The following is a 56,254-nucleotide window of genomic DNA, read 5'->3' on the forward strand; positions in this document are numbered from 1 at the left end:
GCGTGACAGCTGCCCTTCTGGCGTTACTGGCGTTGTCTATGGCTTGCTTGCGAACCGTGCTCAAGCTGTTGGGTGCGAAGAAGGCCTTGAACTGGCCCCACTTTCCGAGTGGCCTGCCGACTGCAGCATCCACTTCCTTTTTATAACGGTCATACCGCTGCTTGTAGGTCTGTGGCATCCATCCCTCCTGATTGCTGTGTTTGGGTGGTGTGCCGCGGCACCCGATCTCAGGAAGTCTAGTCAGGGCTTGGGTGGATACGCATCATCAGAATGGAGGAGGATGTACGGATAGGGTGCGACCGTCTGCCTGGCCTGAAGGCGCGTGCACGGGCGCTACGCGGGTTTCGCCCGGCAGATACATCAGTCCACCACTAGGCCGAACAATTGCCAGCAGGCAAAGCCGATCAGCAATAGCCCGGCGGTTTGGCCCAAATAGCGCAGCTGAGGCGGTCTGAGGTGATGCCGACCGGCGGCTACGCCACATGCCAGGCCTAGCCACCAGAGGGCCGAACCGGTGAAGATGCCAGCGACCATGAGCGCTGCCTGGCTGATGCTGCTTGTTTGGCCTTGACCTAGTACGGCGAAGACGGCGGCGAATGACAGTATGGTCATGGGGTTGGTCAGCGTCAGGGCAAATACCGAGGCGAATGCGCTGACATGGCTGCCGTGTTTGACCTCTGCGGCAGCAGCGGGTGGTGTGCTGCGCAGCATGGCTATGCCCATCCAGATCAGCATGGCGCCACCGACTAGCGTCAATGGCAAGGTCAATGCGGTAAACGCCAGGGTCAGGCTGGTGATGCCCAGCGCACCGATGGCGCCATAGCAGGCATCTGCCGTAGCGGCGCCCAGGCCGCTGGCAAAGCCTGTACGGGCGCCATGCTGCAGCGTGCGTTGTATGCATAGCAGGCCGATGGGGCCTACTGGGGCAGCAATGGAGAGGCCGATCAGGCAGGCTTGCAGGAAGAGTGGGGTATCCATGAGTGGGCTCCAGGTTGTATGGATAGATTGTCCAAGTCTGTGGCCCGTGCTTGAATGGTATGTCTAAGGATGTTTTGGGTACTTGCCTAAAATTCTTTTGAATATTCGGCGATGGCATAGGGATTTTATGGAGATCGATGGAAAGTCCTGGAAAATACTGCAGGCCATACAGGCTGATGGACGTATCTCGCTGACGGAGCTGGCGGCCAAGGTGGCGCTATCCGTGCCGGCGGCATCGGAACGTTTGAAGCGCCTGGAGGAGGCTGGGGTAGTACGGGGCTATCGTGCGCTGGTATCGGCCGAGGCGGTGGGCTACGACGTGATGGCACTGGTAGGCATGACTACCGCCCAGCCCGATAAGGCCAGATTGATTGCGCAGTTGCAGAGCATGCCCGAAGTGCTGGAATGCTTGCATGTCACCGGGCAGGACTCGTTCGTCTTGCGGGTGGTGACACGCAATATCCGCCATTTGGAGCAGTTCGTCGGCAGCATCAATCACTTTGGCGAGACGCGTACCTCTATCGTGATGTCGGCGCCGATTGCTTTGCGGCCTTTGGCTCCGCCTGGCGGTGTATGAAGCCGAGTGGCGATAGGCCGCTTCAGTCGATGTTGCTAGCCATCGCCATGCTGGCCGCTGCGTAGGCATGCAGGCGAGTGGTATCGAACAAGGGTACGGCTGCGTGCTCAGGCCCGATCAGCATGCTGATTTCGGTGCAACCGAGGATCACGGCTTGCGCGCCTTGATCCTTCAGCTGCTTGATGATGCGCTGGTACTCACGCCGGGATGAGTCGCTGACAAGGCCCTGACACAGTTCCTCGTAGATGACGTGATGGACGATGTCGCGATCGGGGGCGTCCGGTACCAGCACGGCTATGCCGTGTTGTTGCATGCGATCGCGGTAGAACGCTTGTTCCATGGTAAAGCGGGTGCCGAGCAGCCCTACTGTCTGCATGCCGGCTTGGCGTATGGCGGCTGCAGTGGGGTCGGCTATGTGCAGCAAGGGTATATTGGCGGCTGCCGTGATCATATCGGCCACCTTGTGCATGGTGTTGGTACAAAGCACCAGCAGATCTGCGCCTGTGGCCTCCAGCTTCTGTGCAACGCTGGCCAGCTGCCTGCCGGCTTCGTCCCACGCGTTATCGCGCTGCAACTGGGCTATGCCATGGAAGTCCACGCTGTAGAGCACTATGCGTGCGGAGTGCAAGCCGCCTAGTTGTTGCCGCACTGCCTGATTGATGTGCTGGTAATAAGGAACGGTGGACTCCCAGCTCATACCGCCGATCAGACCTATGGTGAGCAGGGAGGTGGTTGGTTTGCTGTCAGGGTTCATGATGGCTTTCTGGCGGCATGCAGGTATCAGGTGTGGGTAAGGGGTGGTGAGTCGGGTGCCAGCTCTGCCAAGCGGGCACCCCGCTCTGCTAGTAGTTCTCTCAGCACCGAGCGATGGCAACGCGCTTCATCTTCACAATAACAACCTATGGCCAGCTCACTCTGGTGCGACAGTGCCGCCAGCAGATCCAGCACCCTGGCTGCATCGGCTTCATTCATCTCGGTGCGGAAGCGGCGCTTGAATCCTGTCCAGTCCGCTTCGCTGACTGCAGCCTTGCCCACGGCCATTAGTTCGTTACTGGGTGCGAGGTTGGGCAGCCAGGTATCGTAATAGTTGCGGCTGGCAAACTCGGCCTTGGGCACGCCGCGCGGCGGGCGACGCACTGTGCCGATGCGCAGCCCTTCGTTGGGCAGGCGGGGGCTGCCGAGGCGGATGATGTGTATGGCCATAAGGGCTCTTTGGGATAGTGAGCGCCGTTTCCAATTTGGAAGACAAGCGGTTTGTCGTTATGCCGAAACGTATTCAGGGTAGTTGCGGGGAGTATGTGGTGCAAGATCACACGAACGGCTGACACTAGTTCAGTGCATATACGCAGGGTCTTGGCTGACTTCATGTCTTATACCAGATCGTGCAGCTGCAGCGACCCCGTGCCCGCCAGAGGGGAACCCATTCCCCGGCATCCAGACTGATTCTTGTTGGGCTGGGGAATACAGCGTGGTGCTTGTTCCTGTACTCGCCCATGGAAGGCGAGCTAAAGTAAGTTTCAGCCTAGCAAGCCTTGTCCCGGCCGACCGTACCAGAGGACACTATTAGCGGAGTGTTTGGCGTTTACGCCGTAGCTGGGCATTGCCGCACGACTAGGGCTAGGCCAGGAGCGAACAAAGAATTTCCCGGAGAATGGCCACGAAGGGCTGGCAGGCGGCGGATTTGGCGCTAAGCTACACAGCATTCGAAAGCAGCTTGCCGGTGGTGGCGGTTGCGCACTGATAAACAGTACGGTGGAGCAAGCACATGTCGATACATATACAGTACCCTCACAGCAAGCCGCACGACGAGGCACTTAAGCTGGCTGGCGAAGTGGCCGAGCAGATGAAGCAGGAGTTCGGTATGGACTACCGCTGGGAGGGGGAGGTCTTGCACTTCCAGCGCCCTGGTGTTTCTGGCCAATTGACTGTGGCGGCAGATGAGGTGGTGGTAGACGCCAAGCTGGGTTTCCTGCTGATGGCACTGAAGCCCAGGATAGAGTCGGAAGTGAAGGGTTTTCTGGGGCAGCATTTCGGCTAGCTTGCGGTTGCATGGCACCCGTAAAGGCGTGCTTGTCCGGCTTGGGCCAGCAATGAAAAAGGCAGGTGGGAAACCACCTGCCTTTTTCATTGTGCTGCGGTGACCGTGCAGGCTTACAGGTGTATGCCCTTCATGATCTGCATGAATGCCAGTTGGTCTGCGCTCAGTTCCTGGGTGCGACCACCTTCCTTGCCGCCTTGGGCGGCGGAGGAGTCGGGGAACATGCGATAGGCGGTGTTCATGATGATCTGTGCCACGCGCGGTGCCAGGGCATGGATCATCTGGCCAAAGATACCAAGGCCCGACGCCACTCGTACGGGCTTGTAGATGACGGCCTGTGCCACCATGTCGGCCGCTTCATCCGGGCTGATGATGAAGGGCATGTTCTTGTAGATGTCGGTGGGGGCGATCATGGGGGTGCGCACCAGCGGCATATTGATGGTGGTGAAGTAGACACCACGATCGGAGAATTCGCTGGCGGCACAGCGGGTGAAGGCATCCAGAGCGGCCTTGGAGGCCACATAGGCCGAGAAGCGTGGCGAGTTGGTCAGTACCCCGATGGAGGAGATATTGACCACATGGCCGCTCTTGCGGGTGCTCATGCTAGGCAGCAGGGCCAGGGTAAGGCGCAGGCTACCGAAGTAGTTGAGCTGCATGGTCCGCTCGAAGTCGTGGAAGCGGTCATAGCTGTTTTCAACGGCGCGGCGGATGGAGCGGCCGGCGTTGTTGATCAGCACATCCACGTGGCCGTGCTCGTCCAGTACTTTCTTGGCCAGCTCGTCGATGGCATCGAGGCTGGACAGATCGCAGGAATATACCGAGCATTTGCCGCCGCAGGCTTCGATTTCCTTCTTGGTGGCCTCCAGTTTCTCCATGTCGCGGGCCACGATGATGACATGTGCGCCGGCGGCGGCAAGCTTCATGGCGCTGGCCTGGCCGATGCCGGAGGAGCCGCCGGTGATCAGCACGTTCTTGCCACGCGATACGCCGGACAGCGAGCGATCGATGAACAGATCCGGGTCGAGATGGCGTTCCCAGTAGTCCCACAACTTCCAGGCATAGTCTTCCAGCGCCGGAATCTTGATATCGGTGCCGGCCAGCAGCTTCTGGGTCTGGCGGCTGTCGAAGCGCGTCGGGTAGGACACGAAGTTCATGATGTCGGGTGGCAGGCCCAGATCACGCATGACCGCATCACGCACGCGGCGTACGGGGGTCAGCGAGCTGATGGCCTGACGTATCATCGACGGCACAAAGCCAAAAATGGCCGGGTTGAGCCGCACGGTCAGCTTGGGGGCATGGGCGGCTTCGGCAAAGATGGCCAGCACTTCGCCCACGCGCTTGGCATCGGGGTCGGTCAGGTGGAAGCAGCCGCCGTTGTGACCGTTGAGGTGGGCGATGTGATCCATGGCTTCGACCACGTAATCCACCGGTACCAGGTTGATGCGACCGCCGTCTATGCCGATGGCAGGCATCCACGGCGGCAGGATCTTGCGCATTTTCTGCAAGACCTTGAAGAAGTAGTAGGGGCCGTCGATCTTGTCGATCTCACCGGTCTTGGAGCTGCCGACCACGATGCCAGGCCGGTAGACCCGCCAGGGGCGCTTGCATTCACGCCGGACGATGGCTTCGGAGTCGTGCTTGGTGCGGAAGTAGGGGTGGTTGAGCTTGCCGGCTTCTTCGAACATGTCTTCCGAGAACACGCCCTCATAGAGGCCGGCGGCCGCGATGGAGCTGGTGTGATGGAAGATGCCGGCTTCTACGGCCTCGGCGAACTCCACTGCATGGCGGGTACCGTTGACGTTGGCTTCGAGCTGTTCCTCGGCGGTGGCCTTGAGGTCGTACAGGGCGGCCAGATGGAAGAAGTGCTTGATCTTGCCCTTCAGCTCCGCGATGTCTTTCTTGGAGACACCCAACTGGGTTTTACCCAGCTCGCCGACTACCGGGATGACGCGATCAGCGTCCTTGCCCCAGCGTTCCTTGATCTTGTCGAACTTTTCCAGCGATTCCTTGCGTACCAGCGCGTAGATCTTGCCCTTGCGTTTCTTCAGCAGAGTCTGGACGAGGTTATTGCCGATAAAACCGGTAGCACCGGTCACGAAATAAGTCATGGGGCTTGCTCCTCGTTATTCGTATGCGTATGCAGTCTGGGCGATTGACGTGCCCGTAAGCCGCACCGTGTAGTGGTCGGCGGCGACTAGCTGTGTTCTATAATCCTCCGAGAGCAACGTCAAGCGAGCGGTCGTCCGACTCGTAAACAACAACCACAATTCAGACACAGGGTGGGAAATATGCTGTTGAATCTCTTTGGTTCGGGCAAGGAATCAATGTCGGCCGTTGACACGGCTTGGTTGCGCATGGATAGGCCAACCAACCTGATGGTGATTACCGGCATCATGTTCTTTGAGGGCCATATGGACATTGCCCGGCTGCGCGGCGTGCTGGAAAGCCGCCTGCTGAAGTACCAGCGCTTCAAGCAGCGGGTGGTACGTACAGGTACCAACGCCGCCTGGGAAAACGATCCGGATTTCGATATAGACAACCACCTGCATAGGGTGGCGTTGCCTGGGAATGCGGGCAAGCCCGAGCTGGAGGCCTTCGTCAACGAACATATTTCCACCCCGCTCGATTTCGGCAAGCCGCTTTGGCAGTTCCACCTGGTAGAGAACTACCAGGGGGGCAGCGCACTCGTTGCGCGCATACATCATTGCATCGGTGATGGTATCGCCTTGATACAGGTGCTATTGTCGCTGACCGACAAGGAAGTCGACGGCGATAGTGCGCCAGCGCCGAAGAAGCTCAAGTTCCAGGCTGGCGAACGGGAGCCGGATGATCCCTTCATGCGACTCTACAAGCCGGTGGCCAAGATGTACGCCGGGGTGCTGAAGAGCTATGGCAAGGTGCTGGGGACCAGCTACGGCCTGATGATGAATCCGGGCAAGATAGCCGAGTACACCCAGACTGGGCTGGCCATCAGCCAGGGACTGGCCAAGCTGGCGGCCATGCCTGCCGACCCGCGCACCAAGTTCAAGGGCAAGCTCTCTACTGCCAAGCGTATTGCCTGGTCTGAATCGTTGCCGTTGCCCGAGGTCAAGCATGTGGGCAAGGCGCTGGGTTGTTCCATCAATGATGTGTTGCTGTCGTGCGTGGCCGGTGCCTTGCGGGCCTATTTGGTGGAGAAGGGGCAGAACGTGGATGGCCTCGATATCCGCGCCTCGGTTCCGGTTAATCTGCGGCCTGAGAGCAAGCTGGACAAGCTGGGCAACTACTTTGGGCTGGTGTTCCTGCCGCTACCCATAGGCGTGGCCAACCCGATAGAGCGGGTGTACGAAGTCAAGCGCCGCATGGAGGAGATCAAGGGAGGCTACGATGCCATCATTACCCTGGGTCTGCTCAGTGTGGTGGGCTCCCTGCCCAATATCGTCGAGCAGCCGGCCATTGAGTATTTCAGCACCAAGTCCACAGCCGTCATGACCAATGTACCCGGCCCGCGTGAGCCGATTTACATGGCGGGCAACAAGGTGAGTGACCTGCAGTTCTGGGTGCCGCAGTCGGGCGAGATAGGCATGGGGGTGTCCATCCTCTCGTACAACGACAGGGTCAATTTTGGTGTGATGACAGACAAGAAGCTGGTGGCCGAGCCTGCCCGCATCATCGAGCGGTTTGGTGAGGAGTTTGAGAAGCTGGTTTTGGCAACGCTGTTGAGCGTGGTGGATTGCCCGCCGGACCCCGAGCTGGCCGAATTGCATCTGGCGGTGCTGCGGATGCAGAGCGAGGCCGGCAAACACGCCTGATGCGGCGGTTGCTAGCCTGGCAGACGGGCCATGGGGCGTGGGCTAGCCTGGACGGGCCGGTACGGTTGGGGGCATACGGATACGCACCGTCACTTGTGGCGGTGCGTTTTTTCGTTCAGGGTGCGTAGTTTCCCCTTCAATACTACGGAATGCCCATGTTTTCCGAACGCCTTTCCCGTCTGCAGGGCTCGCTGGTACGCGAGATTCTGGCTGTGGCCAACCAGCCTGAGATGATCTCGTTTGCCGGTGGCCTGCCTGCCCCCGAAGCCATGCCCAAGCTCGATTTCAATGGCTTGCCTGATGGCCTGAGCCAGTATGGCCCCAGCGAAGGCGAGAAGTGGCTGCGCGAGGCTGTTGCCGCCGAGATGAGCAAGAATGGCGTGCCGGTGACGGCTGACAATGTGCTGATATTGACCGGCTCGCAGCAGGGCCTGGACCTGGCGGCCAAGCTGTTTGTGGACCACGACACACCGGTGCTGGTTGAGGCGCCGACTTTCCTGGCGGCCGTGCAGTGCTTCAGCCTGTTCGGCGCCCGTTTTGTGGAAGTGGGTCTGACACCCAATGGCCCTGATCTGGAGGAACTGGAACGCAAGCTCAAGAGCGAGAAGCCCCGCTTTGCCTACCTGATCCCCACCTTCCAGAATCCGTCGGGCGTCTGCTATGACGAGGCTACCCGGCAACGGGTGGCCGATCTGTTTGATGAGCACAATGTGGTGCTGCTGGAAGACGAACCCTACCGCGAGCTGGTGTATGACCAGTGCGACCGCGCACCGATCTGTTCCCGCCTGAAGTCGGCACCTTGGGTGCATTTCGGCACTTTCTCCAAGACGGCCATCCCGGGCCTGCGCGTGGCGTATCTGGCCTGCCACCCCAGCCTGATGCCGCATTTCTACAAGCTGAAGCAAGCTGCTGACCTGCATACCAACCGGCAAGGCCAATGGGCCATGCACAAGCTGCTGACCTCGGCCGAGTATCCGGCCCATATTGCCCGTCTGCGTGATTTCTATCACCAGAAGCGCGACATCATGGCTGCAGCCCTGGACAAGCATTTCCATGACCTGGCCGACTGGACTGTGCCGCCGGGTGGCTTGTTCTTCTGGCTGAAGCTCAAGGCTGACATCGACAGCTATGGCTTGCTGCAGCCGGCCCTGGACCGCAAGGTTGCCTTTATGCCAGGCAAGCCCTTTTATGCTACCGACCGTGTGTCCAACGAGTTGCGCTTGAACTTCAGCCACGCGTCGCCGGACAAGATCGAGGAAGGGGTGAAGACCCTGGCAGAGGTGATACGAGCGCATCTGTCCGCAGCCTGATCTGCGCGGGCTTGATCGATTCAGCGAACAGCCACCCTACGGGGTGGCTTTTTCATGTTTGTAGCGGCTATAACCCAGAGCATGCCAAACACCGTATATGGAGTCCGTCATGCGCCAGTCCCTCTCCCTGCTGTTTGCCCTTGCCCTCAGCCTTGCACTGCTGCCGGCCTGGGGCGAGGCGCGTATCGTGGCGGGCGAAGTACCGCCCTTTGTCTATATGGAGAAGGGCGCGGTCAAAGGGGTAGCCGCCGATCTGGTCCGTGAGATGGCCAAGCGGGTGGGGCATTCTGGCAAGATCGATGTGCAGCCTTTTACCCGCATGCTGGAGACCGGTAAAACCGAAGCCAATGTGCTGCTGATACCGCTGGGCCGCAATGCCGCCCGCGAAGCCAGCTATCAGTGGGTGACCGGCCTGGTGGATGAGGAATTCGTGCTGATAGGCCATGCCACCAGCAAGGTGGATGTCAGCAGCTTTAACCCGGCGCTGACCGTGGGGGTGATGCGCGACTCGGTGGGTGCCGGCATAGCCAAGTCCAAGGGCTTTACCAAGATTGAAGATGTGGTGAAGGAGGACATGAATGCCCAGAAGCTGGCCAATGGCCGGATCGATGCCTGGCTGGCCGCCTGGAATTCAGCCTTGCAGGGCCAGCGTGCGGCCGGCCTGGATGCCAAGCAGCTGAAGCGGGGGGCGGTAGCTAGCAGGGTCAGCATCTACCTGGGGGCTTCACTCAAGTTTGACAAGGCTGAAGCCGAGACCTGGAAGGCGGCATTGGAGGCGATGAAAAAGGATGGGAGCTTTGACAGGATTGTGAAGTCGTATGGCTATGAGCTGCCGAAGTAGGTGGGCACTTGGGGCATAGGCCTGAAACCTGCTGCGGCAAATAAAAAGGCGGACACCGAGGTGTCCGCCTTTGAGTTTGTCAGCCGGCTTAGCCGGTGACAGCGCTGGCCACATGGGCGGGTACTGCCGCATAGTGGTCAAACTGCATGGTGAAGCTGGCACGGCCGGCTGTCAGCGCGCGTAGCTGGCCTATGTAGCCGAACATTTCACGCAAGGGCACATGGGCGGCAATCACGACTGCATTGCCACGCATGGTCTGCTCGCGAACCTGTCCACGACGACGGTTCAGGTCGCCAATGGCATCGCCCACATGGTCCAGCGGCGTGACTACTTCCACTGCCATCAGGGGTTCCTGAAGCACCGGGGCGGCTTTACGCAGTGCTTCACGCAAGGCCGCACCAGCCGCCAGCTCAAACGCCAAGGGCGAAGAGTCGCGGTCGTGGTAGCTGCCATCCACCAGGGTAACCTTGAGGTCGACCACCGGGTAGCCAGCCACCACGCCCTGTTTGACCGTGTTGCGTACACCGGCCTCCACGCCAGGGATAAACTCGCGCGGGATGGCGCCACCGGTCAGCTGGTGGCCGAATATCAGACCGCTGCCGTGGGGTAGCGGCTCCACCATCAGTTCCACCTCGGCATATTGGCCGGGGCCGCCAGTCTGCTTCTTGTGCATATGGCGCACCGTGGCGGCCTGGGTGATGGTTTCGCGGTAAGCCACCTGTGGCTGCCCGACGTTGACCTCCACCTTGAAGCGGCTGCGCAGCTTCTCCAGCGTGACCTCGAGTTGCAGCTCGCCCATGCCTGACAGCACGGTCTGGCCGGTCTCGTGATCCTGCTTGAGATGCAGGCTGGGGTCCTCGGACAGCAGGGCCTGCAGACCCTTGAGCAGGTTCTGCTGGTCGGCCTGCGTCCTGGGTTCCACCGCCACATCGATCACCGGTTCCGGTGTGTCGATGCGTTCCAGTACCAGTGGATGTGCCTGCGCCGTCAGCGTATCGCCGGTTACCGTGGCCTTGAGCCCGGCAATGGCGACGATATCGCCGGCGATGGCGAAGTCACGTTCCACCTTGCGGTTGGCATGCATCTCGTACAGCCGTGCGATCCGCTCGCGCTTGCCATTGGTGGCATTGAGCACCACGTCACCCACCGCCAGGCGGCCACGGTACAGCCGGGTGAAGGTCAGCATGCCGTGATCATCGTGCTGCACCTTGAAGGCGAGTGCCGCGAGGGGGCCGTCAGGATCCACCGCGATATCGTGCTCGCTGGCCACCAGCACTTCGCCGGGCGCCGGCAGGTAAGCGTTGACGGCGTCCAGCAGCGGCTCCACCCCCTTGTTGCGATAGGCCGAGCCCAGCAGCACCGGTACAAAGGTGCCGGCGAGAGTGCCGCGCCGTATGGCTTGGCGTAGCGCATCGGCACTGGGGTCGGCACCGTCCAGGTAGGCCGCCAGCAGGTCTTCATCCAGCTCTACGGTGGCTTCGACCAACAGCTTGCGATAATGCTGGGCAAGCTCCAGTTGTGCCGCCGGTATGGCTGCCACCTCATAGGGCAAGGGCAGATGGTCTGCCGGCCACAGCAAGGCACGCATCTCTACCAGATCGATGAGGCCACGGAACTCGCCTTCGCTGCCTATGGGTAGCTGCAGTACCAGGGGGGTGATACCCAGGCGCTGCTGCATCATGCCGACCACGCGCAGGAAGTCGGCGCCGGTACGATCCAGCTTGTTGATGAAAGCCAGGCGCGGCACATGGTATTTGTCGGCCAGGCGCCAGTTCGTCTCAGTCTGCGGCTCCACGCCAGCGACGCCGTCGAATACCACCACGGCGCCGTCCAGCACGCGCAGTGAGCGGTTGACCTCGATGTTGAAGTCGATATGGCCAGGCGTGTCGATCAGGTTGATCTGCGTACCTTGCCAGAAGACCGTGGTGGCGGCGCTATTGATGGTGATGCCACGTGCCTTTTCCTGCGGATCGTAGTCCATGGTGGCGGCGCCCTTATGGACTTCGCCCATCTTGTAGTTCTCGCCCGTGTAGAACAGGATGCGTTCGGAGGTGGTGGTCTTACCTGCGTCGACGTGAGCGATGATGCCGATATTGCGTAGTTTTCTGTCTTCCATGATCTGTGTCTTCCAATAAACCACCCCGGAGGGTTTGCACCGGATCCGGGGTGGTTCTGCCAACCGGATAGGTGCTGTACAGCCCCGTCCGGCATGGATGCCGAGGATAGGGCTAGGCCGTATCTTGCGGGGCGGCGACACAGTGCGCAGGGCGTACCGTGGTCACCGGGTTCGTGCCAAAGGGCGAGCGCAAGCCTCTGCTCCCTTGGCTGGACCAAATTACGGCGATCAACTTGTCGTAGGTACGCATGGCGCACTCCTGCTGTGAAAGAAAAAAACAAACCCCGGTGGCTTGAGGCCTACCGGGGTCGGGTGTTACTGCTACCCGGGTAGGCGTTCAGCCTCCCGAGCAGTGCTCAAAAGGCTAGTACGGCATTGCCAGCAATGCGCGATCTGCAAAGGGCGCACGGGCGCCAGCGGCCACGAGGGCAGCGTTGCTTTGGCAGTGATCGAGTTGGTGTTGGGTCATTGCTGAAGTATCCGTAATCTCTTTTTAAAGACTAACACTATGGGCCGGTTTCACGCAATAGGCCGGGATGGGCGGCAGGCATGGCACGCAGCTTCCCTGCCTGCCGGGCAGGGAAGCTGGCGCATCAATCGTCAGTCAGCTCAGACTTGGCGAACTCCACGTCCAGCTTCTCCATGGCATCCAAGGGCTGGCATTCGGCGGCCTCTTCATACAGCTTGGTGGCGTCCTTGACCTTTTTGTTGCCGTAGAGGGTCAGCAGGCCGTTGGCGTATTCGATGCGTGCAATGGCGGAGTGGGGAATCAACTCCAGCGCCTTTTCGTAGTGGGCTTCGGATGCATCCTTGGAGACGCCGTAGGTGAGGGAGCCCACCATGCTGCCGACTTTGCCTATGATCTCGGCGTGGTAGGCACCCAGCGCGATATGCGCTTCGGCGTGCTCGGGGGCCAGTGACAGGGTTTTATCGAGGCTGGCCTTGCATTTGCTGGCGATGCCCTGGGTCAGCGCCTTGGCAATGGAAATGGCCTGGCTGTAACGGCCAAGTGCATAGGCGTGCTGATAGTGGGCATTGATGTTGTTGGGGTTTTCCTTGGCGGCCACTTCGGCGCGGTCGGCGACTTCCTCGAACAGCTCTTTTTTCTCGTCTTCGTCTTCCACCAGATAGGTGGCGTAGATGCTCTGCGCCTTGTTGGCGGCATTCATGCCCGAGCCGGTTTCGGATTTCAGGCCCAGGGCCACGGCATTCTGAAAATCGCCACGATGGTAGGCGCGCCAGGCTTCCTGGCTGGCTTCATCTTCTGGCCAGGGCTCCTGATCGCCGGCGTGCAGGCGTTCCCACTGTTTCCACAGCTTGTCGCCGTCGTAGTCGAAGGCGGCTGCGTCATGGGGAAAGGCTGTCCACTTGCTCATGGTTGTCTCCGCTGTTGTTGGCATCTGGGGCCATTATAGACAGGCGCTTGCTTGGGGCGGCAATCGAAACAAGGCAGGGGCAAGGGCGTTGTGGCGCCTTTGCCCCTGCAGTGTGGCGGTGGGTGTACCGCCTTACCCGGAGTGGGTTAGCGCTTGATGCTGGCGGTGCCGCCGGTGTAGCTCAGCGTCAGGGTATAGCGCTGGCTGCTGCTGCTGCCCTTGTAGCTGATGACCTTGAGGTAGACCGTCTGGGTGGCGTTGCCATTGGTATAGCTCAGGCTCTCGGTGCAGGTATTGCCTAGCGATGATTTGAGCGTGCTGTCGCTGCCATTGACCAGGTAGAGGTCATAGTCCTTGTCAGCGGGGCCGCTCATGTTCACCTTCAGGGTTTCGCCGGGGTTCAGCGTCAGCTTGTAGTAATCCTTGTCGCTGACTGTGCCCATGGTGCCATTGATGCTGCTGACCGTGCGTGCTGCCACGTTGGCACTGCTGAGGCTGCCGTTGGACTCGGTCTCGGCCAGGCTGCCACCGCCGGTGGTGTTGCTGACGTTGAAGCTGACCGGGTTGCTGCTGGCACTGTTGCCGGCGGCGTCATGGGCGCGAGCGACCAGGGTGTGGCTGCCGTTGGACAGGGTGGTGCTGTCCAGTACCAGGCTGTAAGGCGTGCTGTTGTCGCTGCCCTTGCTGATGCCATCGACCAGGAACTCCACATTGCTGACGCCGACATTGTCGCTGGCATTGGCAGCCAGGCTGATGTTGCCGCTGCTGCCGGTGACGCTGGCCGTCACGGCGGGGGGCGTGGTATCGGTGCCGCCGCCACCCGAGGTCTGGTTGACCCAGATCGGAGCAGACCACAACACCTTGCCGTCGTCCTGAGTCAGCTTGGCATAGTAGAAGTGCTCGCCAACGGCTGGCGTCACCGTGGTGACGGCGTCGTTGGACAACAGGGTGACGGTGCCATTGCGCCGCGGCACACCTTCGAATATCTGCACCTGGGTCACGCTACGGCCGGCACTGTTGGCGAAGTTGGCTGTCAGCGTCAGCGGGCCGCTGTTACTGAAGCGCGCGCCCATGATGTGACCATTGGCGGTGAAGATCAGCTGCGATTGCTTGTCCATGCTGGCAAACACCCGGCGTGCGCGCATGGCTTCGACAAAGTTGACCATGTTCAGGGCCGCGCCTTGGGGGATCAGTACGCCGGTGCGGTTGGTGTAGCTGGTACCCCAGTTGGCGCAGTGATTGTCCTGGTTGGTGGTGGGCGCGACATGGTAGCCCCGCTCCAGCAGCATGTTGTAGGCGCTTTCGTAGTTGCTGCGGCCGGTCTCGGTCTCGGTGGTGTTGGAGGAGAAGGCCGAGGTATTCATGATCTCGGTGGCCACCATGACTTCGTCGCCATTGGCGTCATAGCCCAGTGCCGTGCCATTGATCAGGAATTGGCCGCTACGCTCGGGGTGGTTGAACTGACCTATCCAGCCTTGCTGCTTCATGGTGGCGTAGAGGTTGGCGTAGTCGTTCTTGGCAACAAAGCGGTCACCGATCAACTGGTTGCTGCTGTTGTACTCCCAGGCCAGCAGCTCATGGGCATTCAGAATGTTGAGGTGACCACCGTTGTTGATGACGCCCCACTCCATGCCGTAAAGGGCCAGGAAGTCGGGGTTGGCGGTATTGTGGTTGCTGGCCGCGGCCAGGCCGGCCTGGTAGCGGTTGCGGGCGGTGGTGGGATTGGCTGCGCTATTGGTGCTGGAGGAACCATCGAAATAATGGTTGTGCTCCGAGGTCATCAGAAAATCAAGGCCGGCATTGCGGGCGTAGCTGAAGGCATCGGCCGGGCCGTACTGGCCGGTCTGGGCGGGCTGCGAAGAGGTGCAGCTGCCGATGGCACCGCCGCCATCCGAATCATTGGTCTGGCTGTGCAGGTTGCCGTAATAGACGGTATAGGGCAGCGAGCCGGTAGCCGGGGCTGCCTGTATGCGCATGCCGCCCTTGCGCTGCACGGTGGGCAGGCCGGCGAAGCGGGGCATGGCCGGCTTGGCCGGATTGCCGACACGGATATCCCAGCGCTGCAGCTTGCGGTCGTGATCGTCGGCGGTCTGCAGCAGGCGGCTTACCCGGGCACTGGTGTTGCCGGCAATGCTGCGGGCGAGGACGGGATCGGCCACGGTGGCATGCAGTTGCACGCTGTAGGTGCCGTCAGGCAGGCCGGCATGCTTGCCGCTGCGGCCGGCCCAGGGGACTTCTACCGTCAGTGGTCGGCCCAGATAGGACGACTCACCCTCCCAGCGCTCGACCAGCTTGCCCTTGGGGTCCAGCAGTTCCAGGCGCCAGGCCACGGTTTGCAGGTATTTGGCGCCAGGGTAGTCAAATTGCAGGGCAAAGGTGCGCGCGCCGTTGATGTCGCGGCCAGCATAGGGTGCCGACAGGGTGGCGTCGAACTCGAAATGGTCGGGGTTGCGGCTGCCGGGGGCGGCGGCCCAGGCGCTGCTGACGGCGAGGCTCAGTGCCAGTGCAGCGCAGTACGAAGTGTGTTTCTCTCTCACGGTATTCCCTTATAGACAACGCAACCGAAACGGATGCCGGTTGCGCGGGCGGGATTCTACCGGGCCGGTGGTTAAGGGAATATTTAATTAATCAAACAGTTGGACTGTGTTGCGACACCACCCCACCGGGCTGGCTGCTCGGCCAGTGGGGTGGTGTCACCACTCAGCTTTGGCCAATACGCTCGCCCGTCTGCAGGCGCCAGAGCGCCGCATAGCCACCGTTGCGGGCCAGCAATTGCTCATGCGTGCCGCTTTCGACGATGCGACCGCCTTCCAGCAGATGTATGCAATCGGCCTGGCGCACGGTGGAGAGGCGGTGGGCGATGACGATGGTGGTGCGGTCGCGACTGACGATGTCCAGGCTGCGCTGGATGGCGGCCTCGGTTTCGTTGTCTACCGCGCTGGTCGCTTCGTCCAGTATCAGGATGGGTGGGTTCTTGAGTATGGCGCGGGCCAGGGCCAGGCGCTGGCGCTGGCCGCCCGACAGCTTCTGGCCCCGCTCGCCTACCCGGGTGGCAAAACCCAGTGGCAGCTTGGCAATGAACTCGGTGGCCTCAGCCGCCTGGGCAGCGGCGGCAATGGCGGCTTCGCTGGCATCGGGCACGCCATAGGCAATGTTGTCGGCGATGGTGCCGTCAGTCAGGAAGCTGTCCTGCGCCACATAGCCCATGCAGCGGCGCAAGTCCTGCAGGTTCAGTTCAGAGATGGCCTGACCGTCGAGCAGGATGCGGCCTGACTGGGCATCGTAAAAGCGCAGCAGCAGCTTGACCAGGGTGGACTTGCCCGAGCCGGTGCTGCCCACGAAGGCGATGGTGCGGCCGGCCGGGATGGTGAGGTTGATCGCTTGCAGGGTAGGGGTCTCGCCATAGGCAAAACCCACGTTCTCGAACACCAGTTCGCCCTTTACTCCGGTTGCAGGGAAGTGGCGGCCCTCGTAGGGGATGTTGATGGGGGTGTTGAGCAGATTCATGGCGCGGTCTATGGCCGCCATGGAGCGCTGGTACATGTCGGCCACTTCGGCGAGCCCGGTCAAGGGCCACAGCAGGCGTTGGGTCAGGAACACCAGGACAGAATAGGCACCCACTGCCAGCTCACCCTGCAAGGTAAGCCAGCCGCCGTAGACCAGGGTGGCGGTAAAGCCCGCCAGGATGGCCATGCGGATGACGGGGGTGATGGCCGAGCTGACGGCGATGGCGCGGCTGTTGGCCTCGCGGTAGCCGTTGCTGGCTTCCTCGATATGCTTGGCTTCGAAGCTCTCGCTGGCGAAAGCCTTGATGGTGGCCAAGCCCAGCAGGTTGTTGTTGAGTCGTGCGCTGACATCGCCGGCGGCTACCCTGACTTCGGCATAGCGCGGCGCCAAGCGTTTCTGGAACCAGAATGCTCCCAGCAGGATGGCGGGTACCGGCAACAGCGAGATGATGGCCAGCGTAGGCTGCAGGGCAAAGAACACGGCGCTGACCATGATGGACGAGCACACCACCTGGATGATCTGGTTGGCGCCGCCATTGAGGAAGCGCTCCATCTGGTTGATGTCCTCGTTCAGGATGGACATCAGGTTGCCGGTGCGCTGGTTCTCGAAATATGCCATCTCCAGCTTCTGTACATGCTGGTAGGCGTCCAGCCGCAAGTCATGCTGCAGATCCTGGGCCAGCTTGCGCCATTTGATGGAGTAGAGGTATTCGAAGAAGGACTCACCGCCCCAGATCAGGACATTGACCACCCCCAGCAGCAGCAGTTGGTGCCAGGTGTCGGTGATGCCAAAGCTGCCTAGCACCTGCTTGGCCAGAAAACTCTTCTCGCCATTCACCACGATGTCGACAGCGACGCCGATCAGTACCTCGGGCAGGACATCGAAGAATTTGTTGATGACCGAGTACAGCGCGGCGAGGCGGAAGTCGCTGCGGTAATTGCGGGCATAGCCCAGGAGCTTTTTGAGAGGATGCATGGCCGGGCGCACGGTGGGGAGGCGCGAACGATAGCGCAGTTTTCCCCATGCCGACAGGTGCAGTCGCGCTGCCATGCAACAGGGGCGCAATCTGCGCCCCTGTGGGTATGACGGGATGGTGGCTTACTTGCCGGCCATCTTGTCTTTCACGCGATTGGCGCGCTTTTCCGGATCGGGATGGGTGGACAGCATGGCATCAAGGCCGGTCTGCTTGCCACCGTCGCCGGCCAGCTTGCGGAAGGCGCTTTCCATGGCGGCAGGCGGGTACTTGTGCTTTTGCATGAAGGCGAAGCCGTAGTCATCAGCATCGGTCTCCTGGCTGCGCGAGAAGCTGTTGTTCAGCAAGGCTTCGGACAGCGCGCCCAGGTCGGACTCGGCCATCTGCTTGATGCCACCGCCTTGCGAGGCAGCCAGGTTGCGGCCAGCGGATGCCAGGTAGGCGGTACGCATGGCGTTGAGGCTATGGGTCAGTTTGACGTGGCCGATTTCGTGGCCGATCACAGCGCGCAGCTCGTCGTCGGTCATCAGGTCCATCAGGCCGGAATAGACGCGCACGCTACCGTCGGCGGTGGCGAAGGCATTGACCGTGGGCGAGAGGTAGACCTTGAAGTTCAGCTTCATGCCGTCTTCGTTCTGGTGCTTGGCGACCAGCTTGGCCAGGCGCTTGGCGTACTTGTCCTTGGCAGGAGCAACCTTTTCCTTTTTGTCGGAGCTGGCTACATATTGCTGCGTGACATTCTTCAGGTCGCTGTCGCTGATGGTGGCGGCGCTGACCAGATCAGAGACGGCGCCCATCTTGTTCTTGTCGCCCAGCAGGCTGTCCAGGCCACCGGCCTGGGCTGCAGTGCCCAGCATGGTGGCGGCAAACATGGCGGCGATCAGATGCTTTTTCATTCCCTACTCCCTTGCATAGATAAAAGGATCGCCTAGGCGACCAGCGCGGCAGTGTAGCGGCTGCCACTGCGATGGCAATGGAATAAATGACAATGGCGTGGTTGGACGGCTTCCTGCGCAGGCAGTCGGCGGTGGTGCCGCCGGCCCGCAGGGGGAGCCGGCGGCGGTTTGGCTTACCAGCCTATGGTAATGGTGGCGATGCTGGGATTGGCTGCAGTTAGCGAAGAACTGAACTCGCGTACGTCGTCGTAGGAGAAGCCGTAGGACAGCCCATTGATGCTGTGGGCGTGCCAGAAGCGCGAATATTCGTTGGTTTGCTGTTGCTGGTAGAAGCTATCCGCCCTGGACCACAGCTTGGCATCGTGCGCCACGGTGCGGTTAAGCGCTGCGCACAACTGGGCCTGGATTTGCAGCTGCTTGGCCGTAGCCACGCCCGGCGCGGCGTGGGTGGCGTCGGCAAACACGCCATTGCAGGCCAGGGTCTGGGCGGTGGTCGGCTTGCCGTTGACGTAGTAGGTGCCTTGGGCGTCACTGAAGCGGAACTGGTTGCCTACGACACGGCCTGTGAAGGTGCCGAGGGCGGTGTCTATCGTCAGGGTCTGCCAGCTGTACTGGGACCAGATGGCATTGATATAGCCATCGAGATGCTGGCTATACGGGCCACCGGCCTGAAAGCCACCGTGGGTGGGCGCGACGATGCGGTAGGGCGAGCGTGCCAGTTGCTGGTACGGCGCCGAGGTCTGCGCCTTGAAGGCATTGAATAGCGCAGCGCGTGATTCGGTCTCGCCCACGGTCTGGTCAAAGCCGCTCTTGGACTGCAGCCGCATGCGGACGGGGAAGCCGAACATGTCTACCCGGGTGGTGTTGCCGAAGAAGGCATGGTTGTCCAGGTGCATTTCGACAAAGTCGAAGATGACCGGGATATTGGGGTCGGACGGATTGTCGATGTTAGGCCCGGCGTAGCCGTTGACCGGGTTGCCGTTGGCGCGCAGGAAGAGTGGACTGCCCACGCTGAGATAGAGGCGTGCCGACTTGATCTGCCGCACCGTGACGCGCTTGCACTGCGACAGGGGGATGGAGTAGTTGGCGTAGCCGGTGCCGCTGGCTTGGTTATCGCCCGCTTGCATGGGCACCAGGTTGCCGGCGCAGTCCACATGCACGTAGGCATCCTGCTTGGAGGGGTCCATGCCTACCATGGTCCAGTACACGGCGTTGTCGGCATAGGCGCCCTTGGTGCCATTGACCAGGTTGAAGGTGGTGCCCTGGGCGGGGAAGTCTATCGCGGAGCCGGGGGGCGTCGGGCTGCCCAGGGTAATCGTGGTGGGCTGGCTGTCATAGGCAGGCTGGCCATTGTTATAGGTGAACCAGCTGGTCACCACGCTGCCTATGCCTGCCGGGATGGGGGTTTCATAGCGGCCGCTGGCCGGGTTGTAGTGCATGCGGACATTGAGCTGGCCACCCCCGTTGATGCGGTAGTGGGCATCGACCCAACTGGTGTTCACATTGGAATCAAACCAGAGGGTGGCATTGCTGCCGCTGGTGTGGCTGACGCCATTGGAGAAATCCTCGGCCAGCACGCAAGGCGAGGCGGCGAGCAAGGAGAGGGCGAGGCATAACGCATGCGGTTTGAACGACATGAACATGGCGGTTCCTTATCAGCGAGATTCTGTGGAGAACGCGGCGAGCCCCTGTGAGGGATCGCCGCGTGTGTGTGGGCGCACCGATGTACGCAGCCGATGTGTATCAGGGGTAGTTCAGGACATTGCTGGGGGTGGTGGAACTGCTGGTGACCGCACCGCTGTCATTGACCACCCGAGAGATCGTGCCGTTGCCGCCCAGCGAGACAGTGAACACATTGTGCAGGCGTACACCGGGCGTGACCGGTACCTCGAAGCCCCGGGCTGCGTTGATGTGCGTGTTCTGCCCACCGATATTGAAGAAGCAATAGCTACCCATGCCCCAGCCCTCGTGCTTCTTCACGCCATCAGCCACCTTGTAGGCTGCCCAGCCGTTGCCCCGGCCACTGGTCCAGGCGGCTTGGCTTGGGACGTCGTAGGGCATTTCGTTCTGGAAGAAAATGGTCTTGCCGTTCTCGCCATTCCAGATCACCTCGTACTTCTTGTAATGCTCGACGAAGAGGCCGGTAGCCAGCACATTGTGGCCATTCACAATCAGGCCGGTGTCACCTGTGTTGATATCCCAGCCGGTCGGGCTGCTGCCGTGGTCGGCACGCCAGGCCCAGATATGATCGAGCAGGGTATCGTTGGCGTTGACGATCAGGCTGGTGGTGGCCTTGCCCGGCAGTGCCCCGCCTATGCGGAAGAAGACATCCTGCACGCTGATGGGATTGGCCGCATGGCTGGCCTGGGCGCCCTGCGTGCCGACGGTGAGCAGGGCGGCGCTGTTGACAGTGCCGGCATCGAACACCAGGCCGGCCAGGCGTACACCATCCACATCGGCCACACTCATGGCGTTGACGCCGCCTTGGGGGATCAGCGTGGGGAAGCCTATGCCCAGTACGATGGTATTGGCCCGCGTGACGCGCAATGTGTCGTTGATTGGATACACGCCCGGCGTAAAGAACAGGTGCTTGCCGCTGGCGAGCGCGGTGTTGATGGCGGCTGCACTGTCGCCCGGGCGAGCGATATGAAACCGGCTGAGCGGCAGGGAGTAGCCCGGTGTGCTGCCGCCTGACCAGCTGGCACCCACCGCATTGGTCCTGTGGGTGGGGACGAACACGCTGTAGTGGCCTGCGGCATCAAGATAGAGGTAGGGCTTGTCGCGGGAGATAGGCGTGGTGGCGAGCGTGGTATAGGGCGGCGAAGGGAAGGATTGGGCCGGGGCGCCGGTGACACCCGAGAACACGGTATTCCACACCCCGTCATACCAGTTGCCCACATTGCTGTCGCGGGTGTACCACTGCTGTTGCGAGCCAGTGGCGACCACACCATCTATCTTGCTGTCGGCGATATAGCCACCGCTGGACCAGCCGCTATTGGAGGGGCTCATGACCAGGTTACCCCGGATATGGACACGACGCATGGGAGCGGCTTGCGACACCGCCCAGCGGTTGGTGCCGCCATTCGGGGCGATGGACAGGTTCTCGACCGAGCGCCAGAAATTTTGGGTGGCATTGTTCTCGTCACCGTGGTTCCAGCCGCTGTCGGCATTCACTGCGCCGGCCAGGGTGACATCGCCAGGGTTGCGGCCCAAGCCTGCCAGGGCGGTATAGAAGCCGGTGTTCACCCAGACGTTGTAGCGGCCCGGCTTGAACAGAAAGACATGGCGTTGCGACCCGAACTGCGCAGTCGGGCTACGCAGCTGCGCATTGAAGGCGGCATCCACAGCCGACTGTATGGCGGTGGCAGGCATGGTAGGGTCGAAAACCTTGACGTTGGGGCCAAGGTCTATGGCTGTGCCGGTGTCGCCATCCCCATCGCCATTGTCACCACCTGCGAAGGTGTGGGTGGCGCTGGGGGTATCGTATGCGGGCATGCCGTTGTTGTAGGTAAACCAATAGCTGAGCTGGCTGCCGGCGCTGATATTGCTGAGCGGTAGTTCATAGCGACCGTTGGCGCCCACATAGTTGAGGCGTACGTTCTGTTGCGGCCCTGCATTGATGCGATAGTGCACATCCGCCCAAGTGGTATTGACGCTGGACTTGAACCAGATGGTGGCGGTGCTGCCGGATTCGGCGACGCCTTGGGTGTAGTCGGCAGCAATGGCCGGGCTTGCGGCCATGGAAATGACAATGACATTTGCGCTGAGCGCAATAAGTCCTTGTAAGCTATGCATGTTGTCTCCTTTGTCACATTGACTATTGGTTTGCCTGGCCCTGGACGGTGATACCTATTGCTTATGTGTCCACTTGCAGACCAGTGGCGTCAGCATAGGAGTGTTGTAAGCTAAATGCAAGCATTGGTAAGAAATTAGTAAGTAATGAGTAAGATTGTAGTAAGTGAGTAATCGCCTACAAACGGCGCAAGCCCCTTGGGTAGGGGCGTTGCGAGGAGTTCATCGCCCTGTTGCAAGCCGACACACTACGGCGTAGCCGCGATGAAAGCGATAGCGCACCAGCCTTGGCAGGGGTCTGCAAAGCCGGCAGGCGGGATGGGGCAAGGGTGGGAAGGTGCCCAGGGGGCAATAAAAAAACGCGCCACCTCAGCAAGAGGTGGCGCGTTTCGAGACTGACTACCACTACCCGATATCAACAGGGCCTATGCTGGACCTTGGGGCGGGCGCGGTGCAGGCGGCCCTGCATGGTTTAGCGCAGCTCGCCTATCAGTGGGTTGAGCACATTGCCAACGGTCGCATCTGGCAGGGCATTGCCATCCTTGCCGCCCACGCGTACGACGGTGCGGCTGTCCTTGCCCGATACGATGACCACGTATTCATAGCTCAGCGGTGCATCTACCTTCTTCTCTTCGTCCTTCCAGAAGGCCAGGGTATCCCAGAAGCTGCTGCCTTCCTTGGCAGTCTGCATCACACCCGGACGGATGTAATACACACCCAGCGAGCGGTCGCGGTCGCTGATGCTGTAGCCGGCACGCTCCAGTGCCAGGCCCACGCGGCGCCAGGCGCGGTCGAAGCCTTCGGTCAGCTGGATGGCCTGCTTGCCATCGGCCATGGTGATCATGCTGGCCCGCTCGCCGCTGCTGGTGGTTGCGGTAGCGCTGCTGCTATCTGCCGTGGTGGCGCTGTTGACCACCTGGTTGGCGGTATCAGCCGTCACGCCCAGACGTACCAGCAGCTTCTTCAGCTGCTCGGCCTCGCGGGCAGGTTCAGCCGGGCGCTTGGTCCAGCGGGTGTCCTCGCGGTTGGCGCCGATAAAGTTCTCTTCCATGCCGCGATGGCTGATGTAGATCTCGGTGGTGCCGGCCTCGGTACCCCGCTCGATACGCATGCGGTACTGATCCACCATGCCGCTGGAGTACAGTGTGCCCAGGCCGCGCTGCAGGGCAGCACGGATGGTGCCCACGGGCAGCTCGGGGCGCTCTTCCGCCCAGTTGGTTTCCAGTATGCCGGCCAAGGGGTTGTCTATGGTCAGCTTGAAGCCTTGGTCCAGCCAGAACTGGCGAGCCTGCGGCCAGACGGTCTCGGCCGGGGCGCTGACGACCAGCCAGCGCTGACCGCTGGCCGACTCCATCCGCACCTTGTCGAACTTGGGCAGCACCGCACCAGTTTCCAGGGCTTTCTGGCCGGCTGCGGACAGCGTGACGCCGCTGAGGCCGGGAATGTCATAAGTGTTGTTGACGCCGGGCGTGGCAAGGTCGGGCGGTACTTCCAAATCCTTGCGCTGTATCGACTTGCGCGCCTGGGCGTATTCGGGGGTCTTTTCTTCATCGCTGCCAAAGAAGGGCACGCGGAAAGTGGTATTGGCACAGCCGGCAGCCAGCAGGGCAACCGTAATGGCGGCCACGGTACGAGTAGAACGAATCATGACGTTGATAACCCTTAGATTTCGATACCGGCCTGCTGCATGGCAGCACGCACGGGGGCAACACTGGCGGAAGTCAGTGGAGTCAGGGGCAGGCGTATGCCGGCTGGCATCATGCCCATCTGGTTCAAGGCCCACTTGGCCGGAATGGGGTTGGCTTCGATGAACAGTTGCTTGTGCAGACCCTGCAGCTTGTCGTTGGCGGCACGGGCGGCAGCCAGGTCGCCACGCAGGGCGGCGGCGCACATCTCACTCATGAGTTGGGGGGCGACATTGGCGGTGACGGAAATCACGCCATGGCCCCCCATCAGCATAAAGGCCAGGGCGGTGGCATCGTCGCCCGAATACAGGGCAAAGCCCTTGGGTGCGCGCATGGCCAGGTCGGCAGCACGGCCGATATCGCCGGTGGCTTCCTTCACACCGACGATATTCGGGATGGCAGCCAGGCGCAGTATGGTGTCGTTGCTCATGTCCGCAACGGTGCGGCCAGGCACGTTGTACAGGATCATGGGAATGGCGACGGCCTCGGCGATGGCCTTGTAGTGCTGGAACATGCCCTCCTGGGTGGGCTTGTTGTAATAGGGCACGACCGACAGGGTCATGTCCGCGCCGGCTTCCTGGGCGCGACGGGACAGTTCGATGGCCTCGCGGGTCGAATTGGCACCCGTGCCAGCGATAACCTTGATACGGCCACGGGCAACGGCGACAACGGCCTTGATCACGGCGATATGTTCTTCCACATCTACCGTGGCGGACTCACCCGTGGTGCCGACGGCGACGATGCCAGCGGTGCCAGCGGCGATATGGAACTCGACCAGCTTTTCAAGGCTGGCGAAATCGAGGCTGCCGTCCTCGAACATCGGGGTCACGATTGCGACCAGACTGCCATTCAGCATGATGAAGAATCCGTGATGGGCGGAAGATAAGAAAGCGGCGATTCTAACCTGAATAACCGGGGGCGATGTAGGGACTGCGGCAGGCTATTTGAGTTCCTTGCCTGTCTGCCAGTTGCCGAGCCGCATGGGCCGGCGTCTGGGACTATCCCGCCCAGCCCAATGGCCGTCTTGCCGGAGGCCATCATGCAGCGACGACAGACTGGGCTGGGTGTGGTCGTGGCATGGGTTTACCAGCCGATAAGCGGTCAGCTTGCGCTGCCTGCCCAAGCTGGCCCAGCAACCACAACCCGCCTGGTGATCGCTCAGCTTATCAGGCAAGCAGGCCTACATGCTCGGGATAGTCGGTAATGATGGCGTGCACGCCAAATTCACGCATCAACTGGTGCTCGTAGGCCGTCTTGGCGCCGTAGACGATATTGCGAAAACCCAGCGCATTGGCTTGCAGCAGGATATCGGGGTCGACAATCTCGCAGTCCCACACCAGGGTGCGCAGATTGGGGCGAGGCAGGGCGGCATGCAGCAGGCTGTTGATGGCAGCGGGACGGTGGGCATTGAGATAGCCGCATTCCACGCTCAATTGCTCGGCGGCGGACTGGACTACCTCATGGCGGAACGAGGTCACCAGCAGCCGGTGGCTGTCCTCGTAGTGGCTGAGCAGGGGAATCGCCAGGCTGGCGGCTGCCGGCGTCTTGATCTCGATGTTCCAGTAGGTATGGGGGAAGGCGTGGAGCGCTTCTGTCAGGGTGGGTACGGTATAGCCGCAGACATCGGATAACTGCTTGCGGGTCAGGGCGGCAACCGGTTCGCCATTGGCCGCAACCCGGTTGTGAAACAGCACCGCCTCGTGGTCGGCGCTGACGCGGACATCGGTCTCTATGCCTTCAAAGCCCAGGCGCAATGCAGCGGCAAAGGCGTCCAGCGTGTTCTCGGGGCTGTGGGCATGGTAGCCACGGTGGGCGAGCAGATGCATGGCGTAGGTCTCGTGCTGGCGAATGGCACCAGTTTAAGCAAACTGTGGCGACTTGGCATGGCTGCTTGTCGGCAGAGTGCAGCGCGACGGGTATCGCAGCCTCGATCTGGCCGGCAATACCCGTGCGCTGAGGGTGGCTGGATCGCCTGGCGCGGCCCCCTGACGACCTGGCTATACCCAGGGTTGCTGCAGGCCTTCCTTGGCCATGACACGCTGCACGGCGGGTCGGGCCAGCACACGCTGCAGCCAGGGGCCGATATGGGGATAGTCGCGCGCTTTCCTGCCGCTGAAGTTACGGGTCCAGCGGCACAGCACGGTAGCGTAGAGGTCGATCACGCTGTAATCCTGGCCCAGCAGCCATGCCTGGCCTGGCTTGGCGAGCTGGGTATCCAGCTGTTCCAGGAGGGTGAGCACACGCGCTTGGGCGTGGGCCTGCACATCGGCGATGGCCGCCGGGGTGCTGGCCCAGCGTTCTGGGTAGAAATAGACAATCAAGGCGGTTTGCAGAGTGGTGGAAAGCCAGCTCAACCACTTGTAGCAATGGGCACGCTCGGCTGTGCCGGGCCGTGGTGCCAAGCCGGCTGCCGCCTGTTGATCGGTCAGGTGCAGGCAGATGGCGGCCGTTTCGTATAGCACTAGGTCGCCGTCTACCAGTACGGGGATCAGGCCGTTCGGATTGAGCTGTCGGTAGGCGGGGCTGTCCAGCTCGCCGCCGTCCTTGTCCACGGTGATCAGTTCGAATGGCAAGCCCAGTTCTTCAAGCAGGATATGCGGGATCATGCTGGCGGTGCTGGGGGCGTAATGCAGTTGGATCATGGCGACTCTCTGTGCGGGTTGACAGGGAACGTCCAGAAACCTTGCTTTCGTCGCAATAGGGCGCTGCCCGAGGGGAAACTCGCCCGACCTATCCAGCCTATGCTGCGCTGTGCGCTTTTACTCGCGTCTGGTCTTGCTTCGAAGTCGAGGTTTCCAGAAGCCCCCTGGTAGGCGTCAAAATGAGGATTCAGTGTGCCATGGCCAGGCGGGGCTCGGCGATCAGGCCTTCCAGGGGGTAGCCCTGGCGTTGCCACCAGTCCATGCCGCCGGCCAGGGTTTTCACCGTATAACCGAGCTGGACCAGCTTGAGTGCAGCGCGCTGGGCAGCCTGGCAGCCGGCACCGTCGCCGTAGCAGATATAGAGGCGCTCCCTATCGAGGTGGCCGGTGCTCAAGGCGGTGAGCTGGCGCGCCGGCAGGCTGATGGCGCCAGGCAGATGGGCCAGGGTGTAGGCCTGGGGATGGCGGGCATCGATCAGCGCAAGATGCTGATCGGTGGGTAGCAGGCCGCGTAGCTCGGCCGCGTCCATCTCATACGCCAGTTGGGCGGCGTAGTAGTTGATCTGGTCCATGGGTGTCGGTATCCGGATATCCCTGTGCCTTGAGCAGGCGCTTACAGGGCAGTAGGAAGTCCGCTGGCAGTGGTATACCGCCAGCGGGTAGCTCGGGCACTACCTGTCAGGTCTGTTTGCTGATGGCGGGGCGGGTGTCGGGGGCGCTGGCCGTGGCCTCGTTGCGCGCGCCTACAAACATTTCCACCAGCAGGGCGCCCACCAGCAGGGTGCCGATTATGAACAGGATGACGGGTTCCAGTACGTCGTCTACGTGGTGCGCTTCATCGAAATGCTGCTCTTCATAGTGATGATCCATGATGACGCTCCTTTCGGGTCTGCATGCGGCACCTTGAACCTCAGGCGCACTTGCATCCTGCACTTGCGGGTGTCGCGTGACCATCGGTTTGCGACCGATGTACACCGTGGCCGACTACTTGCGCCAGCGGGCGACGAATGACATGGAGCAAGTCGTTGACCACGCCATAAGCTAGTTGTACTACCGTTCTGGCGTGCTGGTGTACGGCTGGCAGGATTTGCAGCCGAGCGGTATGCAAGGCCTCGATCACCAGTTGCCCACCGCCGCGCAGGCGATAGCTTTGGCCGGGTTGCAGCACGATGTCACCACCGTTTTCCTCGGTCAGCCACAGGCCCCCTTGCTCGCAGACGATCACGGCACCTTCGACACTCTGCAGTGTCAGTACTTGTTTTTGTGCCAAGCGATGTTCGTATTCTATAAACTCGTACAACATTGCCGTGCTCCTTTCCTTGCTTGCGTTGCGGGCCGAGATTGGCCTTGCTTGAGGTGAATTCTGGTCGCGGCAGGGCGCAGGCACAATCGACGATTTCTCATTGGATAGTTGAATTGGATTCACTGTTTAAGACGCCAGGACGCTTACCCTCGCTGCCTGCGCTACGGGCCTTCGAGGCGGCTGCGCGTACCGGCAGCGTGGCGCGTGCTGCCGAGGAGCTGTTTGTGACGCCCGGTGCCGTGAGCCACCAGATCAAGTCGCTGGAGGCGCAACTGGGTTTTCCGCTGTTTGTCCGCCAGGGGCGGGGTCTGGCGCTGACTACCGAAGGCACGCGCCTGGCCGTTACGCTGAACCGCCTGCTGGTCGAGGTGGGGGGCGAGCTGGAATCGATAAGGCGCGAGCGGGAGCGGCCAAGGCTGACCGTGTCGGCCTTGCCCTCGTTTACCGCCCGTTGGCTGACGCCACGGCTGGGCCGGTTTATCGAGGCCTACCCTGAGGTGGAGCTATGGGTTCAGTCCTCCAAGGCACTGGAGTCACTGACGACAGGCGGCATAGACCTGGGCATACGCCTGGGGCCGGGTAACTGGCGCGGTGTGCATGCCGAGCGTTTTCTTGATGAATTCTTCATGGTGGTCGCCAGCCCCCACCTGCCGGGCGGCCTGCCGCGCACACCGGCTGAACTGGCTGGCCGGCCCTTGCTGCGGGGGGATGGCGAGCCCTGGAAGCCGTGGTTCGACCTGGTCGGCTTGGATCTGCCCGAGCCTACCCAAGGCCTGGTGTTCAGCGATTCTGGCCTGCTGGTACAGGCGGCGACCGAGGGGCAGGGCATTGCCCTGGCGCGCCGCTCGCTGGTGCAGGATGACCTGGCCAGCGGTAAGCTGGTGCGCCTGTTCGAGGCGACTTTGCCGTTCCAGTGGTCATACTGGCTGGTGACTGCCGCGCCGGCACCGCATCGCCCGGTGCTGCAGACGTTTATTGATTGGCTCAAGGCCGAGATGCTCACCTCCTTGCAATCCGCTGAACCTGATACCCAACCACGACCATGCGCAGACTAGCCCGCAATGCCTTGATATCGACCCTGTTGGCAGTAGGCCTGGCCCAGGCGGCAGAGCGACCGCGTGTCGCACTGGTGCTGGGTGGTGGTGGCGCCCGTGGGCTGGCCCATGTGGGTGTGCTCAAGGTGCTGGAGGAAGCCAGGGTGCCGGTGGACTGCGTGGTAGGGACCAGCATGGGTGCCCTGGTCGGCGGCATCTACGCCAGCGGGCGCTCGGCGGCGGATGTGGATGCCACCGTGCGCCAGATAGACTGGGATGATGTGCTGGATGACCGACCCCAGCGGCAGCAGCGCAGCTATCGCGATAAGCAGGACGACTGGTTCAATATGATGAACCTGGGCCTGGGGGTGTCGGATACTGGCCAACTGTTGTTTCCCAAGGGCGCCATCAATACCCAGAAGGTGGATTTGCTGATACGCCAGCTGGTGAACAACGCGACACTACCCAGTTTTGACGGCCTGCCGGTGCCTTACCGGGCGGTGGCGGCGGATCTGGAGACTGGCGATATGGTGGTGCTGTCGCGGGGCGACCTGGCGGCTGCCATGCGTGCCAGCATGGCGGTGCCGGGGGTGTTTCCGCCGGTGGAGCGTGATACCCGGGTATTGGTGGATGGCGGCATAGCCCGCAACCTGCCGGTAGACGTGGCCCGTGGCCTCTGCGGGGATGTGGTCATCGCGGTGGATGTCAGCTCACCGTTGCTGACGCGCAAGCAGACCACCGATGTACTGGCCATTTCGGATCAGACCGTGCGGGCGTTGATGCAGCGCAACGTGGATGAGCAACTGAAGCAGCTGGGAACGCGCGATATCCTGATCACGCCGCAGTTGGGCAGCCTCTCGCCCACCGCCTTTGCCGACGCGCTGGATGCGGTGGCCGCTGGCGAGGAGGCGGCCAGGCTGGCGCTGCCGAGCTTGCTGGCCTTCAGGGTGGATGAGGCGGGCTGGCAGCAGTGGCGCCAGCAGTTGGCGGGGCGTGTTTACCAGCCAGGGCCGGTACGTGCGGTGGTGGTGGACAGCACCCGCTTTGTGAACCCCAATGTGCTCAAGGATGCGCTGGAGGTCAAAACCGGCGAGCCGCTGGATGTCCCGGCTTTCCATGACAAGCTGGGCAAGGTCTACGCCAGCGGTGATTTCGAGCAGATAGACTACCGCATGGTGCGGGACGGCGATGGCGAAACCGTGCAACTGCTACCCAAGGAAAAGCCCTGGGGACCAGGCTACCTGGATCTGGGCCTGGGCCTGCGCACGGATTTCGATGATGACGCCGCCTTCCAGCTCAGTGCCCAGTATCGCCGTAGCTGGATCAACGCTGGCGGCGCGGAGTGGAAGACACGCTTGTTCCTGGGGCAATCACGCGGGTTGACGACCCAGTTCTACCAGCCACTGAACCGTGACGGCACTTTCTTCACCGAGCTGCAAGGCCGCTTCAGCAACGACAGCTTCCCGATTTACTTTGAGGGCGAGCGTCTGGCCGAGTATCGGCTGGCCGAACGCGGCATCAAGCTGGACCTGGGCAGTTTGTGGGGACGCTGGGGCGAAATGCGGCTAGGGCTGGAATACAGCCGCAAGCGACTGTCGCGCGCGACCGGCGACCCTGCGCTGGGCGAGGGCAGAGGCAACGAAGGTGGGGTGCATTACAGCCTGGTCTATGACCAGCTGGACAGCGCCCGCTATCCGCGAGAGGGCAGTTTTGCCGGCCTGCATCTGTACAGCAACCTGACCAAGCTGGGCGGCGAAGCCAACTATCACAAGGCGCAGTGGACGCTTAAGCATGCCCAGCGCTGGGGTAACTGGTCCGCCTATCTGGACACCCAGTACGACTACAGCCGCGAGGCGGAAATCAACGCACTGCCACGCGCCGGCGGGCTGTTCAGGCTGTCCAGCTATGGCATTGATGAGTTGCGCGCCGAGCGTATCTTCCGCGGCCAGTTCCGCCTGTCGCAGGATGTGACCCGTTTGATGCCCTTGCTGGGCACTGCCGGGTTCTGGGGCTTCTCGCTGGAGGCGGCCCGTATATGGCAACCATTGGATGCCACCTTGGACAGCAACAAGCCGCTGTATTCGGGAACCATGTTCGTGGGTAGCGATACCCGCCTGGGGCCGGCCTATTTTGCCGTGAGCTATGGCGACAACAAGCATGGCAAGGTTTACCTGAGCATTAACGGCGGGTTCTGACGCTAGCCAGCGAGAGCTAGGTGGACTGGGGCTATGGTCGGCGCTAGGTGCTAACCCCAATGGGGGCGGTCCCAATGTGATATCCCCCAATTCTGCCAGCCGGTGCTGAGGCGTTAGCTTGTCTTCATCCTTACAACAAGATGGAGACAAGCGATGGAACTGACCCTGTGGAAAAGATGGCTGCTGGTGGGTGTGGCGGCCTCCGCGTTCAATGCGGCTGCCTGGGCAGCTGACAAGGCCAAGGTGGTGATACTGGCGACCGGTGGCACCATAGCCGGTGCGGGTGCCAGCACAGCCAACAGTGCCAGCTACCAGGCGGCCAAGGTGCCGGTGGACAAGCTGATGCTGAGCGTGCCGGAGCTGGCCAGTGTGGCGCAGGTACGCGGCGAGCAGGTGTTCCAGATCGCCTCAGAGAGCTTTACCAACAGCCATTTGCTGCAGCTGGGCAAGCGCATTTCGGCCTTGGCCAAGCAGCAGGATGTGGACGGCATCGTTGTCACCCACGGTACTGACACGCTGGAGGAGACGGCCTATTTCCTCAATCTCACGGTCCATACCGACAAGCCCATCGTCGTGGTTGGTTCGATGCGGCCTGGTACGGCCATGTCGGCCGATGGTGCGCTGAATCTTTACAACGCCGTGGTCGTGGCGGCGAGCCGTGATGCCAGGGGCAAGGGCGTGCTGGTGACCATGAACGACCAGATCGACAGCGGCCGCGATGTGGGCAAGGGCATCAATATCAAGACCAATGCCTTTGCCAGCCAGTGGGGCTCGCTGGGCATGGTGGTGGAAGGTCGGAACTACTGGTTCCGCGCACCGGTGAAACGCCACACCATGAATAGCGAGTTCGATATCGACAAGCTGGACCAGCTGGCGCCGGTAGAAATTGTCTACGGCTATGGCAATGTGCCTGCCAGCCTGTACGAGGCCGCTGCGGCAGCGGGTGCACGCGCCATCATCCATGCGGGTACGGGCAATGGCTCGGTGGCCGATAGGATAGTACCTACCCTGCAAAACCTGCGGGGCAAGGGCGTGCAGATCATCCGCTCTGCCAGGGTGCCGGCCGGCTTTGTGTTGCGCAACGCGGAGCAGCCCGACGACAAGCACGACTGGGTGGTGGCGCACGATCTGAATCCGCAGAAGGCCCGCATACTGGCGGCGGTGGCCTTGAGCCAGTTCAGTGACAGCCAGAATCTGCAGCGGGTGTTCTGGGAGTATTGAGGGTATCGACCGTCCTGCGGTACTGGTGGCAGAGCAACGTGAACAGGCAAGGCGACGCCGGCATCCGGCTCGCCTGATGCCACCCCCTGCGACGGTGGCGTATGATGCAGCCTGCTCACGCCCACTGACCTTGCCATGCCCGCTCCCCTATCCGTCAACAGCGATCACAACCTGGTGCACGACTGGCTGGGCCCGCAGTTCGCCCGCTTGCATCCTTTGCTGCAGGCATTGCACCTGCAGGGCGGCCTGCTCAGCGGGCCAGTCGATATCGTTTTCGGTAAAGGACTGGCGGGTCTGGTGGGGCGACGCCTGGCGGCCAAGCTGGGGGTACCGACTGACCTAGCACCGCATACGCTGGCCGTGCATATCCGGCCAGGTGGAGATGGTTTGCACTGGGATCGCTGTTTTGACGGCAAGCACTGGTTCCGCTCGCTGTTTGTGCCCAGGGGGCACTGGCCCAGCGGCTACTGGATTGAACAAAGTGGTGCCATCGGGCTGCAACTGGGGGTAGAGGTCATCGAGGGGGGATGGCACTGGCAGACCCGCGCTGTCCGTTTGGGGCGCCTGTCCTTGCCGCGCTGGTGCCTGCCCCGGACGCGCGCGCGCAAACGTATTGTTGATGGGCGCTATCAGTTCTCGGTGGCGATCTCCGTGCCTTTGTTCGGTGTCGTGCTGGCTTATTCGGGCTTGCTGAAGGCCGATACCCTACCGGCCTCCCTTTGACTGGGTCCTTGTTCATGGAAATCGAAGACCTGCGCTACTTCGCAACCCCGGCTGATTTTCGCGACTGGTTGAGGCAACACCATGCCACGGCGACTGTGCAATGGGTGGGGTTCTACAAGAAGGAATCTGGCCTACCCAGCATCAGTTGGCCGGAATCGGTGGATGAGGCGTTGTGCGTAGGCTGGATAGATGGGATACGCAAGCGTGTGGATGAGGTCAGCTACGCCATACGTTTTACGCCACGCAAACGCAGCAGTATCTGGAGCGCCATCAATATCGGTCGCGTGGCGGAATTGCAGGCGGAGGGGCGCATGCAGGCGGCGGGCCTGGCGGCATTTGAGGCCAGGCAGGCTGAAAAATCGGTGGTGTATTCCTATGAGCGTGAGCATGCCAGCTTGACCGATGGCTACCTGCAGCAACTGCAGGCCAATCCGGCGGCCTGGGCTTACTTCCAGCTTCAGGCGCCCTGGTACCAGCGTAGCGCCAGTTGGTGGGTAATCAGTGCCAAGCAGGAGCCGACCCGGCAGAGGCGTTTGCTGCAGCTGATAGCGGATTCCGCCGCCGGCCGGCCCTTGGCGCAGTTTGATCGCAGTACGCCGTCGGGACAGGGTAAGGCAAAGCAAGTACCATAGGGCCTTGCCCTGTTCAGCCCGCATAGCCCTTGCCGGAACAGGCCCTGCGCTCGCTCTTGGCCATACTGTGTGCCGTGAGTCCAGCGCAGCGAGTTCCGGTTGGCGTCGTGCCTGTTCGTCCAGAACACTCACGTACCGCCTTCAAGGAAGTATCATGCCTACCGCCCACCTGGGCTACCAGGTCAAGTTCGAATCCGTCTCCATCAATGGCACGTCCGACCTGGAGATACGCTCGCTGCTGGATCGTCAGCAATTTGCCGACCCATTGGGCGAGGCAGAGCGGGCTGGCATATCGCCGGCAAGCTGGCCTTTGTTCGGTATGGTCTGGCCATCGGCGCGCATGCTGGCTGCCACAATGGCCCTGCGGCAGGTAGATGGCCGCCGCATACTGGAGCTGGGCTGTGGTTTGGCGCTGGCCAGCCTGGTATCGCATCGGCGTGGCGCGGATGTGATCGCCAGCGATGTGCACCCGCTGACCGAGACCTTTCTGCTGGAAAACCTGCGCCTGAATGCGCTGCCGCCCATGGTCTATCGCACCGGGGATTGGCACGGCAGCGATGCCAGCCTGGGCCAGTTCGATCTCATCATCGGTAGCGATGTGCTGTATGAGCGTGACCAGCCTGCCTGGCTATCGGCCTTTATCGACCGTCATTCCAATGACGGAGTGGAAGTCCTGATCGTGGACCCCAAGCGCGGCAACCATGGCCATTTCAACCGACTGATGGCAGAGCGGGGCTACGACTGCAGTGACATCTCGATGGACGGTGCTCAGGCCTCTGGCGAGGCCTATCGCGGCCGCATGTTGCGCTATCTGCGGGCCTGAGCCGGGTCAGCAGGAGCAGGGGGCATTCAATACGGCCTCCAGTGCGTAGCCATCCGGGTCCAGCACAAAGGCAGCATAGTAGTGGTCACCATAATCGGGACGTAGCCCTGGCTCGCCGTTGTCTTGCCCACCCAGTTGCAGCGCTGCGGTGTGAAATGCCTGTATGGCCTCGTGCGATGAGGCTGTCAGGGCAAGGTGAAAACCCGCGCCCGGCGGGTGGGTAGCGGACCTTTGCTTGATGCAAAGCAGATCACCGCCACCTGGCAGGCCATAGCCTATGGCATCGTCGTCCGACCAAACCCGGATATAGCCCAGAGTGGCCAGCGTGCCATCGTAAAAGATGGCCGAGCGTTCCAGTTCGCGGACGCCGAAGGAGATATGGTGCAGCATGGTCTGATCCTGTTTGCGGGAGATAAGGCTAGTAACGCTCGATGTGCGCGGTATGGCGGTAAGGTGGATCATAGGGTTCGGGCCAGTAGTCGAGGATGTGGGTGATGCGACCGTGCTGCAGGGTAAAGAAGCTGATGCCCTCGCAACTGGTGCCATCGACAAAGAAGGTGATGCGCGAAACCGCCTGCTGCGCATTGCCGATCACGCGGTCTACCCTGAGCTGCCAATCACCGGGGAAGGTGATGTTGAAATCCAGGTAGTGATTACGCCCCCGGATGCGCTCGCGGGTCTGCGGAACCTCATAGACCACGTTTTCATCGAGCAGTGCCGCAAACCCGGCCCAATCGCGCCTGTGCGCGGCTTGCCAGTACTGCTGCACGATCTGTTCGCTGCTTGCCATGCTTCCTCCTTGATCCGGCTGTGCGGAGTACGTTCGTTCTCTGCATATTGTGGAGAACGATCGTGCTCTGCGCAAGGGGGGATCGGTAAGCGGACGACGCGCTGGAAGTCCGAGACGCCTGGTAGACCCACTAAGCTGGGCGCTGCCGAGGCAATGGCAGCCGGACTTTGCTGCAGTTGGCCAGGCGGCACTATCGGTCTTTGCGGGTGCGCACAAGGGCGCTCCTACTCCGGGTGCGGATTGCGCATCGTCGGCGGGCCTATCTGCTAACTGGCGAAGTACAGTGCGATTGTCTAACGTAAGGCTACTGCTGACCTGGCATTGAACGATACAAAGGATAGGCGATGAACCGTCTTGTTCCGCTGTTTGCCTGTAGCCTGCTTGCGGCCTGCGCGACCGTCCCGTCCCAGCAAGCCAGACCGGAAACTGCCTGGGTGCTGACTGCCGGTGGCAAGTTGCTGCGTTTGAATGCGGGTGTACCGGGCAAGATAGAGCAGACACTATCGATCAGTGGCCTGACTGCAGGTGAACGGCTGGTAGGCATCGATTTCCGTTCCACCAATGAAAAGCTCTACGGCTTGACCAGCAGTGGCCGGCTCTATGTCATTGAGCCAAGCAATGGTCAGGCGACAGCTGTGGCGGCGACGGGTGTCGCCCTGCCTGCAGCAGGGGAGTGGGGGGTGGACTTCAATCCGGTGGTGGATAGGGTGCGCGTGGTCAACCACGATGGTGTGAATTTGCGTCTACATCCCGATACCGGCGCGCAGCTGGATGGTGACGCAACTGCCGAGGGTGTGCAGCAGGATGCACGGCTGGCCTATGTCGACGGCGACCCAGCGATGGGGCAGAAGCCGTTGATCGCTGGCGCGGCCTACACGTACAGCAAGGTCAGTAAAACCGGAACCACCAACTTCGCTATAGACGCAGCGGCAGGCACGCTGGTAACCCAAGGTACGTGGGAGGGAGTGCAACCACCGGTAGGCCCCAATAGCGGCAAGCTTTACACCGTGGGCAAGCTCGGTGTGCAGCCCGAAGGGGGCGTGGGCTTTGATATCAGCTGGAAGGATAACGCTGCCTTTGCGGCGTTCCGCCCTGTTGGCAGCAGGGCGCCCAATCTGTATCTGGTGGACCTCGATACCGGCGCAGCGCGGCTGATAGGCGAGATCGCCAGTAAGGAGCCGGTTATCGGCCTGGCGATTGCGCCTAGCTGGTAGCTGCCGCCCTCAAGCAGGCTGCGCGGCGGCCAGCCATGGGTCTTGTCCGGCTGAGCCGGCAAACTCGGCAAAGCGGGCCAGGATGAAGTCGGCGGCCCCTCTGACCTTGGCAGAGAGGAATCGGCGGCTGGGGAAGACCAGGCAAAGGTCCAGCCGACCGGCACGCCACGCCGGCAGCACCCGCACCAGCTCGCCCAGGCGTAGCGATTCGCTGGCTACATAGGAGGGCAGGATGGCGATACCCATGCCGGCCACCGCGCTGGCACGCAGCACATCCTGGGTGTTGCACGATAGGGCGGGGGTGGGCCAGCGCACGTTCACGGTTTCTTCAGTGCCACGGTAAAGCCGGCTATCCAGCCAGTTGCCGCTGGCCAGCAGTTGCTGTCCTTCAAGGTCTGCTGGTGTGTCGAGCGGTGGGTACTGGGCCAGATAGCCTGGCGCTGCGCACAGTATCAGGTCGGAGTAGGCCAGACGCCTGGCCACCAGGCTGCTGGCCAGGCCCTGCTGCTCGAACAGCAGGGCAAGGTCGAATCCTTCTTCCACCATGTCTACCGGCCGTGCGCCGAGTACCAGGTCGATGCGTACCTCCGGAAAAGCCGCCCGATAGGCCGGCAGCACCGGCACGATATGGTGCTGGGCGAAGCTGAGTGGTGCATAGGCACGCAATACCCCACGTGCTTCGGTCTGCCTGGCGGTCAGCATGGCATCGGCTTCGTTTACCGCTTCCAGTATGTCCTGGCAACGTGCCAAGTAGGCCTGGCCAGCCTCGGTGAGCGAGAGCTTGCGGGTGGTGCGCTGCATCAAGCGGGCGCCCAGCTCGGTTTCCAGTTCCGAAATGATCAGGGAGATGGAAGCCTTGGATAGCCCCATGGCCTCAGCAGCGCGCACAAAGCTGCCAGTCTCGGCAACGCGGACAAAGGTCTGCATGGCGCGAAAGCGATCCATGGCAAAAGTTCCTTTTAATTGTTCATGTTTATTAAACTATGAATTGAAGTTTGGCTTATTTATCGCTGTTTGGTCAAACGGGAGAATGCAAACCGTGGCAAGAACGACAAGGCCACCGCCGGCCGGAAGCCGGCTTACTTTGCAAACTCTGAAGGAGTAGGACCATGAAGACCATGACCAAACAGACCATCGCCCTGAGCGCCTTGATCGCCGGCCTGAGTGCTGTGCCGGCCATGGCCGACGCCAATGGCGTGTACGTATTCGGCCAAGCCACCCATGCCCGTGAAACCCACGCCAACAAACAGGTCGCCAACGGTATAGGCGCTGGCGTCGGTTACCGGCTCAGTGACAACTTTGCTGTCGAGGGCGGCTACACCGGCCTGAAGGAGCGCACCGGCATGGCGGATCAGACTGCCAATGTCCGCGCCGTCGGCATCCTGCCGGTGAATGAGCAGATAGAGGTCAACGGTAAGCTCGGTTATGCCCGCACCGGCGATACGCTGGGCAATGCTGCCAAGGATGGCCTGACCTATGGGGTGGGTGCCAGCTACAAGCTGGACAAGAACTGGGCAGTACGCGCCGATTACGATCGCCTGAAGGCCGGCGGTGAACAGCGTATCAATGCCTACTCGGCCGGCGTGCAGTACCAGTTCTAAGCCTTGCCGCAGCCGGAGCGGCAGCGCAAACCGCTCCGGTGTTTTCCTCGCATGATTGATCTCCCTGACTGAGGCGCCCCTGGTGGGCGCTTTTTTTAGCTGTTGCCAGCCAGTAGGGGTAGCCCAAACTGCGCACTGAGCCTCGCGTCCAACTCTCGCAAGTACGCCATGCCATAGTTACCTTGCTCCAGGCCGGTGTACAGATGCGCCGGTAGATCACGTTGGTATGCCGCGCTCAAGGATGCCAGGCCCAGCGCAATGGCTGCGACACTGTCTACATCACCGCCCAGCGCAACGCTATGTCGCAGGATGTTTGCATAGGAACGATGCTGGGACATGACAGTCATTACGGCGTGGACGGTCTGGATGCCATCGCATTCAACCTCGGCGTCCCAGTCGTTGCGCCAAGCATGCGCGGTCTTTTCCGAAACAAATGTGGTTAATTGGTCGACCGGCCCAAGTTGATAGGCCAAATAGTGACCGGCATAAGCGACTGCCAAGGCTGAGACCACACCCCCTGGCGTGTTATGGGTTAGTTGGGCCTGCATTCTGCATTGCTGTTCCATCGCTTGTTGATCTTTTACCAAGCCCAGAGGGACTGAGCGCATGGCTGCACCGTTACGGCTGCTGTCTGGGCGGAGGGTGGCAAGCAGGGCGGCACCATCCTCTACTTCAGTTAACAACTGATGCAGACCTTTGGCATAACCTAGACGCTCGTCGCGCTTAAAGGCACGGACGAATCCGTCTGCAATATGGGTAGGGCTCCAGTCAAGGTGATGCAGCATTAACTCGGCGATCGCAATGCTCATCTGGGTATCGTCGGTGTAAGAACCGGCAGGCATGCCTAGATAGTGTTGCTGGTAAGCAGTGAGATCGTTGTATTGCGTAATTTTCGCCCGCTCGCAAAACTCGAACCCGGCGCCGTAGGCATCACCAATAGCTATCTCAACTAGCATATTTTCCCTCAGGTTAGTGTGCGCGCCATTCTGCCAGTTTGCAGGGGCGTGGGTGATACGGCGAAATGGCCTGCGCGCCGGGTAATGTGGGTTGGGCACTTTCCGCTCTGTGGTGAGCGAACTCACTATTGGCGGAGGATACCGTCTGCTGACGGTACCTTCCACTTGGCCCGGTTGCGCCTGTGCTCAGCTGCGCTTGAGCAATTGCTGGATGCTGGAGAAATCCTGCCCGCCATGGCCCTGGCTGCTATGCAGGGCATAGAGCTGGCGCGACAGGCTGCCCAGCGGTGTGCTGGATTTGCTGGCCAAGGCAGCCTCCATGGCGAGGCCCAGATCCTTGAGCATCAGGTCCACGCCAAAGCCGCCTTCATAGCCACGGCTGGCGGGTACATTCTCCATCACCCCTGGCCAGGGGTTGTACTTTTCCAGGCTCCAGTTGCCGCCAGAGCTGACGCGCATGATATCGCTCAGTACCTTGGGGTCCAGGCCGTTGGCCACGCCGAGGTTGAGTGCTTCGGCCGTGCCTATCATGTGGATGGCCAGCAGCATGTTGTTGGCGATCTTGGCCACCTGGCCCGCGCCTGCGCTACCGGCATGGAACAGGTTCTTGCCCATGGCTTCCAGCAAGGGGCGGGCGCGTTCCAGATTGGCGGCCTCGCCACCGATGATGAAGGTGAGCGTGCCGGCAGTGGCGCCAGCGGTGCCACCTGATACCGGGGCGTCGAGCATGGCCACGCCACGGGTCTTGGCTGCGGCATGGACCGCACGTGCCACCTCGGGCGAGATGGTGGAGCATTCCAGCACCAGGGCGCCTGGCTTGACGGCGTGTATCAGCCGGCCTTCACCCAGGTAGAGGGCCTCTACATGCTGGCTGGCGGGCAGCATGGTAATGACGACGTCGGCTTCGGTGACGGCGTGCAGGGCATTGGGGGCAGCCTTGGCCCCCAATGCCACGGCTGCCTCGACAGCAGCCGGCATCAGGTCGAATACGGTAAGCGTGTGGCCGGCCTTGAGCAGGTTGGCGGCCATGGGGCCACCCATGTGGCCCAGGCCGATAAAGGCGATATGGCAAGCGTTGGTCATCGGGGTTTCCTTGGAGATCAGCGCAGCGAGATGGTGGTGTTGACAGGGCCGGCGGTCGCTTCGTCGTCGAACCAGCGGGCGGTCACGGTCTTGGTCTGGGTGTAGAAGCGGATGACTTCCTTGCCATAGGGGCCGAGATCACCGAGCTTGGAGCCGCGCGAGCCGGTAAAGCTGAAGAAGGGAACTGGCACCGGGATAGGCACGTTGATACCCACTTGGCCGACATCGATGTCGTGCTGGAAGCGGCGTGCGGCAGCGCCGCTCTGGGTAAACAGGGCCGTACCGTTGCCATAGGGGTTGGCATTGACGAAGGCAATAGCCTCGTCGAGTGTGTCGACTTCGACGATGCACAGCACCGGGCCAAAAATCTCCTGCTCGTACACCTGCATGCCGGCCTTGACGCCCGAGAAGATGGTGGGGCCGACGAAGTTGCCGTCGGGGTAGCCCGCTACAACGGGGTTGCGGCCATCCAGCTCCAGCTTGGCGCCTTCCTCCACGCCTTGGCCTATCAGCTTCTCTACCCGCGCCAGGGCCTGGCGGTTGATCAGGGGGCCGAGGTCGGCACCGGCTTCATGGCCGGCACTGACCTTGAGCGTTTGCGCGCGCGCCACGATCTCGGGTATCCAGTCGCGCGCCTTGCCTACCAGTACCGCCACCGAGATGGCCATGCAGCGCTGGCCTGCGGCCCCAAAGGCGGCACCCACCAGGGCATTGAGGGTTTGCTCCTTGTTGGCGTCGGGCAGGAAAACGGCATGGTTCTTGGCGCCCAGCATGGCCTGTACCCGCTTGCCGTGTTCGCTGCCGCGGCGGTAGACATGAGTGCCGACCCCAACCGAGCCGACAAAGGAGATGGCCTTGATATCGGGGTGATCGCACAGGGCGTTGACCGCATCGACGCCGCCATGCACCACGTTGAGCACCCCTTTGGGCAAGCCGGCCTGCTGGGCCAGTTGTGCCAGCAGCATGGGGGTCATGGGGTCCTGCTCGCTGGGCTTGAGTACAAAGGTATTACCGGTCACGCAGGCCATGGGAAACATCCACAGCGGAATCATGGCGGGGAAATTGAACGGGGTGATACCAGCACAGACGCCCAGCGGCTGGCGGATGGCATAGGTATCGACGCCACCGGCGACGTTCTCGGCGAACTCACCCATCTGCAGGCTGCCGACCGAACAGGCGTGCTCCACCACTTCCAGTCCGCGGAATACATCGCCCTTGGCATCGGCCAGGGTCTTGCCCTGCTCACGGGTCAGGGTGGCGGCCAGCGTATCCATGTGCTCGCGTATCAAGGCCTGCAAACGCAGGAACACGCGGGCCCGCTCGGCAATCGGCGTGGCGCGCCAGGCCGGGAAGGCTGCCTTGGCGGCGGCTACCGCCTGGGCGACTTCATCACTGCCGCACATGGGCACGCGGGCCAAGACCTCCTGGGTGGCCGGGTTACGTACCTCTTGCCATTGGCTGGTGCTGGATTCGGTGAATTCGCCGTTGATCAGCAGTTTTACATTCTCGGTCATGTCTCGCTCCTTGTTATGGATGGTTGCAGCCTTGCCTGGGTAAGGTGGCGGCGCGGGAACCGGGTTTGCGCGAAGCACCTTGTAGGGTGTGCTGCATTGCTGGCTAGCTTTGTAACTTCACATTGACGTAAACGTCAATCAATCGTGCTGGATTTTTCTGCAGCTTGCCACTCAGCTAGCTTGGACTGGACAGCCCCTGCGGGTTGCGGGCCGCTGCCTATCTCGGCGCCTGGCCTGACCAATGGCGTGCTTGCCAGGTGGCTGTGTCATTTGATCCACTGGACAAACGTACAAGTTGTATGTGGGTTTTCCCTAGTCTAACCATATTGGAGCCCCGAAATAAAAACGCAGCACAGGGGCAGGAGCGGCTGCCACAGGCAGCCAACATAACAAGGTGAGAACTAGGAGCAACTATGCAACACCGCTGGATTGTTTCAATGGCCGTCATGTCTGCACTCGCAGCACCGGTACTGGTTCAGGCGCAGGATCTGCGCGTCAGCGTCGCCTCCACCCGCGTGTCCGCCATGGCCACGCAGGATGTGGAAGTCGATGTACGCTACACCAATGAGGGCCGTCAGCCCGTTTACCTGTACAAGTGGTACGTGGCAGGCAACGGCATGCAAGACCCGATGTTCGAAGTCAGCCGTGATGGCAAGCCGGTCGAGTATCTCGGCCCGCTGGTCAAGCGCCGTGCCCCGACGGCTGCCGACCTGATCACGGTTCGCCCCGGCCAGACCATCAGCAGCCGCGTCAAGCTCTCCTCTGTCTACGATATGTCGCAAAGCGGTAACTACAGCATCCGCTTTGCCGCCGATAGCGAGCGCATGCTCAAGCGTCCGCTGAAGGGCATCAACGAGACCGCTGCGGCCGCAGGTATCGAGGCTGCAGTCGAGTCGGAGATGCTGCAATCGAACGATGTGGCATTGTGGGTAGAGGGCCGCAGCAGCCCCTTGTTGAGGCAGGCCGAGGAAGGCCGCAAGCTGTCGGCTCTGCTGGATCGCATCACCGCGTCCAGCGTGTCCTATGCCAGCAACTGCTCAGCCACCCGTCAGTCGCAGATCAACAGCGGTGTGTCGGCAGCCATCTCCTACGCCAATGGCTCGGTCAGCTACCTGAACGGGACACCGTCGGGCACTACCCGTTATGTCACCTGGTTCGGCAAGTATTCCAGCACCAACTGGAACACGGCCAAGTCGCACTTCGTGAAGATCAAGGATGCGCTGGATACCAAGCCCCTGGTGTTTGACTGCTCCTGCACCGAGAGCGGCACCTTCGCTTATGTCTATCCAACCCAGCCGTACAAGATCTACCTGTGCGGTGCCTATTGGGCGGCTGCCAACACCGGTACCGACTCGCGTGGCGGCACCATTGTGCATGAGCTGTCGCACTTCAATGTCGTAGCCGGCACCGATGACCACGCCTATGGCCAGACCGCTGCCAAGAGCCTGGCCAAGAAGAGCCCGACCAAGGCGCTGGATAACGCCGATAGCCACGAGTACTTCACCGAAAACACGCCTTACCTGCCATAAGGTGACGATGGGGCAGGTGGCTTACTCCCCTGGCCACCTGCTCTGTCCTCTCCGGTCTGGCATCGAGCCGACATGAAGATACCCCTGTTGATCCGGCCGCTTTGCGCGGCCGGTTTTTTCCTTCTGATTCCTTTGGCCCAGGCGGCGTCCCTACCCATGCTTGAGTGCAAACTGCTGGCGCCACCCACCGCCAAGCTGGGGCAGCCGGTGATGCTGGGCTTCAGCCTGCATAACCGCAGCCCGCAGGATGTCTGGGTGCTGGCCTGGAACACCCCGCTGGAAGGCCTGAGAGGCCGCTTCCTGAGCGTGCGCGGGCCTGCTGGCGAGCTTGCATACCAAGGGCCCATGTTCAAGCGGGGGGCGCCACAGCCGGTGGACTATCGCAAGCTCACCGCCGGCCAGACCCTGCAGGTCGAGGTGGATCTGGGCCTGGTCTACGACATGGGCAAGCCTGGGCCCTACACAGTGCGCTATACCGGCCAGTTGCATGATGTGGTGCTGGGTGCTGTCCCGGCACCGGGCGGCAAGCTGCATGCGCAGCCGCTAAGCTGCCCTGGTGTCGCGTTCAAGTTGCTGCCGGCCTGAGCATCCGGCCGCTACAGTGTTTTGATGGCGGCCTTCAGCATTTCCCGCACCTGCTTGGTGATGTCGGCGGTCTTGGCGGGCTCAAAGGCCTGGATGGCGGGCGTATGGATGTGACCAACCGGTAATTGCGCCAGCCCCAGTTGGTTGCGCAGCCGTACCGAGCGATAGGAGATCTCATTGCTCAGGTAGCCGCCGCCGCCCCCTTCAACTGCGGTCTTGCCAAAGAGGGCGGCAAGGCCGCCAGCGGCCATGCGGGTATCCGGCATCACCCGCACCCAGCGATTGTCCTGCACCTTGTAGGGACCGCTGGCAGTCTGCATGGCGGCTACCGGCAGGGAAAACTCGACGAACTCAGGACCGGCCAGTGGTAGGCCGTGCAGCAAGGGTATGACCGGCGCAGCGCGACTGCCGCCACTGAGGGCCGCCAGGTTATCGGTAGCCTTGGCTGAGCGGCGCAGGCCGGGATAGCGCTCCAGATCGAACTGCTCGCGTCCCATGCTGACGGTGACCACCATATCCACCTGGGGTTGCCCCGCCGCTGGCAGCTTGCCTACCGCCGCAGGCCTGGTGGCTTGGGTGCGTGGGCCGGCCATCCAGGGTGTGAGGAAGTCTTCCACCATGCCGGCATCGAAATCGGCATAGCGCACCGGAAAGACGGCCACTTCCACCCGTGCGCGTTCGCCATTGACGACGATTTCCTCGCCATCCAGCAGCAAGGCTGTCACGCCGGAGGGATTGCTCTGGTCCAGATTGCGTTCCAGCGCAAAGGGATCAAAACCCGTCAGCAGGATGCGCTTGATCTTGCGGTCCGGGTCGTAGCGGATTTCATCCATGCCACGGCTGGATTGCTCCAGTGAGGCGATGGCGGCCGCCCGGTCCGCTTCGAACAGGGGGAAGGCGGGCTTGTTGTCCCGCATGGTGCGGGTCAGCGCCAGCCTGGCCCAATACAGCGGTCTGTCATCAAAATCGCCTTGTTCATGCAGCCTGGCCTTGGCGCCCAGCCAGAGCCTGCGGCCATATTCGCGGGCAATGCGGGTGGCTTCGAGCGCATCGCGGCTGTTTGCCCAGTCATGGGCAAAATCCTGGGTCAGGCCGGCAAAAGCGGTATTGAGGGCGGGCAGGCGGGTGGCAACCTGCTGCAGCCGGGCTTCCTCTACTGTCTGGGCTTGGGCAAAGGTCAGGCAGGCAAGCAGCAACAAGGCAGGGCGCATGGGGAATCCGTTGGGAGGATGAAGCAAAATTTTCGCCGATTAAGGCTGCTGCTTGCAATTGGGCCAGTGGCTGTTGATGCTGTACAGACAAAAAACGGCACATCCCCACCCTGGGTGAGGATGAGGCCCTAACCGAGGAGGAGCAAACCATGGCTGGCAGCCGTACCTATCGTCCCCTGGCACAGGTAAGAGCCGTGGGCGGCCCCTATGTCGATCAAGTCGTGGCAGATTTTCGGGCCTTGCCGCTTGAGGCTGTACAGCTACCCCGTTATGGCGAAGCTGCAGCCCTGGCCAACAGCAGCGATACGCTGGACTGGCAGCAACTGTTTACGCTGGAACTGTGGGTGGTGCAACTGATGCCGCTCTACCAGCTGGAACAGCGAGCCGGCATCCTCGGCCAATTGTTTCACCAGACCGCCGCTGCCTTGCCCGATCCGGCACAAGAGGACTACGAACCGCGCCTGCGGGCATGGGCGTTAAATCTTCAGTCGGAACGGCAATGGGCTTTCCGCAAGAACCTGCTGCGCGAGCAGGAGGCCTGGCGGTTACGCCGCAGGCTGGCCGCTACCCTGTGGGCGGTGACGGCCATTGCGGTGCTGGTGAGCTGGAGTGGTATGCTGTTCGGCTGGCAGGGGCTGGCGCTGCTGAGCATGGTGGCCTGGCTGGGTATCAGTGGCGGCTATGCCAGCATTGCAAGGCGCGCGCAATCGCCAGGCCCATCGCAAGGCGGCGACGCCAGCCAGGGCACCGCCCTGGGTAATCTCTGTGCGCTGGACGTAGGGCAGGACAGTGTGGTGCAAGGCATGCTGCTGGCAGGCTTGTTTGCCCTGGTGGGCTATAGCCTGCTGGCCAGCGGCCTGTTTACCCAGTTGTTCAGCCCGGCGCTCAATGCCAGCCTGATTCCCCAGTTCAAGTCGGCCGACTGGCCCAGCATCCCCTTGACTACAGGCGGGCATGAACTGGCCAAGCTGGCGGTATGGAGCTTTCTGTTCGGGTTTGCCGAGCGATTGGTACCTGATGTGCTGGACCGCCTGACAGGCAAGCTCAAGCCATCCAAGCCGGGCAAATAACGCGGGCACGGGCGCTAAATGGATTGCGGCAAGTCGGTGGCGAGGTGAAAAGATATTGAACAGGCTCTAAGATGGCGGCTCCCTTGTTTTTGCACCAGGATAGTCCATGAGCCTTCCCGCCGATTTCCTGCCCCTGGCCCAGCGCCTGGCCGATGCTGCCCGTGCGGTCATTCTGCCGTACTACCGCACCCGTCTGGCGGTAGACGACAAGCTGGATGCCAGCCCGGTCACATTGGCGGACCGTGGCGCGGAGCAGGCCATGCGTGCCTTGCTGGCCGAGCATGCGCCGGAACACGGCATCATCGGCGAGGAGTTTGGGCGCGAACGGGATGAGGCAGAGTGGGTCTGGGTGCTGGACCCGGTTGACGGCACCAAGAGCTTTATCGTGGGTAGGCCGACCTTCTGCACCCTGATCGGTCTGCTCCACCATGGCAAGCCGGTGCTGGGCATCATCGATCAACCGGTGTTGAACGAGCGTTGGGTGGGGGTGGCGGGCCAGCCTAGCACCCTCAATGGCAGCGTGGTGCAAACCTCGGATATCACGGATCTGGCTGCTACCCGGCTGGGCTCGACCGGGCCGCAATATCTGCAGGCCGCCGCAGGCGAGCGCTTTGCTGGCCTGCAGGCACGCTGCCGCTTTACCGTATGGGGCGGCGATGCCTACCTGTATGCCCTGCTGGCCTGCGGTGGTTATGACCTGGTGGTGGAGAGCGGCCTCAAGCTGCATGACTTTGCCGCCCTGGTGCCTGTGGTACAGGGTGCTGGTGGCACGATGACGGATTGGCTAGGCGGCGAGCTGAACAAGGACTCTGATGGCAGCGTACTGGTGGCGGCAACTGCTGCCCTGCATGAGCAGGCGCTGGCCTATTTGCGCTGAGTGTTGGCCGGATCACAGCTTGAGCCTGCCTGGCGCTGGATAATACGGCGTGTTTGAGGGTAGCCCTGCCTGTGTTACCTGTGCAAGCGCCGGGGCGCTGATATGCGGCAGGGCAGATCAATACAGGGCCGGCACGGCATGCGCCGTATTGCCAGCATTGAAGGGGTGGTTCAGTTGATGTTGTTTCGCTCTCGCCTAGGCTTGGCTCTGCTTTGCAGTGGCCTGGCAGTAAACCCCCTGGCGGCCCAGCCGTTGGTGTTTTGCGCCGATGCCGAACCGGACGGGTTTGACTCGGCCCTGTCGGATACCGCCGCAACCCACCGCGCCGCCGCCTACCCCCTGTATAACCGCCTGGTGGGTTATGCACCGGCTACCGGTGCGCTGGTGCCGGAGCTGGCAGAAAAATGGAGCATGTCGGCCGATGGCCGTAGCTGGACCTTCAAGCTACGCCGTGGTGTGAAGTTCCATACCACCGCCGGCTTCAAGCCCAGCCGTGATTTCAATGCCGACGATGTGCTGTGGAGCGTACGTCGGCAGATCGTGACCAGCCACCCTGGCGCCGCCACGGCGCCGGGCGGATTCCCGGCCGCGCTGTCTGGCGATTGGGGGGCGTTGATACGGGCCAGTGAGAAGGTCGATGCCTACACGGTGCGCTTTGTGCTGGCCAAGCCCTATGCGCCTTTCCCGGCGCTGATGGCATCCTGGCCGATGTCCATTGTCTCGGCCGAATACGGTAACCGCCTGGCGCTGGCGGGGCAACTGGCCAAGCTCAGCAGCGAGCCTGTGGGCACAGGGCCCTATCAAATGCTCAAGTACGAGAAGGGCGCCGTCATACGCTATGCCGCCCACCCGGCCTATTTCAGGGGTCGGCCTGCCATGGACAAGCTGATTTTCAGCATCAACCCCGATGCCTCGGTGCGCATGCAGAAGCTCCGCGCTGGCGAATGCCACCTGAGCGAGAGCCTGCGCCCGCAGGATGTGGCTGCGCTGAGCGATGCACCCAAGATCAGGGTGGTGCATTATCAACCGCAGATCACATCGTTTCTGGCGTTCAACAGCCAGAAGAAGCCCTTCAACGATGTGCGGGTGCGGCAGGCACTCAGCCTGGCGATAGACCGCGCAGCCATCGTGCAGGCCGTGTATGAAGGGCGCGCCGCTACGGGCATGCTGCCCTACGCGCCCGCCACCCTATGGGGTGCGCCCAGCCAGCCACCGATAGCGCCCAGGCTGGAGCAAGCCCGCAAGCTGCTGGCCGAGGCGGGCTACCCGCATGGCTTTGAAACCAGCATCTGGGCCAGGGTGGGCGGTGGGGCTTCCAATGTCAATCCGCGCCTGACCGCCGAACTGGTGCAGGCCGACTGGGCCAAGCTGGGCGTCAAGACCCGGTTGGTGGCCATGGAGGCGGCCGAGCTGGGGCGGCGGGGTCGCCTGGGTGAGCACGCTACGGTGATATCAGGCTGGATGAACAGCCTGGACCCTGATGAGCTGTATGGCAATCTCTTGACCTGCGATGCCGCGCAGACCAGTACGGCGCGCTGGTGCGACAAGCAGTTCGATAGCCTGATAGATGCCGCCCGCGCCATGCCGCAGCAGGCCAAGCGTGCCAAGCTGTACGAGGCGGCGGCACAGCACTTCCTGACGGCGGCCCCTTGGGCCGTACTGGCCTACCCCAAGGCGGCACTGGCGCATGATGCCAGGTTGAAAGGCGTCCAGCCCTCGCCAGCCGCACCTTTCAGTTTCGAGCGGCTGCGCTGGTGATGCCGGTGCTGCGGGCTATTTGAGGGCCTCGGTCGCCACCTCGGTCAGTTCACTCATCAAACTGATGTCAAAGCCCAGTTCGGCCAGCACGGCAGCCTGGATATGCGGCCAGTGTGGGTCGGCATCGCGGCGCAGGCGGCTGTAAAGCAGGTATTCGGCCAGGCGTGCCAGTGCAATCAGGCGGGCCGATTCTGATTCCAGCAGGTGGTCGTCGCCGAGCTGGTCGAAATCATGGTGATGCAGGATTGCCTCGTTCATCGCCGAGGGCATGAACCAGGAACGCGCCAGCAGATAACCCACCACCACATGAGAGGTTGAGCGGCTGTCCATCTCGATGCGGATAAAGTTGGCCGGATCTTCCATCGCCCGGGCCAGGGTGGCGATATAGGCGGGAAAGCGCTGTGTCAGCACCGGAATGCCGCAATCGCGGAACAGGCAGAATAGATACGCCTGCTCCGGCTTGATCAGATCCCAGCGCCGCGCCAGATGGCTAGCAATGGCGGCAATCTGGGTGGCGTCATCCCAGAATGCACGCAGAATGGGGGCCAGCGGAATGGCAGCCTTGAGCGTCACACTGGTCACCACCATGTCCAGGTTGTCTGCCCCCAGGACCATGACTGCATCTTGCAGGTTGTTGAGCTGGCGGCTGGCAAAAGCGGGCGAGTTGGCGATCTTGAGCACCGCAGCGGCGAGGCTGAGATCGCGGCCTATCAAATCGCTCATGTCGGCCAAGTCGGCCCCTGCCGCCCTGGCCTGGCGGAACTCGGCCAGGCTTTGCGGTAGCGGCGGCAGCGTCAGGCTTTTCAGCAGTTGTGCGGCTTCGGCATCGGACAGGGCTTGCGGCATGGGGGATTCCTGAGCATTAGGGCGGTCGGCACTACTCAGTTTAGACCGCCACGGCAATCCCGCAGCCACAACACGCTACTGCCGGGCAGTGCGCAGATTGGCGGGAGCTGCCTGGGTATAGCTGGTACGGAAGGGATTAATGTCCAGGCCGCCACGGCGGGTATAGCGGGCGTAGACCGACAAGGCCTCGGGCCGGCACTCCCGGCTGATATCCATGAAGATGCGCTCCACGCATTGCTCATGAAACTCGTTGTGCTGCCGGAACGAAATCAGATATTGCAGCAGGCTGCCACGTTCTATGGCCATGCCCCGATAGCGTATCTGCACGCTGGCCCAGTCGGGCTGGCCGGTCACCAGGCAATTGGATTTAAGCAGGTTCGATACCAGGGTCTCCTCCACGATGCCTTCGCCGGTCTCCATGGTACGGAGCAGGCCCGGCTGCGGTGTGTAGTGGTCTACCTCGATATCGAGGTTATCGATGCAATAGCCATCCAGCTCCGCCATGCGCTCGCGGCCGAAGGCATCAGGCAGGGTGATGCGCACATTCACACTACCGCCGGCAGCCTGCGACAGATCGGCTTGCAGCCGGGCCCTGAGTTCATCCACACCATCGAGCCGGGTCTGGTTGTAGCTGTTGAGATAGAGCTTGAAGCTTTTGGATTCAATGATGTTGGGCGTGTCCGCCGGCACCATGAAACTGGCCAGGGCAACTTGCGGCTTGCCGCGCGGGTTGAGCCAGGAGAGCTCGTAAGCATTCCAGAAGTCGCTGCCAAAGAAGGGTAGGGGGCTCGGTACGCCGATCTCGTCGCGCTTGGCCTGGCGGGGTATGGGGAAGAGCAGGCTGGGGTCGTATTGCTCGACATAGGCGCTGGTGCGGCCTAGCGGGGAGAGTTCGGGGTGCATGAATGGGTTTCCGGTTTTGCTGGGAGGGGCACGTCCTGGTGCTGGCTTTATCTCGCCTGCCTCAGGCGGGACAAGCCAGGCGATAGACCATTTTACCTCGACTACCGCAGCAGCCGGACTATGCCATCGCCCAAGGTATCGATTAATATATAAAGACGATAGCTTTTATACCTTTATGTAGTTACACCATGCCTAGCCCTTTTGTACTCGCTCTTTTTGCGCTCGCCCTGATCCTGTCTGTCTTTCTGGCTTACCGCCTTTATACCAGGCTGGGGAGCGGCGCCAGCCGTACCCGTTTGTCAGAGGCCGAAATGAATCGCGCCGCACGCGAGACCGTGCAGCGCTTTCTGCGCGAGCGTGGCGAGTAAGCCAGGCTGCCTGCTTCAGTATCCGGCCGCCTGGCCATCCTTGCGCGATTCACTGGCGCCTGCCCAGGCCCCATTAGGTAGCCGCATGATGGCTTGATAGCCACCATAGCCGCCCAGGTCGTAGCCCAGCTTGTGCCGTTTTTGCAGCAACTGCTGGATGGTGCTGTAGGGAAACCCGGTTTCCAGGCTCACCGCACCGCCATCGGTCATGCTGCCGCCGGTGGGTTGCTGCGGCGTGTCCCAATAGATGCGCGGTGCGTCGCCTGCCTCCTGCAGATTCATGCCGAAGTCGATTAGGTTCATGACGATCTGAGTGTGGCCTTGCGGCTGCATATCGCCCCCCATCAGGCCAAAGCTGACCCAGGGTTGGCCATCCTTGCTGATAAAGGCTGGGATGATGGTGTGGAAGGGGCGTTTGCCGGGGGCATAGACATTGGCATGGCCAGGTTCCAGCGCGAACAGCTGGCCCCTATCCTGCAGGATGAAACCCAGGTCTTCAGGCGCCATGCCGCTGCCCATGCCACGGTAGTTGCTTTGTATCAAGGACACCATATTGCCCTGCGCATCAGCGGTAGTCAGGTAGATGGTATCGCTGGTCTTGAGTGCGATATTGCCTGCCTCAACCTTTTGCAGGCTGCGCTCTTCGGTGATCAGCTTGCGCCGTTCTGCTGCGTATTGCTTGGAGAGCAGCTGCTCAAGCGGTGTCCGGACGAAATCGGGATCGGCATAGAAGCGGGCGCGGTCGGCAAAGGCCAGCTTGGTGGCTTCGATAAACCAATGTACATGGCGGGTGCTGCCAAAGCCGGCTGATTTGAGGTCGTAACCTTCCAGGATGTTGAGTGCCTGCAGGGCGGCGATGCCCTGGGTGTTGGGCGGGAGCTCCCACACATCGTAGCCACGATAGTTGACCGATACGGGCTCCACCCATTCACTCTTGTGGCTGGCGAGGTCGTCATAGCTGAGATAGCCGCCATTGCGCGCCATATAGGTGGCAATCTTGCGGGCGATCTCGCCCTTGTAGAACGCATCGCGGCCTTGCTTGCCCAGCATCTCGTAGGTTCGGGCCAGGTTGGGGTTGGTCCACAGCTGACCTTTCTGCGGGCCTGCGCCATCACGGGTGAACTGCTCGCGTATGCCGGGGTAGGGCAGCAAGGAGCGGACATTGCGCTGCCAGTAGTAGCTGATGACATCGCTGACCGGGAAGCCCTCGCGGGCATAGCGCACGCTGGGCGCCAGGATATCGCGCATGGGGAGCTGCCCGAACCGGGCATGCAGGCTGAACCAGCCATCCACCGTGCCCGGTACGCTGACCGGCAGGGGCCCCAAGGGCGGAATGGTTTTGAGCCCCTGCTTTTCCAGCTCGGCCTTGAGCTGCGCCAGCGTCAGCGAGCGGGGCGAGCGGCCGCTGGCGTTCAGACCGTAAAGCTTGCGGGTCTTGCCGTCCCATACCAGCGCGAACAAATCGCCACCTATGCCGGCGCCTACCGGCTCCATCAATCCCAACGCGGCATTGGCGGCAATGGCGGCGTCGATGGCATTGCCGCCCTGCTTCATCACGTCCAGCGCAATCTGGGTAGCCAGTGGCTGGCTGGTGGCGGCCATGGCCTTGGGCGCAATGACCTCTGAGCGCGTCGCAAACGGGGCATCGGTAATCCGGTCTGCCGCGCAGACATGACCGAACAGCGCGATGGCAAGCAGGGTGGGACGTAGCATGGACGACTCCGGCAGGGTGATGCTGGAGTGTAGAATCAGTTACTTATAGATACCAGTTGCCTGCATCGCCTTTGGGTTGCTGTCCGGCAAGGCTAGCGATCACGCTTGGGGCGTCCGTCCGGTGTGCATTCCGCCACTGGGCAGGGTTTGGCCTTCTCGCGTGGTCTGGGTGCTGGCTGGCTGGCGGGGGTATCGGTCTCTGCCTGACGCTTGGGCTTGCTGACCACGGGTTTGCTGGCAGGCGTCGTCCTGACGGTAGTAGGTTTTTCCTGAGCTTTCGGCGTGGCCTTGCCAGCCTCGGCTGGCGGTTTGATGGCAGTTGCCTGCGGCAAGGCTGGGGCAGGCGTGGGCGTGCTGGGCAGCGTAGCTGCAGGCGGACTGGCGGGTGCAGGGGAAGCTGGCGGGTTGGTCGGTGGGGCGGAGGTCGCGGCCGGTTTGGTTGCGATGGCTTCGCGCTTGGCTGGCCCAGTCGCAGCCGGGGTTGCGACGGGAGCAGCCTCTGTCTGCGCCACTGCGGGTGCTGCAGCCGGCAAGGCAAGCTGTGGCGGAGCATCCTGACGCCGCATGAACCACCAACTGCCAGCAATCAAGGCCACTACCAACAGCGCGCCTATGCCACCCTGGCGGAGATTGAGCATGCGCTTGTTATGGGCAGGGCTGCCGGGCTTGGCACGCCGGATGCCGCCGGGGCGCATCGCCCGCTTGGCCAGCTCACCGAAGCCGACCTGGTAGACCTCGTGCTCCCTTACGTGCTTGTCGGTGCGTGAGCCTTCATATTGGAAAAGCTGCGCATACTCGTCCGACAGGCAGGACACCACCTCGAAGTAAGAGCGCGACACCAGTATGCAACCGGGTTCGGCAAAACTCATGACACGCTGCGAGGCATTGATGCCGTCGCCCAGCAGATTGAGTTGGCCGTTGATGTCCTTGACCAGTTTGGCGGGGCCGAGGTTGATGCCTATCCGTATGGCAAAGCGGGGAAAATTCGGGTCATTGTTGTGCAGCACGGCGTCGCGCAGGCTGATGGCCACGAACAGGGCGTCTTCCGGGTCGCCCAGGAAGCTGATGGCGGCGCCATCACCGGTATCGATGATGATGCGGTCGCTGACGGCGATATCCTGCAAAGCCTTGGACAGCAGGCTGTTGAACGCCTCTTTCAGGCGCATCTGGGTGCTGACGGGCTGTCTCGAGTATTCGACGATATCGAGAAAAACCACGCTGCAGATCAGGGTTTTGTTCAGGCGATCGGACATGCGTTGGTGGACTGTTGATTGATAGGCTTTCCCCCAAATGTAGGCCTGTCGGATGACATTTGCTGTAGCAATTGATCAATGGGCGATACCGGCACGCTGGATCTGTGGCGGAGTGGGGCGCTGGCACTGGCCTGCAGCCGATTGCACCCGTGCCCGGAATGCAAAACCGGCAGGTTCGCCACGAGGGCTGCCTGCCGGTCTTGAGTGGCCTGAAACGGTTTTCAGGCGAAGGTGGTGCGATCCCCTTTTTTACCAGGGTACGTCTACCTTGCCTGCCGTTGCGGGTGCCGGTGCCTGGGGGGCCGGGGCGGGTGCGGCAATCGGTGCGGTGGGCGCGGCGATTTCACCCAGTTCGTCACCCAGCGCCTCGATCACGGCGGCAATCAGGCCGCGGCCTTCCTGTGCCAACAGGGTGAGGGTGGTATCGAACATGGCGGCGGCATCTTCGGCATTGGCTTCCTTGATCTGGTCTTCCAGCAGGTCGAGGAAGGTCAGCCGCTTGATATGCAGCTTGTCGGTCAGCACAAAGGCGATGCGCTCGTCCCAGCTCAGCGCCAGCTGCGTGACCAACTTGCCGGTCTTGAGATGCTGTTTGACTTCGTCGGAGTTCAGATCGTGCCGGCGGCAGGTCACCTGCGCGCCGCCGTCGCCCGGTGCCTTGAGTACACAGTCGGCGTCCAGGGTGAAGTTGCTAGGGGCGTCATGCTCCAGCCAGGTGCTCATGGCGGTGACCGGATCGAGCTGGGTTTGTGGCAGCTTGGTGGGCAAGGTGCCCAGGCTTTCACGCAGGAACTGGATCAACAATTCGGCCTTGGCTGGGGTGGCACTGTCCACCCATATCCAGCCGGCTTCAAAGTCAATCAGCGCACGCAGGACCCTGGAGCGGGAGAAGGCGCGGGGCAACAATTCCTCTGCCACGCGTTCACGTATCTCCTTGGCTTCCTTCTTGCCTATCTTGCGCAGATCCTTGGCTTCAATCTCGGTGATGCGCTCATCGGCCACTTCCTTGACCACACTCGACGGCAATAGCTTTTCCTCGGTCTTGAGGGCAATCAGCATGGCGCCGGAGTTGGGGTAGGCAAAGATGTCGGGTGCATGCCTGGCGGGAGGAATCCAGCCGGCAGCCAGGCGATCGGTGGCACCCAGCGGTACGAAGGGGCGCTTTCTCAGTTCGGTATCGAGCTGGTCGGCATTCAGTTTGCTGAGATCGGTAATGCGATAGAGCTGCAGGTTCTTGAACCACATAGGACGGTATTCCGGGACGACAGGGATAAGGGGGCGATTGTATGCCAGAACCGCTTCGATCACTGCTGCCGTTATCCGCTAGCCCACCCTGGTAATTTTGATAAGCGTTCTCATTCGTGAGAGAATCCTACTACAGGGTGCTTTCATCACAGTCTAGGTTTGCAGGCGAGATAAGTGCGCTTGGCCCGTATCGGTAATGCCCGTGGTGCCATGGGTAGGCTGATAGCGCCATGCGCAGATACCGCCTGATAATGGCTTGAGGGTGCCCGTCAGATTCTTCCACCTATCCAAAAGCTGGAGTGCCCCATGAAGTTTCGCCCCTTGTTGCTTGCCGCTGCCTTTGTTGCTGCCATGCCCGCCATGGCCGAGGAAGTGACGGTCTATTCGGCCCGTATCGAATCGTTGATCAAGCCGCTGTTTGATGCCTACACCAAGGAAACCGGTGTGCAGGTGAAATTCGTGACCGACAAGGAAGGCCCGCTGATGGAGCGTATCAAGGCTGAGGGTGCCAACACCCCAGCCGATGTGCTGCTGACGGTGGACGCTGGCGTGCTGTGGCAGGCCGAGCAGATGGGTTTGCTCAAGCAGGTGAAGTCCACTGTGCTGGAAGCCAATGTACCTGCCCACCTGCGCGACCCTAAGGGCAGCTGGTATGGCTTGTCGGTGCGCGCTCGCACCATGTTCTACAACACCCAAAAGCTCAAGCCTGCCCAACTGGCAAGCTATGAGGATCTGGCCGACCCCAAGTGGAAGGGCAAGCTCTGCCTGCGTACCTCCAAGAAGGTCTACAACCAATCGCTGGTGGCCACCATGATTGCCCGCCTGGGCGAGGCCAAGACCGAACAGATCGTGCGTGGCTGGGTTGCCAACCTGGCAACCGATCCGTTCTCGGATGACACCATGATGCTGAAGGCTGTCGCTGCTGGCCAGTGCGAAGTGGGTATTGCCAATACCTACTACTACGGCCGCCTGATGGAGAAGGAACCCACCTTGCCGCTGGCCGTGTTCTGGCCTAACCAGAAGACCACGGGCGTACACGTGAATATCTCGGGTGCTGGCGTTACCCGCCATGCCAAGAACGAAAAGGGTGCCCTCAAGCTGATCGAATGGCTGTCCAGCGAGAAGGCGCAGAACCTGTATGCCGATGTGAACATGGAATACCCGGTCAACACCAAGGTGAAGCCCGATGCCAAGGTTGCTGCCTGGGGCGATTTCAAGCATGACTACATCAACGTGGCCAAGGCCGGTGAATTGCAGGCGGCTGCAGTCAAGCTGATGGATCGCGC

The 56,254-nt window shown here is 61.7% G+C and carries 50 protein-coding genes (1 of these 50 cut by a window edge); 20 read left to right on the forward strand and 30 right to left on the reverse strand.

Annotation, left to right across the window (positions count from 1 at the left end; genetic code table 11):
* Window positions 1-360: 360 nt before the first annotated feature.
* Window positions 361-978 carry a LysE family translocator gene (locus V7714_RS18365; protein ID WP_335711020.1) on the reverse strand — a complete coding sequence of 206 codons (618 nt, stop codon included), beginning with the start codon at window positions 976-978 and terminating at the stop codon, window positions 361-363.
* Window positions 979-1,105: 127 nt separating this feature from the next.
* On the opposite strand from V7714_RS18365, the gene V7714_RS18370 reads away from it, so the two are divergent.
* Window positions 1,106-1,555, forward strand: coding sequence for an Lrp/AsnC family transcriptional regulator (locus V7714_RS18370; protein ID WP_335711021.1), 450 nt, complete (start codon window positions 1,106-1,108; stop codon window positions 1,553-1,555).
* Between the two features lie 22 nt (window positions 1,556-1,577).
* On the opposite strand, the gene V7714_RS18375 is transcribed toward V7714_RS18370, so the two are convergent.
* Together V7714_RS18375 and V7714_RS18380 are read right to left on the reverse strand one after the other, a co-directional pair.
* Window positions 1,578-2,279: an aspartate/glutamate racemase family protein gene (locus V7714_RS18375; RefSeq protein WP_335711074.1), complete on the reverse strand. Its 702-nt coding sequence runs from the start codon at window positions 2,277-2,279 to the stop codon at window positions 1,578-1,580.
* A 56-nt stretch (window positions 2,280-2,335) separates the two neighbouring features.
* A complete protein-coding gene (locus tag V7714_RS18380; RefSeq protein WP_335711022.1) occupies window positions 2,336-2,758 on the reverse strand; it encodes a DUF488 domain-containing protein in 423 nt (140 codons plus the stop codon).
* A gap of 562 nt (window positions 2,759-3,320) precedes the next feature.
* Here V7714_RS18380 and V7714_RS18385 point away from each other — a divergent pair.
* Window positions 3,321-3,593 (forward strand): polyhydroxyalkanoic acid system family protein, encoded by a 273-nt coding sequence (locus V7714_RS18385; RefSeq protein WP_284197926.1) that lies wholly within the window; start codon window positions 3,321-3,323, stop codon window positions 3,591-3,593.
* 113 nt (window positions 3,594-3,706) lie between these two features.
* Here V7714_RS18385 and V7714_RS18390 read toward each other — a convergent pair whose 3' ends face one another.
* On the reverse strand, window positions 3,707-5,701 hold the full coding sequence (locus V7714_RS18390) for an SDR family oxidoreductase (RefSeq protein ID WP_335711023.1): 1,995 nt from the start codon (window positions 5,699-5,701) through the stop codon (window positions 3,707-3,709).
* Window positions 5,702-5,881: 180 nt separating this feature from the next.
* Between V7714_RS18390 and V7714_RS18395 the strand changes: the two genes are divergently transcribed.
* The 3 genes from V7714_RS18395 to V7714_RS18405 all read left to right on the forward strand — a co-directional run bounded on the left by V7714_RS18395 (window position 5,882) and on the right by V7714_RS18405 (window position 9,535).
* Window positions 5,882-7,384 (forward strand): WS/DGAT/MGAT family O-acyltransferase, encoded by a 1,503-nt coding sequence (locus V7714_RS18395; RefSeq protein ID WP_335711024.1) that lies wholly within the window; start codon window positions 5,882-5,884, stop codon window positions 7,382-7,384.
* A 155-nt stretch (window positions 7,385-7,539) separates the two neighbouring features.
* Entirely contained in the window at window positions 7,540-8,694 is a 1,155-nt protein-coding gene (locus tag V7714_RS18400) for an aminotransferase-like domain-containing protein (protein WP_335711025.1), read from the forward strand.
* A gap of 109 nt (window positions 8,695-8,803) precedes the next feature.
* Complete coding sequence (locus V7714_RS18405) at window positions 8,804-9,535, forward strand: substrate-binding periplasmic protein (RefSeq protein WP_335711026.1); 732 nt, start codon at window positions 8,804-8,806, stop codon at window positions 9,533-9,535.
* A gap of 88 nt (window positions 9,536-9,623) precedes the next feature.
* On the opposite strand, the gene fusA is transcribed toward V7714_RS18405, so the two are convergent.
* The 14 genes from fusA to V7714_RS18475 form a co-directional block, all read right to left on the reverse strand.
* Entirely contained in the window at window positions 9,624-11,651 is a 2,028-nt protein-coding gene (fusA, locus tag V7714_RS18410; RefSeq protein ID WP_335711027.1) for an elongation factor G, read from the reverse strand.
* A 593-nt stretch (window positions 11,652-12,244) separates the two neighbouring features.
* A complete protein-coding gene (locus tag V7714_RS18415; RefSeq protein ID WP_284197932.1) occupies window positions 12,245-13,027 on the reverse strand; it encodes a hypothetical protein in 783 nt (260 codons plus the stop codon).
* A gap of 146 nt (window positions 13,028-13,173) precedes the next feature.
* Window positions 13,174-15,564, reverse strand: coding sequence for a CehA/McbA family metallohydrolase (locus V7714_RS18420; RefSeq protein ID WP_335711028.1), 2,391 nt, complete (start codon window positions 15,562-15,564; stop codon window positions 13,174-13,176).
* Between the two features lie 163 nt (window positions 15,565-15,727).
* Window positions 15,728-17,509: an ABC transporter ATP-binding protein gene (locus tag V7714_RS18425; RefSeq protein WP_335711029.1), complete on the reverse strand. Its 1,782-nt coding sequence runs from the start codon at window positions 17,507-17,509 to the stop codon at window positions 15,728-15,730.
* 123 nt (window positions 17,510-17,632) lie between these two features.
* Complete coding sequence (locus tag V7714_RS18430; RefSeq protein WP_335711030.1) at window positions 17,633-18,403, reverse strand: M48 family metallopeptidase; 771 nt, start codon at window positions 18,401-18,403, stop codon at window positions 17,633-17,635.
* Between the two features lie 173 nt (window positions 18,404-18,576).
* On the reverse strand, window positions 18,577-20,046 hold the full coding sequence (locus V7714_RS18435) for a glycoside hydrolase family 64 protein (protein ID WP_335711031.1): 1,470 nt from the start codon (window positions 20,044-20,046) through the stop codon (window positions 18,577-18,579).
* A gap of 100 nt (window positions 20,047-20,146) precedes the next feature.
* On the reverse strand, window positions 20,147-22,198 hold the full coding sequence (locus tag V7714_RS18440) for a coagulation factor 5/8 type domain-containing protein (protein ID WP_335711032.1): 2,052 nt from the start codon (window positions 22,196-22,198) through the stop codon (window positions 20,147-20,149).
* 469 nt (window positions 22,199-22,667) lie between these two features.
* Complete coding sequence (bamC, locus tag V7714_RS18445) at window positions 22,668-23,843, reverse strand: outer membrane protein assembly factor BamC (protein WP_335711033.1); 1,176 nt, start codon at window positions 23,841-23,843, stop codon at window positions 22,668-22,670.
* Between the two features lie 14 nt (window positions 23,844-23,857).
* Window positions 23,858-24,736 (reverse strand): 4-hydroxy-tetrahydrodipicolinate synthase, encoded by an 879-nt coding sequence (gene dapA, locus V7714_RS18450; protein ID WP_335711034.1) that lies wholly within the window; start codon window positions 24,734-24,736, stop codon window positions 23,858-23,860.
* Between the two features lie 310 nt (window positions 24,737-25,046).
* Window positions 25,047-25,706: a glycerophosphodiester phosphodiesterase gene (locus tag V7714_RS18455; protein ID WP_284197940.1), complete on the reverse strand. Its 660-nt coding sequence runs from the start codon at window positions 25,704-25,706 to the stop codon at window positions 25,047-25,049.
* A 171-nt stretch (window positions 25,707-25,877) separates the two neighbouring features.
* A complete protein-coding gene (locus V7714_RS18460; protein ID WP_335711035.1) occupies window positions 25,878-26,522 on the reverse strand; it encodes a glutathione S-transferase family protein in 645 nt (214 codons plus the stop codon).
* A 187-nt stretch (window positions 26,523-26,709) separates the two neighbouring features.
* Window positions 26,710-27,093 (reverse strand): rhodanese-like domain-containing protein, encoded by a 384-nt coding sequence (locus V7714_RS18465; protein ID WP_335711036.1) that lies wholly within the window; start codon window positions 27,091-27,093, stop codon window positions 26,710-26,712.
* A gap of 106 nt (window positions 27,094-27,199) precedes the next feature.
* Window positions 27,200-27,391 (reverse strand): hypothetical protein, encoded by a 192-nt coding sequence (locus V7714_RS18470; protein WP_335711037.1) that lies wholly within the window; start codon window positions 27,389-27,391, stop codon window positions 27,200-27,202.
* A 40-nt stretch (window positions 27,392-27,431) separates the two neighbouring features.
* The gene (locus V7714_RS18475; RefSeq protein ID WP_284197944.1) at window positions 27,432-27,824 is read right to left on the reverse strand and encodes a DUF2917 domain-containing protein; all 393 of its coding nucleotides are present in this window, start codon (window positions 27,822-27,824) and stop codon (window positions 27,432-27,434) included.
* A gap of 113 nt (window positions 27,825-27,937) precedes the next feature.
* Between V7714_RS18475 and gcvA the strand changes: the two genes are divergently transcribed.
* The 6 genes from gcvA (at window position 27,938) to V7714_RS18505 (ending at window position 34,452) form a co-directional block, all read left to right on the forward strand.
* The gene (gene gcvA / locus V7714_RS18480; protein WP_335711038.1) at window positions 27,938-28,879 is read left to right on the forward strand and encodes a transcriptional regulator GcvA; all 942 of its coding nucleotides are present in this window, start codon (window positions 27,938-27,940) and stop codon (window positions 28,877-28,879) included.
* Complete coding sequence (locus tag V7714_RS18485; protein WP_335711039.1) at window positions 28,867-31,053, forward strand: patatin-like phospholipase family protein; 2,187 nt, start codon at window positions 28,867-28,869, stop codon at window positions 31,051-31,053. The genes gcvA and V7714_RS18485 overlap by 13 nt, the downstream gene beginning before the upstream one ends.
* Window positions 31,054-31,206: 153 nt before the next feature.
* Window positions 31,207-32,274, forward strand: a complete 1,068-nt coding sequence (locus V7714_RS18490; protein ID WP_335711040.1) for a type II asparaginase — start codon at window positions 31,207-31,209, stop codon at window positions 32,272-32,274.
* Between the two features lie 135 nt (window positions 32,275-32,409).
* Window positions 32,410-32,997: a DUF4166 domain-containing protein gene (locus tag V7714_RS18495; protein WP_335711041.1), complete on the forward strand. Its 588-nt coding sequence runs from the start codon at window positions 32,410-32,412 to the stop codon at window positions 32,995-32,997.
* A gap of 14 nt (window positions 32,998-33,011) precedes the next feature.
* On the forward strand, window positions 33,012-33,629 hold the full coding sequence (locus V7714_RS18500; protein WP_335711042.1) for a YdeI/OmpD-associated family protein: 618 nt from the start codon (window positions 33,012-33,014) through the stop codon (window positions 33,627-33,629).
* A 154-nt stretch (window positions 33,630-33,783) separates the two neighbouring features.
* On the forward strand, window positions 33,784-34,452 hold the full coding sequence (locus V7714_RS18505) for a class I SAM-dependent methyltransferase (RefSeq protein ID WP_335711043.1): 669 nt from the start codon (window positions 33,784-33,786) through the stop codon (window positions 34,450-34,452).
* A gap of 6 nt (window positions 34,453-34,458) precedes the next feature.
* Here the strand turns inward: V7714_RS18505 and V7714_RS18510 are convergent, their stop codons facing one another.
* Window positions 34,459-34,842: a VOC family protein gene (locus tag V7714_RS18510; RefSeq protein ID WP_335711044.1), complete on the reverse strand. Its 384-nt coding sequence runs from the start codon at window positions 34,840-34,842 to the stop codon at window positions 34,459-34,461.
* Between the two features lie 28 nt (window positions 34,843-34,870).
* Window positions 34,871-35,242, reverse strand: coding sequence for a nuclear transport factor 2 family protein (locus V7714_RS18515; RefSeq protein ID WP_335711045.1), 372 nt, complete (start codon window positions 35,240-35,242; stop codon window positions 34,871-34,873).
* A gap of 344 nt (window positions 35,243-35,586) precedes the next feature.
* Here V7714_RS18515 and V7714_RS18520 point away from each other — a divergent pair, with 344 nt between their 5' ends.
* A complete protein-coding gene (locus V7714_RS18520; protein ID WP_335711046.1) occupies window positions 35,587-36,456 on the forward strand; it encodes a DUF4394 domain-containing protein in 870 nt (289 codons plus the stop codon).
* 9 nt (window positions 36,457-36,465) lie between these two features.
* Here the strand turns inward: V7714_RS18520 and V7714_RS18525 are convergent, their stop codons facing one another.
* On the reverse strand, window positions 36,466-37,401 hold the full coding sequence (locus V7714_RS18525) for a LysR family transcriptional regulator (protein WP_335711047.1): 936 nt from the start codon (window positions 37,399-37,401) through the stop codon (window positions 36,466-36,468).
* A 164-nt stretch (window positions 37,402-37,565) separates the two neighbouring features.
* Here V7714_RS18525 and V7714_RS18530 point away from each other — a divergent pair, with 164 nt between their 5' ends.
* Window positions 37,566-38,057, forward strand: coding sequence for a porin family protein (locus V7714_RS18530; protein WP_335711048.1), 492 nt, complete (start codon window positions 37,566-37,568; stop codon window positions 38,055-38,057).
* A gap of 95 nt (window positions 38,058-38,152) precedes the next feature.
* On the opposite strand, the gene V7714_RS18535 is transcribed toward V7714_RS18530, so the two are convergent.
* From V7714_RS18535 to V7714_RS18545, 3 genes are all read right to left on the reverse strand, one after another.
* On the reverse strand, window positions 38,153-39,013 hold the full coding sequence (locus V7714_RS18535; RefSeq protein WP_335711049.1) for an ADP-ribosylglycohydrolase family protein: 861 nt from the start codon (window positions 39,011-39,013) through the stop codon (window positions 38,153-38,155).
* A gap of 186 nt (window positions 39,014-39,199) precedes the next feature.
* Window positions 39,200-40,096 (reverse strand): 3-hydroxyisobutyrate dehydrogenase, encoded by an 897-nt coding sequence (gene mmsB / locus V7714_RS18540; RefSeq protein ID WP_335711050.1) that lies wholly within the window; start codon window positions 40,094-40,096, stop codon window positions 39,200-39,202.
* A 17-nt stretch (window positions 40,097-40,113) separates the two neighbouring features.
* Window positions 40,114-41,610 carry a CoA-acylating methylmalonate-semialdehyde dehydrogenase gene (locus tag V7714_RS18545; protein WP_335711051.1) on the reverse strand — a complete coding sequence of 499 codons (1,497 nt, stop codon included), beginning with the start codon at window positions 41,608-41,610 and terminating at the stop codon, window positions 40,114-40,116.
* 446 nt (window positions 41,611-42,056) lie between these two features.
* Here V7714_RS18545 and V7714_RS18550 point away from each other — a divergent pair, with 446 nt between their 5' ends.
* Together V7714_RS18550 and V7714_RS18555 are read left to right on the forward strand one after the other, a co-directional pair.
* Window positions 42,057-43,139 (forward strand): M35 family metallo-endopeptidase, encoded by a 1,083-nt coding sequence (locus V7714_RS18550; RefSeq protein WP_335711052.1) that lies wholly within the window; start codon window positions 42,057-42,059, stop codon window positions 43,137-43,139.
* A 156-nt stretch (window positions 43,140-43,295) separates the two neighbouring features.
* Window positions 43,296-43,724: a hypothetical protein gene (locus V7714_RS18555; protein ID WP_335711053.1), complete on the forward strand. Its 429-nt coding sequence runs from the start codon at window positions 43,296-43,298 to the stop codon at window positions 43,722-43,724.
* Between the two features lie 11 nt (window positions 43,725-43,735).
* Here V7714_RS18555 and V7714_RS18560 read toward each other — a convergent pair whose 3' ends face one another.
* Window positions 43,736-44,935, reverse strand: coding sequence for a hypothetical protein (locus V7714_RS18560; RefSeq protein ID WP_335711054.1), 1,200 nt, complete (start codon window positions 44,933-44,935; stop codon window positions 43,736-43,738).
* Between the two features lie 149 nt (window positions 44,936-45,084).
* Here V7714_RS18560 and V7714_RS18565 point away from each other — a divergent pair, with 149 nt between their 5' ends.
* The 3 genes from V7714_RS18565 (at window position 45,085) to V7714_RS18575 (ending at window position 48,640) form a co-directional block, all read left to right on the forward strand.
* Window positions 45,085-46,005, forward strand: coding sequence for a hypothetical protein (locus tag V7714_RS18565; RefSeq protein ID WP_335711055.1), 921 nt, complete (start codon window positions 45,085-45,087; stop codon window positions 46,003-46,005).
* 106 nt (window positions 46,006-46,111) lie between these two features.
* On the forward strand, window positions 46,112-46,882 hold the full coding sequence (hisN, locus tag V7714_RS18570; protein ID WP_335711056.1) for a histidinol-phosphatase: 771 nt from the start codon (window positions 46,112-46,114) through the stop codon (window positions 46,880-46,882).
* A 138-nt stretch (window positions 46,883-47,020) separates the two neighbouring features.
* On the forward strand, window positions 47,021-48,640 hold the full coding sequence (locus V7714_RS18575; RefSeq protein WP_335711057.1) for an ABC transporter substrate-binding protein: 1,620 nt from the start codon (window positions 47,021-47,023) through the stop codon (window positions 48,638-48,640).
* Between the two features lie 15 nt (window positions 48,641-48,655).
* Here the strand turns inward: V7714_RS18575 and V7714_RS18580 are convergent, their stop codons facing one another.
* Together V7714_RS18580 and queF are read right to left on the reverse strand one after the other, a co-directional pair.
* On the reverse strand, window positions 48,656-49,486 hold the full coding sequence (locus V7714_RS18580) for an HDOD domain-containing protein (protein WP_335711058.1): 831 nt from the start codon (window positions 49,484-49,486) through the stop codon (window positions 48,656-48,658).
* Between the two features lie 75 nt (window positions 49,487-49,561).
* A complete protein-coding gene (gene queF / locus V7714_RS18585) occupies window positions 49,562-50,389 on the reverse strand; it encodes an NADPH-dependent 7-cyano-7-deazaguanine reductase QueF (RefSeq protein WP_335711059.1) in 828 nt (275 codons plus the stop codon).
* 188 nt (window positions 50,390-50,577) lie between these two features.
* Between queF and V7714_RS18590 the strand changes: the two genes are divergently transcribed.
* Window positions 50,578-50,757 carry a hypothetical protein gene (locus tag V7714_RS18590; protein ID WP_335711060.1) on the forward strand — a complete coding sequence of 60 codons (180 nt, stop codon included), beginning with the start codon at window positions 50,578-50,580 and terminating at the stop codon, window positions 50,755-50,757.
* Window positions 50,758-50,772: 15 nt separating this feature from the next.
* Here the strand turns inward: V7714_RS18590 and ggt are convergent, their stop codons facing one another.
* From ggt to V7714_RS18605, 3 genes are all read right to left on the reverse strand, one after another.
* Window positions 50,773-52,470 carry a gamma-glutamyltransferase gene (gene ggt, locus V7714_RS18595; RefSeq protein ID WP_335711061.1) on the reverse strand — a complete coding sequence of 566 codons (1,698 nt, stop codon included), beginning with the start codon at window positions 52,468-52,470 and terminating at the stop codon, window positions 50,773-50,775.
* A gap of 92 nt (window positions 52,471-52,562) precedes the next feature.
* Window positions 52,563-53,723 (reverse strand): adenylate/guanylate cyclase domain-containing protein, encoded by a 1,161-nt coding sequence (locus V7714_RS18600; RefSeq protein ID WP_335711062.1) that lies wholly within the window; start codon window positions 53,721-53,723, stop codon window positions 52,563-52,565.
* Window positions 53,724-53,972: 249 nt separating this feature from the next.
* A complete protein-coding gene (locus tag V7714_RS18605; protein WP_335711063.1) occupies window positions 53,973-54,968 on the reverse strand; it encodes a recombination-associated protein RdgC in 996 nt (331 codons plus the stop codon).
* 306 nt (window positions 54,969-55,274) lie between these two features.
* Between V7714_RS18605 and V7714_RS18610 the strand changes: the two genes are divergently transcribed.
* Window positions 55,275-56,254, forward strand: partial view of a Fe(3+) ABC transporter substrate-binding protein gene (locus tag V7714_RS18610; RefSeq protein WP_335711064.1) — the 5' portion only. It continues 13 nt past the right edge of the window; the window shows 980 of its 993 coding nt (coding positions 1-980); the start codon lies at window positions 55,275-55,277; the stop codon falls past the right edge of the window.

Source organism: Chitinimonas sp. JJ19 (assembly GCF_036961565.1).
Taxonomy (GTDB): Bacteria; Pseudomonadota; Gammaproteobacteria; order Burkholderiales; family Chitinimonadaceae; genus Chitinimonas.

What these genes read in the sequence shown, in the direction of transcription:
- V7714_RS18370 (WP_335711021.1), top strand. Translation starts at nt 1,106, where the DNA reads ATGGAGATCGATGGAAAGTCCTGGAAAATACTGCAGGCCATACAGGCT.
- ggt (WP_335711061.1), bottom strand. Translation starts at nt 52,470, where the DNA reads ATGCTACGTCCCACCCTGCTTGCCATCGCGCTGTTCGGTCATGTCTGC.
- V7714_RS18380 (WP_335711022.1), bottom strand. Translation starts at nt 2,758, where the DNA reads ATGGCCATACACATCATCCGCCTCGGCAGCCCCCGCCTGCCCAACGAA.
- V7714_RS18600 (WP_335711062.1), bottom strand. Translation starts at nt 53,723, where the DNA reads ATGTCCGATCGCCTGAACAAAACCCTGATCTGCAGCGTGGTTTTTCTC.
- dapA (WP_335711034.1), bottom strand. Translation starts at nt 24,736, where the DNA reads ATGCTGAATGGCAGTCTGGTCGCAATCGTGACCCCGATGTTCGAGGAC.
- V7714_RS18425 (WP_335711029.1), bottom strand. Translation starts at nt 17,509, where the DNA reads ATGCATCCTCTCAAAAAGCTCCTGGGCTATGCCCGCAATTACCGCAGC.
- V7714_RS18590 (WP_335711060.1), top strand. Translation starts at nt 50,578, where the DNA reads ATGCCTAGCCCTTTTGTACTCGCTCTTTTTGCGCTCGCCCTGATCCTG.
- mmsB (WP_335711050.1), bottom strand. Translation starts at nt 40,096, where the DNA reads ATGACCAACGCTTGCCATATCGCCTTTATCGGCCTGGGCCACATGGGT.
- V7714_RS18415 (WP_284197932.1), bottom strand. Translation starts at nt 13,027, where the DNA reads ATGAGCAAGTGGACAGCCTTTCCCCATGACGCAGCCGCCTTCGACTAC.
- V7714_RS18395 (WP_335711024.1), top strand. Translation starts at nt 5,882, where the DNA reads ATGCTGTTGAATCTCTTTGGTTCGGGCAAGGAATCAATGTCGGCCGTT.
- V7714_RS18405 (WP_335711026.1), top strand. Translation starts at nt 8,804, where the DNA reads ATGCGCCAGTCCCTCTCCCTGCTGTTTGCCCTTGCCCTCAGCCTTGCA.
- V7714_RS18495 (WP_335711041.1), top strand. Translation starts at nt 32,410, where the DNA reads ATGCCCGCTCCCCTATCCGTCAACAGCGATCACAACCTGGTGCACGAC.
- fusA (WP_335711027.1), bottom strand. Translation starts at nt 11,651, where the DNA reads ATGGAAGACAGAAAACTACGCAATATCGGCATCATCGCTCACGTCGAC.
- V7714_RS18560 (WP_335711054.1), bottom strand. Translation starts at nt 44,935, where the DNA reads ATGCGCCCTGCCTTGTTGCTGCTTGCCTGCCTGACCTTTGCCCAAGCC.
- V7714_RS18515 (WP_335711045.1), bottom strand. Translation starts at nt 35,242, where the DNA reads ATGGCAAGCAGCGAACAGATCGTGCAGCAGTACTGGCAAGCCGCGCAC.
- V7714_RS18365 (WP_335711020.1), bottom strand. Translation starts at nt 978, where the DNA reads ATGGATACCCCACTCTTCCTGCAAGCCTGCCTGATCGGCCTCTCCATT.
- V7714_RS18485 (WP_335711039.1), top strand. Translation starts at nt 28,867, where the DNA reads ATGCGCAGACTAGCCCGCAATGCCTTGATATCGACCCTGTTGGCAGTA.
- V7714_RS18385 (WP_284197926.1), top strand. Translation starts at nt 3,321, where the DNA reads ATGTCGATACATATACAGTACCCTCACAGCAAGCCGCACGACGAGGCA.
- V7714_RS18510 (WP_335711044.1), bottom strand. Translation starts at nt 34,842, where the DNA reads ATGCTGCACCATATCTCCTTCGGCGTCCGCGAACTGGAACGCTCGGCC.
- V7714_RS18475 (WP_284197944.1), bottom strand. Translation starts at nt 27,824, where the DNA reads ATGTTGTACGAGTTTATAGAATACGAACATCGCTTGGCACAAAAACAA.
- bamC (WP_335711033.1), bottom strand. Translation starts at nt 23,843, where the DNA reads ATGATTCGTTCTACTCGTACCGTGGCCGCCATTACGGTTGCCCTGCTG.
- V7714_RS18390 (WP_335711023.1), bottom strand. Translation starts at nt 5,701, where the DNA reads ATGACTTATTTCGTGACCGGTGCTACCGGTTTTATCGGCAATAACCTC.
- V7714_RS18500 (WP_335711042.1), top strand. Translation starts at nt 33,012, where the DNA reads ATGGAAATCGAAGACCTGCGCTACTTCGCAACCCCGGCTGATTTTCGC.
- V7714_RS18565 (WP_335711055.1), top strand. Translation starts at nt 45,085, where the DNA reads ATGGCTGGCAGCCGTACCTATCGTCCCCTGGCACAGGTAAGAGCCGTG.
- V7714_RS18490 (WP_335711040.1), top strand. Translation starts at nt 31,207, where the DNA reads ATGGAACTGACCCTGTGGAAAAGATGGCTGCTGGTGGGTGTGGCGGCC.
- V7714_RS18550 (WP_335711052.1), top strand. Translation starts at nt 42,057, where the DNA reads ATGTCTGCACTCGCAGCACCGGTACTGGTTCAGGCGCAGGATCTGCGC.
- V7714_RS18530 (WP_335711048.1), top strand. Translation starts at nt 37,566, where the DNA reads ATGAAGACCATGACCAAACAGACCATCGCCCTGAGCGCCTTGATCGCC.
- V7714_RS18455 (WP_284197940.1), bottom strand. Translation starts at nt 25,706, where the DNA reads ATGCATCTGCTCGCCCACCGTGGCTACCATGCCCACAGCCCCGAGAAC.
- V7714_RS18440 (WP_335711032.1), bottom strand. Translation starts at nt 22,198, where the DNA reads ATGCATAGCTTACAAGGACTTATTGCGCTCAGCGCAAATGTCATTGTC.
- V7714_RS18460 (WP_335711035.1), bottom strand. Translation starts at nt 26,522, where the DNA reads ATGATCCAACTGCATTACGCCCCCAGCACCGCCAGCATGATCCCGCAT.
- V7714_RS18465 (WP_335711036.1), bottom strand. Translation starts at nt 27,093, where the DNA reads ATGGACCAGATCAACTACTACGCCGCCCAACTGGCGTATGAGATGGAC.
- V7714_RS18430 (WP_335711030.1), bottom strand. Translation starts at nt 18,403, where the DNA reads ATGAAAAAGCATCTGATCGCCGCCATGTTTGCCGCCACCATGCTGGGC.
- V7714_RS18525 (WP_335711047.1), bottom strand. Translation starts at nt 37,401, where the DNA reads ATGGATCGCTTTCGCGCCATGCAGACCTTTGTCCGCGTTGCCGAGACT.
- hisN (WP_335711056.1), top strand. Translation starts at nt 46,112, where the DNA reads ATGAGCCTTCCCGCCGATTTCCTGCCCCTGGCCCAGCGCCTGGCCGAT.
- V7714_RS18580 (WP_335711058.1), bottom strand. Translation starts at nt 49,486, where the DNA reads ATGCCGCAAGCCCTGTCCGATGCCGAAGCCGCACAACTGCTGAAAAGC.
- V7714_RS18535 (WP_335711049.1), bottom strand. Translation starts at nt 39,013, where the DNA reads ATGCTAGTTGAGATAGCTATTGGTGATGCCTACGGCGCCGGGTTCGAG.
- V7714_RS18400 (WP_335711025.1), top strand. Translation starts at nt 7,540, where the DNA reads ATGTTTTCCGAACGCCTTTCCCGTCTGCAGGGCTCGCTGGTACGCGAG.
- V7714_RS18470 (WP_335711037.1), bottom strand. Translation starts at nt 27,391, where the DNA reads ATGGATCATCACTATGAAGAGCAGCATTTCGATGAAGCGCACCACGTA.
- V7714_RS18575 (WP_335711057.1), top strand. Translation starts at nt 47,021, where the DNA reads ATGCGCCGTATTGCCAGCATTGAAGGGGTGGTTCAGTTGATGTTGTTT.
- queF (WP_335711059.1), bottom strand. Translation starts at nt 50,389, where the DNA reads ATGCACCCCGAACTCTCCCCGCTAGGCCGCACCAGCGCCTATGTCGAG.
- V7714_RS18605 (WP_335711063.1), bottom strand. Translation starts at nt 54,968, where the DNA reads ATGTGGTTCAAGAACCTGCAGCTCTATCGCATTACCGATCTCAGCAAA.
- V7714_RS18555 (WP_335711053.1), top strand. Translation starts at nt 43,296, where the DNA reads ATGCTTGAGTGCAAACTGCTGGCGCCACCCACCGCCAAGCTGGGGCAG.
- V7714_RS18520 (WP_335711046.1), top strand. Translation starts at nt 35,587, where the DNA reads ATGAACCGTCTTGTTCCGCTGTTTGCCTGTAGCCTGCTTGCGGCCTGC.
- V7714_RS18545 (WP_335711051.1), bottom strand. Translation starts at nt 41,610, where the DNA reads ATGACCGAGAATGTAAAACTGCTGATCAACGGCGAATTCACCGAATCC.
- V7714_RS18435 (WP_335711031.1), bottom strand. Translation starts at nt 20,046, where the DNA reads ATGTTCATGTCGTTCAAACCGCATGCGTTATGCCTCGCCCTCTCCTTG.
- V7714_RS18505 (WP_335711043.1), top strand. Translation starts at nt 33,784, where the DNA reads ATGCCTACCGCCCACCTGGGCTACCAGGTCAAGTTCGAATCCGTCTCC.